Here is a 57,671-nt window from a genome sequence, read left to right on the forward strand (position 1 = left end):
TCTCCAACTGTTTCGTTGTTTCGGACAAATTGTCCAGCGTATGAACAGCATCCTCTACAGCCTCCCGAATCTGTGCAAAGGATTGTCCAGACGTATTCACGGCCTGAATTCCGTCTCCAACCCGAGTCTGGGCTGCATTCATAGCGTTCAGAGCAGCATCCATATCCTGACGAATATTATGAACGAGTTCACCGATCTGCGCAGCCGAGCTTCCCGATTCCTCTGCAAGCTTCCGCACCTCACCCGCTACGACTGCGAAGCCACGGCCAGCATCACCCGCTCTTGCCGCTTCAATGGAAGCGTTCAGTGCCAGCAGATTGGTCTGTTTCGAGATTGTGGCAATCACATCTACCATGCTGCCGATCTCAACGGACCGTGCATTCAGTGACTGAACCACCGTCGCGAGCTGTTCCACCGTTTCCTGAATGCTATTCATCTGCTCAACTGCCTGACCTGCTGCCTCGTTGCCTGAATAGGCCGCTCCAGATGTATGTCGCATATTCGTTGTAATGGATTGCACACGCTCAGACATCATGCGAACATCTTCCGCGATTTGCCTCATTTGTCCTGATCCATCGGTTACACTCTTCACTTGCTGCTCCGCACCCTCGGCAAGTTCCTGAATCGCCATCGTTGAATGCTCAATGGCCTTGGTTGTTTGATCCGCACTGGCGGACAATTCCTGCGAGGAGGCAGACACCTGCTCTGCCGTTTCCTGCACACCCAGAATCATCATGCGCAGATTGTCGACCATCCGTTCAAAGTATTTCGCCAGATCGCCTACCTCATCTTTGCGCCCTGTGTCCAATTTTACCGTAAGGTCGCCTTTGCTCACTGCTCTAGCGGATTCCTGCAGACGTTTAATCGGACGTAGCATCGAACGTGTAAACCAGATAATAAATATCAGCGTTAAGAAGGTTGCCGTCAGAATGACCAACAGGGTAGCCATCCGAATGTCTTTACTTGCATTTAATACTTCACTTCTGAACATTGTGCCGCCAATCTTCCACCCGGTTTCTTCATTAGTAGAGAAAATCATGGTCTTTGGATCATCATTATAGATATAACTGAATTCGCCTTCCTTGCTCTCAAACATTGGATCCAGCGCTGTTGTTTGTTCTTTTGTACCAGCATCCGCGACTGGAGATACAATATAATTTTTGTCCGCATCCATGATAATGACATATCCTTCTTTGCCAACCTTAATGGATGCCTGTTCTCGCAGCTTAGTTAGATCCATGGACAAACCAACGACACCCGATTGATCATCAAGCGTTTTGGAGACAAAGACAACAGCAATGCCGTCCGTGTTCTTGGATACAGGTGAAACTACTGGAGCACCTGGCTTCTCCATCGCAAGCTTATACCATTCTCGTTCCCGGGGATCATAAGCGGACCCTTGTGAGCTGCCCGCAGACTCCTTACCTCGGACCATGACTCCCTCTTTGGTTCCCACAAAGATATTTAAAGCATCCGGATGCAACCCAAGATACTGTTTCAATTTCAGCTCAAGCTCAGGGCTTTCATTTTGCCCTTTTATCATGTCAGTCACAATCAGACTGGCAAAATAATTGATATCATGAATCTTCGCATCCACATGTGTGCCAATGATTGAATTCGTTGTGTCTACACTTTGTTTGGCACTGTCCATCAGCTGGTCTTCCACTGTATCATCAGCGATAATCAGCGTAACGATCCCTATGGTTAGACTCGGCAAGAGCAGAATCGCCAGGAAGGATACCAATAATTTGTTTCTTATGCTCCAAACGAAGCCTTTTTTCTTTTTGTTTTTCTTTTTCGTTTTATTGTCTTTTGCTTTGACCGGCTTGGTTGCTGCCTTTTCTTGCTCGTTCCCCCGAATGTTACCCATCTTGCTTCTCCCCCTCCAAATATAAATCTGCCCTTTTTCTTTTTTTATGTAGGACCTCTTTACCTGATTAAATAAGGTGTCATATAGACGCCGATCTAATCTAAAGGCCTATCCTATATATCGGCTGAATGAGCGTATTTATTTGATTGAAAAAATTCCATGGCATGTCAAACAAGCCACTCCGATCATGCGAAGTGACTTGTGGGTACATCCATATTTTATTACATTCACGCAGAGGTTTTTCCGTAAGGACCTTGTGGCGGATATGCGGTTGGCTTACCAAAATAATATCCTTGTGCCAAATCAATACCCACGGATCGACAGAATTCAAATTCCTCAATTCGTTCAATGCCTTCAGCAAGTACTCGCCCGCCAAATCGACGCGACATCTCAACAATATCGATAATTTGCTGTTGTTTGTTTAGATCATGATCACAATGATCAATGAGACTCCGATCTATTTTGACAAAATCCGGCTCCAGCCGATTCATTACTTCGATCGTCGAGAATCCGGCTCCCACGTCATCCAAGGCAACCGACATCCCATGAGAACGATACACCTCAAAAATACGCTGCAAAATGGACATATGCTGAATCTGTTCCGTTTCCACCACTTCAAACACAAAATCCTTAGGGTCTAGCGAAAGGCGTTCAATCGCTTCAAAGGTGTGCGTCAGGCAAAATTCGGGGTTATAGATGGAAGAAGGAAGGAAATTCACGAAACGTTTGACACCATGCGGTAAAAGAACGGCACTCGTCTCAATGGCAGCAATACGTGCTGTCCGATCCAGAAAAGAATGCAATCCGGTATCCCGTGCAACTTCAAATAATTCATAAGCACTGAACGATCTGCCCTGTTCAGCAGGACGAAGTAAAAACTCAAATCCGATGATCTGCTCCGATGCATCTACGATCGGCTGCATATGACTGCTAAATTGATGCTCCAGGATAACGGAAACCAGATCGGCATGTTTGAGGCGAGCTTCCTGCATGGAGAGACTGATCCAGCTATCCGCATCAGCCTGACCATATAGTTGAGTGACCTGAACCGTTAACTTATCCGGCAGGGTCGCTTCAATCTTCCGAATATCCTCAATACATTGCTGTGCAGATTCAAGATTCAAAAAATGCATCCAGACGAGTTCATCCGAATGTTCGACATATCTTCCCTGCACTTGCAGTGCTTCGAGCAAAGCGGGGGAGATGGGACGCAAATACAGGGTACCTTGATCCTCTATAGGATGAATTGGGCTGCAGCCACTGCAATTCATGTAGAACCCCCTTGCCAGTTTGTGATTCTATCTCATTAATGTTTACTGGTATATACCCAAAGTTTGTAAATATTATAGCATGGGTATTGAAATTTATCTCTACTGTTTTGATGACTTCAACTATGACGGTTACTGATGCATTAACGGATCAGCATAGCATGAAAAAGACCGACAGTCTGCTGACTGTCGGTCTTCATTTACCGCTAATTCATCTTAAGAAGCGGGAATTACGATTTTCTGTCCAACTTTAAGATTGTGCACATTTGTAATTTTGTTTGCGGAAACCAACTTACGCCAGTCCACCCCGTATTTCAAACCGATGCGGTAGAGGTTATCTCCTTTTTTCACTACATATACCACTTTGCTGCCTGTTGGTTTCTCAGGTTGTGGCTTGGTTGTAGGTTTAGTTGGAGTTGGGTCTGGCTTCGTAGGCGTTGGAGCAGGCTCCGTACCTGTTTCAGGAGTCGTTGTTGCTTCTCCTGTCAATTTCAAGCCATACTCAGCAAAACCATCATCGTTTGTCCCAATGAAGGACATCGCCGGGTTCGCTTCAACCAATGCTTTGGCATCTGGGGAAGACGCGAACACCACTTCAAGATCGTTAAGTGCAGCTGCCGTTACACCTGCAGAAGGCTTAATTGGCGCAAGCGACCAGTTGCCATCTGCTGCCGGGTTAATCGTTTTGTTCTCACGGATATAATCAATGATTACTTGACGATTCTCATCCGGTGCAGCCAAGACGATGCGTTTACCGTCCGGGTTAGCCAGTTTGGACGAAGAAGCACGATAGTTATTCGTTGCCACGATGAATTTTTGTGCCGGATCAATTGGTTTGCCATTGAAGCTCAGGTCTTTAATCCGGTTAGCCGAAGCATTCACAATCGTTGCTTTGCTATCGTATTTCGCTGGTTGAGTTACATCAATCTGGTACGTAACACCATCGATAACGTCAAAGTTATACGTTGGGAAGTCCATATTAACCAACTGCTGTTGTCCGCCTTTTGCCGGGTCGATCTGGTTAAATTGGCCAGCAGACCATTCCAACCATTCTTTCAGCTCAGCGCCATTAACCAACACGGCATGTACCGTATTTGGATACACGTACAAGTCAGCTACGTTTTTGATCGCAATGGTGCCTTTAGGAATATTCGTGTAATACGAAGCACCTGAACGTCCGCCTGCTTTGAACGGAGCTCCTGCAGACAAGACTGGAATATCTTCGTATTCTGTTCCTTGCATATGTTTTTCAACATACCATTTCTGTGCATTCGTTACGATCTGAATGGATGGATCATCCTGAACCAGTGCAAAGAAGCTGTTGATTGGAGCTGTCGTTTCGCCGACTGGGCCACGCACATACTCAAGCGTACCTTCATGTTCGTCATGAACAGCATCAACGATCTCTTGATCAGCATCTACCAGAGCTTTTTTGTTGGCTGTGTCATAGATAGGGCGTGCTTCCACTTTAGAGTCTGCCACTTTCCACTTACCGTCTACCAGTTCCAGATCCAAATCGATAATACCAAGGTGGTCACCCCAGAAACCAGGCTCTACAGCAGGAACGCCATTGATTGTACCTTTTTCAAGGTCTACACCTTTTTTACCGGCAAAATCAGCGCTCGGGAATACTTTATGGGCATGTCCAAACAGGATGGCATTAATGCCTTCAACCTGGCTCAGATACAATACCGAGTTTTCCATCAGATCCGTTTGCGGAATATCTTCAAAACCGGAGTGAGGAATAGCCACAATAATGTCGGCACCTTCAGCCTTCATTTTAGGAATGAATTTTTTCGCAGTAGCGATAATGTCTTTGGCAATGACTTTGCCTTCCAGATTAGCGCTGTCCCACTGCATCACTTGTGGTGGTACAAATCCGATGACACCCACCTTGATGGTGTGCTCTTTGCCACTCTCATCGGTAACTTTTTTGTCTAGAATTTTATACGGGGTAAAATAGTTCTTGTCATTTGTCTCATCGTCGTCACCGTCATCTACATATACGTTGGCATTGATGTAAGGGAAGTTTGCACCTTCCAGCGTCATGTCAAGGAAATCCAAACCATAGTTAAACTCATGGTTACCGATGTTTCCTGCATCATAATCGAGCAGGTTCATCGCTTTATATACGGGGTGAGTCTCACCCTTTTTGAGTGGATCAATCTTCGCTACATAATCCCCGAGCGGGTTACCCTGGATCAGGTCACCGTTGTCGAACAGCAGGCTGTTCTTCGCTTCGTCACGGGCTTTTTTGATCAGTGTAGCTGTCTTCGCTAGACCATACTGGTCTGTCTCTTTGTCGGAATAGTAATCATAGTTAATCAGGTTGTCGTGAATGTCCGTTGTTTCCATGATCCGCAATTTAACCTTGGTTGCGTCCGCAGCCGATACAGGTACCGGAAATACCGCAAGCACGTTTAATGCAACCAAAGCGGCAGTCAGGCTCGATAATACTTTTTTACTCTTTCTCAAAATAACCCCTCCCGGTTATGTACATTGAATCATGCATTAGTGGGCAAACGAATAAGCGCAGAAATGCGAAAGATCTCATGGGTTGTGCGTACTGATTTTCCGATCGTATGGTTCAGAATCTCAGGTTAGTTTATCTCACATGAACATCTATTCATATCTGTGCGTATCGTTTACATTCCAAATCATAACGCAATGTTTAGCCATTGAAAAGCATTATTTTTTACGTTATCCGCACATACCTGCCCCAGTTTACAATAACATGCGTGATTTCGACATCTTTTGCATGTTTTTGGATGAAAATAGTTTACTCGCGTTGTTAAAAACGTATATTACATGTGTCTTACATCTATATCCATATTAGCTGAATCTTTTCATATCAAAAAACCGTGAAGCCTTCTGGCATTCACGGTTGGCTATATCTTTTCCGAATTGTTGGCACGGCCTCCACTCAGAAAAGGTGATTTTCAATATGCGAAATTACTGCTCCCACACCTGATGCTCATGATCTTTGCCGGTGTATTCAATCCGATTTGGGGTGATGTCCAGAATGACATAATTGGGATCGTTCGGGCCGTCAAACCAAGCTTTTAGTTCATCATTCCATACCTGTTCGCGCAAACCTTCATTTTTCGTCACTTCGCACGTTCCTTCAATCTCGACCACTTCCTTGGAGCCGCCCGCTTCATAACCTAACAAAAGGCTGACGTTCGGATTATTCTCCAGCTCCTCTACCTTGTGTGTACGGCGGTTTGTCGCCAGATGAATGTTCATTCCATCGTTGAAAAGCGCCATATAGCGGGATTTCGGTTTACCGTTCTCCACCGTGGAGAAACTGCAAAAAGGGTTGTTTTCCAATGCTTTTACAATGTTTTGTTCCAGTTCAGTCTGGTTCATGGGAAATGCTCCTTTCGATTTGGGGGTATATAAGCTGAACTAACTATCATTACACTGAAGCACTCCACTGACAGACGACCTGCGTGGGTAGCCGTTACGGGTACGGATCGTTCTTTCGATCGCTGTTATCCCCAGATTTTTTTTGAAATCCTATTTCATAGGATAAAATCTCGGGGATAAAGGCGAACGCTACCGCTTCTCCAGAATCGATTCCGTCCCCTCCACTACTTCTACAGTTCTTCCAATTAAGATGCTAAGCCAAAGTTTAGATAGAAATGCTTCGCTTAATTAGACTTCTGTCCACTTCGTTGCCGTGTAACTCTTGGTTCCGCTTATATTAAGATTTTATATATAAGCCTGTACTTATAGTGTACCCACCTCATCTATGGTGAATCCATGAACCTGTTCGTAAACGTGACCGTTTTAATTCAAATCTCCAAGATAAATGCGTGATGAATTCTTATTCTGCAGCAACTCACCAATGGTTTTCGGATATAAGCGAACCTTGGACAGCTCTTCGATAGGAATCCATTCTACAGCGACCTGATGGTCGTCTGGACTGGAGCCTTCAAAGATCGTAGCTTTTGGGTCAACTAACTTGCATTCAAAATAGAATTCAACCTGGTGGACATCAGCATCCCACTCTGCAAATTCATGGTTTTTTCCGATATACTCCCGGATATGCAGCAGTTCTCCCACCGTCACCGCCTGTCCAATCTCCTCCAGACATTCACGCGCAACGGCATCCTTGAGTTCTTCGCCTTTCTCCTGTCCTCCGCCGGGGAAAACATAAGCGTCCCCATATTGATCCTCCAACCGGATCACCAGCAAACGTCCATCCTGTACAATAACAGCCTTCGCCGAATTACGTATCGGTTTCATGCTCTACTTTCACTCCTTACAAACTCGTATATTTCAACCTCTGGCCCTCGGATACTATAGCAATCATCTAGCATCTCCAGGTGCAGACAGCCTAACTCCCTCAGATTCAAGCAACGTACGTATCTCTTGAGCAAATGCAAGGGCATGCGCTCCGTCACCGTGGATGCAAATGGTTTCTGCCTTTATGGATACAGGTGTACCTCCCGTCGACACAACAATGCCCTCTTTCACCATACGCAGCACTTGAGCAAGAGCTTGTTCCGTCTGCTGAATGACAGCTCCTGGCTGACTGCGTGGGGTTAGCTTCCCATACGGGCCGTAGGTTCGATCTGCAAAAACTTCACTGACGCTGCGCAGTCCAATGCGATCCGCTGCCTGTATCATTGCACTGTCGGCCAGGCCATAGAGATACAATTCCGGTTGTACTTTATAGATCGCCTCAGCGATTCCCTCAGCGAGACGATCATCTTCAGCAGCCATGTTATACAAGGCTCCATGAGGTTTCACATGATGCATGCGCCCTCCGTATGAACGGACAAAAGCATTCAGCGCACCCATTTGATACACTACCATGTCATAGGCTTCCCGGGGTGTAATGTCCATACGTCTTCTGCCAAAACCCTGTAAATCCGGCAGACCGGGATGGGCGCCTATAGCGACCTGATGCTCCAATGCTTGCTGCACCGTTTGTCGCATCGTTGCCGGATCACCCGCATGAAACCCACAAGCGATGTTGGCTGAAGTGATTAGCGGCAGAATCGACTCCTCCGACTCCATCCGGTACACCCCGTAACTTTCACCAAGGTCACAGTTGATATCCACCGTGTTCATTAATGGTCCCCCATTTCTGCCAATCTCCTGCGAATCAGCTGATCGGTTAGCCGCCACTCCAACTCCTGCTCCAGGAATAGCTGCTGTGCTTCTTCATATGTAATCCGTTCAAAAGCAACCCGTGCACCCGGCCTAGCCTGTGCAAGTATCGGCAAATCTACCCGGGCCACCTGTGCAATCACTGGATAACCCCCAATGGTCTGATGATCCGCCATCAATATGATGGGCTGACCGTCTGATGGCACCTGAACTGTGCCATAGGTGACGGCTTCAGACAGCCGATCCATTGATTGACCGAGTTCCAGCTTCGCACCTTCCAAGCGATACCCCATTCGATCCGATTGGGGAGAGATCACATATCGTTCTTTATGGAATCGTTCCAGGCTATCTTCATCAAACGCTGCAATATCTTTGCCCGGCATGACACGAATAACAGGTTCAGCATGGTAGGCGGGCCATTCCCTGCTGGACAAGTACCAGGCAGGTGCATGCATCCGCCGGTTGCTCTTCTCGGCTTCTACACTCAATCCATGCAACGCCGATTGCGCTTCATAAGAAGCTTCCCCCGCAAACAACCTGTCACCCACCTTCAGGGCACGTCCTTCAACCCCACCAAAACCTGTCTTAAGATCCGTACTGCGACTACCCATCATCTCAGGTACTGCGATTCCACCGGCAATCGCCATATAAGACCTCAAGCCAGAACGACATCGCCCAAATCTCAGCACACTTCCAGCAAGCAGCACGACCGGACGCCATAGCGGAACAGGCAGGCCATCCACAGTTGCCGTCAGATCCGCACCACATAGAGAGATCAGCCGAGTCTTATGGAAACGAAGCTCCGGTCCCGTCATCGTCATCTCCAGCACAGCCGCATCACGGGAATTCCCAACCAGTGCATTGGCTGCTCTGGCTGCAAAGGTATCCATAACTCCGCCCGGATGAATCCCATACCGGCGAAATCCTGTTCTTCCTTCGTCCTGAACGGTGGATAACAAACCTGGGCGAATGACTTCAATACTCATCGTTCGCCCTCCTTTAATTCCAGATACTCCTGATGAGATATCGATGCAAAACGAACCCGATCACCAGCTGCCAGCAGACTTGGCGGATTTTCCATCGGACGAAACAACGCTAGTGGCGTACGCCCGATGCACTGCCATCCCCCTGGGGTCGTTACCGGGTAAACTCCCGTTTGTTTTCCACCAATGCCTACCGTTCCCGCTTCAACCCGAAGCCGAGGTGTAGAGCGTCTGGGCGTAGCGATCTTCTCCGCTAATCCGCCCAGATACGGAAAACCCGGCGCAAATCCGATCATGTGAACCAGGTAATCTCCGGATGTGTGAATAGCTATGACCTCATCTGGCGTAAGCCCATGTTCAGTAGCGACGTATTCCAGGTCAGGACCCAATTCACCACCATAACATACAGGAATAATGATCGTTCTGGGTTGAATTAGCGTCACCTCTTGCATCTTATTCAACTCATGAAGCAGCATCCCGCATACCTCGTGGTATGGGGAGAGCAATGGATCATAGAACAGTGTGACCGATGCAAATGAAGGTAGCCACTCCAAGATGCCCGGCAGCCGGCTCTTTTCCAGCAAAGCACATACCGACATCACCCTCTGGTGCACCGCTTCAGATATGGTGTCCCCACAACGGATCATAACCCCTGTTTCGCCCAGAGGAGACAGCGCATCCTCAGTCCATGAATATGGCAGTTTAGTCATGCTATCACCCTCCTTGTCCACAAGTTTATAATCCCTTGATCATTTTTTTCTCCAAAGCCTGCAAAATAAGTGAATGAACAGCGGGAAAGGGCTCTGCGTCTTCTATCTATCACAACTCCTTGTAGGAATCAAGATGTGCGCTGCAATTGTATAGCTCGCATTGCCAGGACTCCGCTTCCCAAGAAATCCGGGTGATCGACGTGTTGGACAGCTTTGCGCTCACATCAATTTCAGGCACCAGACCTCGCAATGTATTCCGGAGAATAGCGCCATGGCTGACAACAATCACTTTTCCATTGGGATGCTGCCGTACAATATCTTCTAACGCGGCAATGCCTCGAATTGTACCTGCATCCGCAAGCTCTCGGCCTAAATCCAGAGTGTTCCAATCTGCTCCCCATTTGGCTACACGTTCAGCCTCGGTCGTACCTTCCACCTGCCCACCGCCCATTTCACGCAACCTCGGGTCCAAATGAATCTCCTGTATTCCCAAACGATCTCCAATGATGCGAGCCGTCTCACTTGCACGCTCCAGGTCGCTTGCATAGATGGCATCCCACGTTTCCTCACTCAGTCTTGCAGCAAGCAATAGTGCCTGTTCTCTTCCTTCCTGATCCAGCGGATTATCCGTTTGTCCCTGTGAACGTTTTTCCTTATTCCACGCCGTGCTTCCATGGCGAATCAATGCGATCTGTGTCATTGCTGTTCCTCACCTTTACCTTTTTCTATGTGTAATTCATCATCTGTAAAATGTTTTCGTGCCTTCGGCTTGGCAAATTTGCCACCATTATATTGATCCGAACCATTTCTCGGAATGGAAAGACTGTTCCATGAGGTTTCTTTGAGCATTTTGGCCGCATAGATAATCTGCCCCACATGATAGGGGTAATGCGCCAATTGCCGGATAATTGCTTCCATGACGGTATGTCCTTCATTGCGAATATATATAATATGAGACAGTTGCTCCGGTGTAAAAGAACGAATGGCTCCAAGCAGACAGTTCCAGCCTTCCTCCCATTTGGCGAGCAGCTCTTCCCGGGTAGAAATATCATTCACAAATTCCGCATCACGTTCACGCCATGGCTTTTCTCCATCGGTCGTCAGCACATCCGTCCAACGGGACAGCATATTGCCCCATAGATGCTTCACAATAACCGCAATGCTGTTGGCATCTTCATTCCAGGATTGAAACAGCTGCTCGGATTCCAGTTGCTCCATGGCCTTTTCCCCAAGCTGCTTGTAATACAAAAATTGCTTCTCGGCTGTATCCAGAAATACCTGATTCATATCCACACGTCCACAACCCTTCACAAAATGTATTTATTCAGGAAAAGAAAACGTCCCGTCCTCATTCGGTTCAAAGGAAATGACTTTCCGTACAGCATCCAAATTAAGTTCACCATAGATATGCGGAAATAGTTCATTCAACTCATACAGGTCCTCATACACCAGTTCCGGTTTCAAGGCCCTCTCATCAATGCCAAGCAATAACAAATCCGTACGCCCTTGATAATATTGAGCCGCTACCCATGGAATCTGTTCTTTAGTGGAACAATGAATGAAACCGTCCGTCTCCAGGCTATCCGGTGCATACACGCTCTGTTTGGACACCTGCTCCCATACCGCTTGGGAAATAATACTGTAGATCATTGTTCCGCCTCCTTCAATTTCTTCTATGTATCCTGCATGTCATTGGAAGTATTATAGATCATCCCGGATACGGGAGTACAATTTTTGATCTGTAAACACACCTTTAATCTTCAATTGTTTACGCAGCAAACCTTCATATGACATGCCCAGCTTCTCCATCACTCGTGCAGAGCCGATGTTGCCTGCATTGCATTTCCCCTCCAGCCGATTGCAGTCCAATTCCTGAAAACAGTACGCAACAATCGGCTGCATCGCTTCTGCCGCAAGGCCTTTGCCCCAGCAACTGCTGGCAATCGCGTACCCCAGTTCAGCACTTTGCATGGATTCATTGAGATGAAAAATGCCACCTCGCCCGATCAGCCTCCCCGTTTCCTTCAGAATAAAGGCCCATATATAGACCGTCTTTTTCTCATAATTGTCCAACACCCTTTGAATATATTGAACGGAGTCGTCCAACGTTTCATGACAGTTCCACAGACTTTGCTGACTCACGTTGGGATCGGAGGCAAACATAAAATAATCATCGAGGTCGTTAAGCGTAAGACGTCTCAGTACCAAGCGATCTGTCTCAAACTCAGGTGATTCCGTAAAAAGCTTCTCTACCTTCACTTAAGTCCCTCCCCATCATCTAGCCTTCTTATTTCTTAGGAAATAACGATCAATCCCATACACACACAGAATGCCGACACCATACCTCAACAGATCCATTACCAGAAATCCACGTCCCAAAATAAGCGCACCCAGCACCGTTGAACGCACTTCGTTCAGCCAAGAAGTCTGAATCATTTGCGAACATTCGACGGCCCAGCTAAAAAGCAGGCTCACCATCAGCGCCAACTCTTTGCTGCGATTAATCCAAACCATCCGTACCCCAAAATAAATCATCGCTGCCCACAAGGCATCACCAAAATGCTCACGTACAAAATCCGGTAAAAGTTCACCAAAGTGTCTGGACGCCAGTCCTGCCGCCATGGTTATGATCACTGCGAAGAAATAAATCAGCCTCTCTTTGAAAAACGCCTTCATCATGGATCAAATGCCTTCATCAAGCACTTGTAAAATAAAATCCGTTTTGGCAGCGGTATATGCTTCTCTGTCATCCTTATTCTTATTAGCAAGTTTAGCTTTCAAAGCCGCATAAACCTCTACCAGATCCGGCCGCTGTCTTAGCACATCCCGAAACTGGATTTGGCGATCCCAACGTTCTTCGCCTGGGCGCATCAGATGAAGATGTACAGCCCTCTTGCCATCTTTCACTCTGACCCAGAAACGTCTATATTCCCGACCATCCAGTTCAGGTGGAACGTAGTTCCAGTCGACCGGATTCAGCTGATCGGCAATCAAGTCCATGTCCTCCCATGACTGCACCTCTCCCATCAAATCAATAATGGGCTTTGCGGGCAATCCCGGAATGGACGTGCTTCCGATATGTTCAAACTTATGAATATTGAGCTGCTTTAATAATTCTCTGAGCTGGCGAATCTCTTCCTGAGCCTGTAGGTTCCACATGGGGTTAGCCTCAACAATCTCTACCGATTCTGTCGCCCACGCAGGCCAATTTTCCGGTTGCAGATGATCTGTCATTCGGATGCATCCTCCTTTGCAGGATTGAATTTCAATCGGTATTGTTCCAGGTACTTCAGATGGGCTCGTTTCTTCGTGTCCTCCACTGTGGTAATCATCCCGAGTGTCAGTATCGAAAGTAGGATGAGAAGAAGATACTTTATGTAAGTCAAACCATAGAAATTGTTATCTGAGCTTATAATTGAAGAATTCAGTTTCATCACATCCAATTTTTTTATACTTAAAAGGGGCGTATGTCTACGCCCCATCTGTTTCTGTTCACGATGATGAAATGACCTTAATGGATATACTTCATTCGTTGAAAATTTTATTTTACCGTTACCGGTATAGTAACTTTTTTATTGCCCCACTTGGCAGTGATGGATGTTTTGCCTTTACCCACGGCCACAATCTTGCCGCCCGTTACTGTGGCTACACTTGGTTTGGTGCTGCTCCATACCGCACTGCTCGTTACAACCGTGGTTTTGCCTGTATCATACTGCGCCATCACACTCAGTGTTGTACTTGCCTGTGGCGATAAGACGAGTGTTTTCTGGCCTGTGATCAGCTTCTTGAGCAAAGGAACAACGGTAACCTCTGCCTTTATTGTCTGATTTTGATAAGTTCCTGTCAAGGTGGCTTGTCCTTCCGTCAGTGTTTTGACTGTACCATTCTTGACGATGGCTACATTATTGTTGGAAGAGGTCCACGTTACCTGTTTCGAAAGATTAATCGTTTTCCCATTGGCATATGTACCGATGACCTTCAACGCTTTCGATTTCTTAATATTCAGCTGCATGACAGCAGGAGTCACTTCAACTTTGGTAATCTGGTCCGTAATCGCTACGGGAACTTTAACCGTCTCTGAGCCATATTTGCCTTGTAACATCACTCTGCCAGGCGTAATTCCTTTGATTTTGCCACTCTCCAGCACCGCGGAAGCACTCGATACCGTCCATACAATCTCGGATGTCACGTCTTCTTCCTTGCCGTTTGCACGCACAATGCTTACTTTGGGCAGCGTACTTTCACTACCTTTGACAAAATTATAGGAACTTGGCGAAGCTTTGATGCTTTTAATTTTATCCTGAACCTTAACCACCAATTGCGCTTTGGCGCCATCTACCTGTGCGTATATTGTCGCTTCTCCCGCTGCCACAGCCTTCAATTTGCCTTTAATAATGGTGGCAACAGCTTCGTTACTCGTGGACCATGTGACGCCACCCGTAACATCCTGCTTGTTATCAAATCCTTCAATAACCGCCATCACCTGAAGCGTAGCTGTCTGGGACACACTCATCTGTTGCGGACTACTGTTGGTAATCTCGATAGATGTCACGTCACCCGTGGCTGCTAGGGCAAGCGAAGGAGCCAATGCTGCCAATACTAAAATAAAGGCCAAGGCGCCTCGTATTGCTAATTTCATTCCATTCATTGCAATCCTCATCTCCTGTAATCCAATATTTTACTTCTATTATATTATATCGGAAACTCATTACATAAAAGTGAATATCCCAAATAAGTAGAGGCATTCTTCAAGTCACTAGGAAGTGACTGAAAAATGCCTCTTTATTCAGAATAAGAACGGAATTGTAACAGGCTGCAATCCTATATAAATTAAACTATTCATTTACACAGAAACGGAGAGGACAGAAAAAACCTGGAAAAGCGAAGCGTTCGCCTTTATCACCGGATTTTCCCCTTGAGAAAAGGAAATTTTAAAAATCTGGGGATAACAGCGATTGGAAGGTTATTCTGTCATCGGAGTGTTCAGTGTAAAATCTTTAGTTCTACTTATATAGTTTAATTCAATAAATGTTTTGAGATAATCAGGATAGATACGATGAGAAAAAAGAACATGACCAGCAGCAGCTCGGGAAATCTTTTACTCATGTTCAGCTCTTTCTACCGAAGAAACCGTTGTACGAATAAGCTGCAGAACCTTGTCAACGGCGTTGTCCGTTCCACTCGCCTTCATATGGCCTACCATATGATCCCTCTCCATATATACAAGGTCAATATCTCGCAGGAATGTCTGAGGACTCAGCTGCTCTTCCTGGAGAACTCTTGCATAACCTCGCTCCTGAAAATACTTCGCGTTCAGCGTCTGTCCAACAAGAGATCCGCCGTTGGCATGGGGAATCAGGAGCATCGGCTTCCGCAGCAACAACCACTCATGGATCGCATTGGAGCCAGCACGTGACACGACCATATCCGCCATAACCATTAAATCCGCAAGTTCTTCATGCACATATTCAAATGCCTTGTAGCCTGCAAAACTTGGGAAGGATGAGTTCAATTTACCTGTACCACATATATGAATGATTTGATAACGCTTGAGCAGTTCCGGCAGTGTTTCAAGTACCATATGATTAAGCTTTTCCGAGCCCTGACTGCCACCCATAATGAACAGAATAGGTCTGTCGGAGACAAATCGGCAAAAATGAATCCCCCGCGCTCGGCTGCCAAGCTTCAACTCCTCCCTGATTACAGGTCCCACGTACATCGTCTTTCCTGAACCTTTCGTGGAGGCGAACGTCGCAGTATCCATAAACGTAGTACACATCATTTGGGCGTATCGCCGTGACAGCCTGTTGGCCAGACCCGGATGTAGATCCGGCTCCAGAATCAGCACCGGAACCCGGTTCCACCTAGCACCCACTACAGCAGGAACAGCTACGAATCCCCCTAACGAAAAGCATACATGAGGTTTAATTCTTAAAATGAGCAGATAAGCCTGCAGCACTCCTAGCATAATTTTGAACACATCGGAAATATTCGCCCACGACCAATACCTTCTCAACTTGCCTGTTGCAACCGCATGATAGTGAACTGCCGGGATTTTGCCGATTAATTGACGCTCGATGCCATGCTTGGAACCGATATAATGGATTTCCCATTTCTCCTGAAGCAATCTGGAGATCAGAATGAGATTGGCTGTCACATGACCGGCGGAGCCGCCTCCTGTAAATATGATCCTCCGTTTGAACACAGAAATCCCCCTCTCCACAGCATATCGCGTACTTCCGCCTTGGTCATGATGACATCCTCCGAATGATATCCTCTGCCAGGAAGAACATATGTCCCACAACCCTCTTTATCCGCTAATTTGGCTGAAGGGGAGGTCGTAACAACAAAGTAGGACTTCTCCTCCTCCGCTTCCTTAACGTTTTCCCAATCTGAAATCAGCGTTTCATAAAGCCGTTCACCCGGACGGGCACCGATGAACTGTATCGGAACATCCTTTTGCCCAGCATCCTCTGCCAAAACCTGTGCGATATCCGTTATTTTGCAGGATGGCATTCGGGGTACAATAATCTCGCCGCCCTTGCATTGCTCCATGGCCGACAGGATAATTTCCACGGCGTCTCCAAGGGGAAGAAAAAAACGTGTCATTCTGGAATCGGTAACGCTAAGTGGCTGCTTCAACTCAAGCTGGCGTTTGAATAACGGTACTACGCTGCCCGTGGAACCAAGAACATTCCCGCTTCGTACACAAACAAAGCTTGTAGCGGAACGGGTGTCAGCTAATAAAATCAATTTTTCCCCGATGGCTTTGGTCATCCCGTACATGCTGGAAGGATTCGCTGCCTTGTCCGTAGAGACATATACCACCTTCCGCACGCCATTCTCGATTGCAGCATCAATGACGTTCTGCGTTCCGATAATATTGGTCTTGACTGCACAATCCGGTTGGTCCTCGCAGACCGGAACATGTTTAAGCGCCGCAAGATGAAAGACATCATCTACATCCTTGCAGGCACCTGCCAGCTCCCAGCGGTCTCTGATATCCCCCAGTACAAACTTCACTCTCGGGTCAGGGATGGCTTGTCTCATTTGAGCCTGAAGCGATTCATTTCGTGAGAAAATACGTATCTCTTTTGGCTCCTGAACGAGCAATTGTTTGACCAACTCTTCTCCCCATGAGCCAGTGCCTCCCGTTATTAAAAAGGTTTTATTGAACATCGGATATCCCTCCATAAAAGTTCAGATTTGGTGATAGGCCTTATCCTAAGGCAATTGTGTTACATCAGTATGACAGGGGAACAATTGGCTTTTCCCAACGTTAACAAGCTCTAATTCAGGTTGCTTCTCACACACAAAAAAACCACCATTTGCATGGCGGCTCCTTCATTAACGTTGTATTAAAGGTAAAGAAAAATAAAACATAACTTTTCCATCGGCTACGCTAAGGCCATAGTCGGCATGGTGATTCTCCAGAATCGTCTGGGCAATAGACAAGCCCAGTCCCGTCCCGCTAAACTTTTTGCTGCGCGAACTATCCATTACATAGAAGGGCTCCCAAACCTGATCCCACTGTTCATGCTCTTCCTTATCCGTTTCATTGGCGATACCGAAATATGCCGCTTCCTCTTTCAGTTCAAGTGTAATGGTTATTCGGTCACCGCTTGTATATTTCACCGCGTTGGTCATCCAATTGTGCAGAACAGACTCCAGCTTTCGTCGATCAGCCAGCACCCAGGTCTCGGCAGTCCATCCATCCTCCACTTCCACATGCAAGCCATGCTGCTGAAATACGGTTTCATAGGTATGAAGGGTCTCCGTGAGCAGTTGGCGAAGATCAACGGGTTCAACATCATATACTTCAGCCTGTAATCGGGATAGCTCCAAGAGACGGTCAATTAAACCAGCCAGCTCATCGCTCTGTTGCTCGATTACCCCAGCATAGGTTCCGTCATCCAGGCCATCCTGAATACCAGAGGCATAGACTCGAATCAGGGAGAGCGGTGTTTTCAATTCATGCGAGATATCCGAGATGAACGTTCGCAGATTGGCGTTTTTCATTTCCAAAGAATGTTGCGCTTGCTGCAATTTGTCGCTCATCACATTGATGCTGCGTCCTAAAGACTCAATCTCATCACCTGTCTTTATATCAACCTTCGCGAACGATAAATTGGAAATGGCTTCAGCCGTTTCGCTTAGTTTTGCGAGCGGTTTAACAATCCGGGCAGTATACAACACGGAAAGCAGGATAAGCAACAGCAGCATGCCGAGCCATATGTACGCGTTGAACTGATTAATAATTCGAATCGTCTCCGCTGAATGGGAGATGGATTCGCCGACAGCAAACACAGAATCCCCCACCTTCACAAAGTTCACGAGAAAGCTTGATTTCAACTTGGTCTGATCATAGAATTTATTAACCCGGGCACCCTCACGCAGCGCAGAAATACTCTCCTCTGTCAGCCAAAATTTACTGAGGGCAATCCCCTTGCGGTTATATTGAAATAACAATTGATCGTTAATATCATTCACGCTATCCTTCAACGAAGCATAAGCGATAGCGACCTCGTATTGCCTTTCAAGGCCCTCAATCCGTGGCAGCTGAACGCCATGTTCTGAAGCAGAGATTTCAGTCGTTAACTCGGCCAATTTCTGCTTTTTTTGATACAAAAAATAGCTAGGCAGGAAAAACGTATTGACGATAAAGGATAGGAAAAAGACAACACACAATGCACCGATAATACGCACGAGCAGTTTTCGGGTCAGTTTACTCATTTTGATCCTCTAGGCAGTAGCCCATTCCCCGGTACGTTTTGATCGAATCTTCTCCAATTTTCTCACGCAGTCTGCGAATATGAGTGTCTACGGTGCGTTCCTCGCCAAAATAATCGAAACCCCACACCTGATCCAGCAAAATTTTACGGGTTACGATCTGCCCCTTATTCATTCCCAGAACCTTCATTAATTCAAATTCCTTATGGGTAGCCCCTACATCTACTCCACGACGATAGATCTTCTGGCCTTCCAGATCGACGGTCAGTTCTCCCACCATGATCTTGGAGGATAGTTGCAGCAGCTTCTTTACACGCAACAGAAGGATACGCGAATCAAACGGCTTGCGCAGATAATCATCCGCCCCGGCCTTCAAGGCAACAAACTCATCATCCGATTCCCCTTTGGCTGTCAGCAGCAGTACCTTCGCCCGACTCGTACGCTTGATTTCCCGGCACACCTCGACACCGCTGCGACCTGGCATCATCCAATCCAAAACCGCCAAATCGATTTGATTATTATAAAAAAGATTCAGGGCTGCTTCCCCATCCTCGGCCAAAAGCACTTGAAAGCCCTCTTTAACGAAATAGGCTTTTAATATTTGCAGCATCAGCGGCTCATCATCCGCGAGCAGCAGGTTCATAACTGCGCCTCCTTTCCAAACTGGATTCTACTATACAATCTGTACGTTACAGCTGTGTGACATACCCTTCTGGTTTGGCCACTTTCCACATCCTATACTGCGGCCTCCGTAACACAAAAGCGCTGAACACTCTTCACTGGTCCCAACATCACAGGCAAAACAAAAAGAAACCCCGAAACAGGGTTCCCTTTTGTTTCTCAGTACAGCTTGTAATCCTTTTAAATCTCTTCATCTTCGTGCGGCAAAACCAAATATTCGGCACCGCCCATATAAGGCTGAAGTGCGGCTGGAATACGAATGCTTCCATCCGCCTGCTGATGATTCTCCAGCAATGGAATCAGAATGCGTGGCGAAGCCACAGCCGTATTGTTCAACGTATGGCAGTATGCAAGCTTGCCTTGGGCATCGCGACAACGAATATTCGAACGACGAGCCTGGAAATCATGCAGATTCGACGACGAATGTGTCTCCCCGTACGCATTGCGGCTTGGCATCCAGGTCTCAATATCGTACTGTTTGTACGTTTTCTGCGACATATCCCCTGTACACACAGCCACCACGCGATAAGGCAGTTCCAGCAATTGCAATAATTCCTCGGCGTGTCCCGTAATTTCCTGCAGCATTCGCTCCGATTCTTTCGCATCCGGTGCACAGAGAATGACTTGTTCCACTTTGGCAAATTGATGCACCCGGTACAATCCGCGTACGTCCCGCCCGCCTGAGCCAACCTCACTGCGGAAACATGTCGATGTGGCAGCCAGCTTGATTGGCTCCTGCACATCCACAATCTCATCCGCATAATACGAAACCAGCGGCACTTCCGATGTTCCCACCAGCCACTTGTTCTCGCCTTGTAATTCATAGACCTGATCCCTCCCTGTGGGGAAGAACCCCGTGTTCAAAAGGGTATTCTCCCTCACCATCAGAGGAACTTCCATTGGCGTAAATCCATGCTTCAGCAGCAGATCAAGCGCAAGTTGCTGTACAGCCCGGTGCAGGAGCAGCCCTGCTCCTTTGAGCACATAGCTTCGTGTTCCGCCGATTTTCACCCCACGTGGGATGTCGATTAGATCATGCCGTTCACCGAGTTCCACGTGATCCTTGGCCTCATAATCGAATACCGGCAGCTCACCCACACGTCTCAGCTCCACATTATCCTCATCCGATACGCCCAATGGCGTATCCGGCGATACAACATTGGGTACCAACCATTGCAGCCTTGTCACTTCCTCCTGCACAACGGCAAGCTTGGCTTCAACATGCGCCAACTGATCATTCAGCTGTTTCACCTGTCCCCTTAAACCCTCGGCTTGCTCACGCTCACCAGCTTGCATCAGTCTGCCGATATCCGCAGATAACGAATTACGTACTCTACGCCCTTCTTCCGTTTCCAGTAAAAGAGCTCTGCGCTCTTCGTCCCGTTCCAACAATTCGCGAATACTGATATCCATTCTCTTGCCGACTGCCGCAGCTTGCACCTCTTCTGCATGCTCCCGAATCCACTTCATTTCCAACATGGTCACCGTCTCCTTTGGCTGTAAAAATACAAAGAGCGCCCTCATCCCTTGGGACGAGGAGCGCTCTGCTCGCGGTGCCACCCAACTTGCTGAACCAGAATATTCTGATTCGGCCTCTTGGTCCGCGATAACGGGCGGTTCCGGTTAACTTGGGGAATGGTTCGCTCCCCTGGCGAAAACGCCTCCGAGTTGGATGCTCTTCAACGGCATGGTCCGATCTGTAATTGTTGTTTTTCAGTATATACGATCTTTAGCCTCCATTGCAAGTTATCCGTGCATACCCTTACATGTCCTGTTATGATAGAGATTGTTTGTTTTTAGGAAATGCTCCTGAATGGCAGACTTACTACATAACATAATATCTAGAAGGAGTTTTTCTTCATGAGAAAATTGCTTTGGATTGGATGCTTGTCCTATTTCCTCATCGGACTTGCCCACGTCGTTCTCGGCTCCATCCTGCCCGTTGCTCTTGAACATTATGGCAAGGATTATAGTCAGGGAGGCACGCTGATATTTGCCCAATTTGCCGGGTTCCTGGGTGGTGTACTGTTATCTCCATGGTTGAATAAACGCTTCGGGAAACGAGGCGGTCTATTAATTGCTGCAGCTCTGCTCTGCATTGCAGAGTTATCCTATATGCTGCTGCCTCCTTGGGGCTGGATGTTCGTCATTGCACCTGCAGCCGGATTTGGATTTGGCATGATCGAGGCTGTCATCGGTACAATTATCATTGCAGCAATTAAAGATAATACGGCGGTTGCCATGAGCCGACTTGAAGTGTTATTTGGTATCGGCGCCATGGTCATGCCGCTCATTGCCAGCGGTCTGATTTCTGCAGAGTACTGGCGCATGTCGTTCCTCGTGGTTGCCGTCTGTGCAGCGATGACTTTTATCTTCTGGGCCAAAAGTTCATTCGGTGAGCTGGACAACGAGCTGAGTCGACGCAGCTCAGACCAGACTCCTGTACACACTCAAGCTGCTGAATTGCCAAATGGAACGAATCCTGAAGACATTAAACCAACTCGTTCAACCTATCACGGCCGTAATTTGGCTCTTCTGTCTTTATTTGTTTTATTTTTCTTTCTCTATGTCGGCACTGAAATGAGCCTTGCCAACTTCATGCCAGCCATTCTGATTGAGAAAATGAACATGAAGGAAGCAGGTGCTGCACTTAGTGTTACCTGCTTCTGGATCGCCATGTCCGTTGGACGACTGTTTGCCGGATATATTGCGGAGAAATTCCAATATCGCGTCTACGTTCTGTACAGTTGCCTTGCAGCAGTTGTGCTGCTGATGATCTTTCCTTTTACCAACCAGATCTGGTCGGCATTTCTGATCATTCTGTTGCTCGGGCTCGCATTATCTGGTGTATTCTCCATTGCCCTCGTCTTCGCCAGCAAAATGCTGCCTGGAACAGAAGAATCAACGCCCAGCATCCTGATTGCGTCAGGTGGGGTTGGTGGTGCCATTCTGCCTTTGGTTACAGGCTGGAGTCTGGACCATCTGGAGGTTAACCAGTCCGCATGGATGCTTGCCATTTTTGCAGTTGGTCTGCTGATGATCAGCGTGATTGCGTATCAATGGCAGAACAAACATGTGGTCGATACAGTGACTTAACAGTTATGTGTCGAGGCAGACCTGAGAATTAGAATCAGAAATAGAATACCTATTATAGAGATTGAGATGTCCACCGCCATGAATTGGCGGTGGACATTTTGTTGTAGCGTTATTCTGTTCTAACGAACCTGGTACACGCTATTCATCTCCATTTCTGCATGTTTGAAATCTAACGAATCCTAGAGACGTTATTCTAGATAATTAGCTCCAAATCAAGGTCTCGTTGCAGTTTCTTAGCATAATAACGCCGCTGAGATTCGTTAGATTTTTCATTCCTTAAAAACCGGCCTAATAAGATGTTCTCGATTCGTTAGCGCTGTAATCATGGTAGAAAGTGTCCTACCTTTGCCTCAGATCACCTTTCATTGAAGGTGATCATACGATCTATTTATTTGCACAAGATTGCCCAGGAAATACTTTCAGGTGCTCTAAATCGGAACTAACGTTATTTAGGTTGAAGGGACTACACTCCCCTTATCCTTAATGAATTTACCGAACACATATCGAACGAGTGGTCCCAGAATAATGATTTGGTAAGGAAGCGCCAGGCTGAAATTACGAGCAATCGTATGAAGATACGTATTTAGTACGGATGCTCTACTTAACTGATTCGCAAGATAAGCAGAAATCATTCCGTATAAGGACATGATCAGAACCATCCCAATGACCATGAAAAATGACATAGCGAGCACACCCAAAATTTTATTGGATTTGTCAAAAGGTAAGGAAAATGCAATTTTTCTCGCTACAGGTCCAACAATGAAGGACTCCACCAGAAACGCAATGATAAAACACAATATGAATTGAAGCAGTATATCTAGCGCGGACATCTTGCTCAATAACCCATTGTGCCATAAATTGAAAGTCATCATGACGATGACCATTCCTGTGCACATCATCATTCCAAAAACAATCTGTTCTTTCTTTGTCGTTGGCAAATCTCTCATCCTCTCTGTTTACCTTCGTAATTATAGAGATGATGAAGCCTTCCTCATAAGTGAACATTCTGTGAACAATTATAATTTTCCCAAATTAAAAATCGGATTTGACAACCCCGTAGTACAGCCCTATGATATCCCTTAAAATGGTAGAAAAGATCCACTGCATATTTAAAGGAGGATTTTTGATTATGAGTTTTCAAAAGCGCATTGACCACGTCGGCATTGCCGTTCGCGATCTGGAGACCACGCTGCGTTTCTACACGGAGATTGTTGGTCTTGAATTGAAAGACCGGGTAACCCATACCAACGGTGTCATTCAGCTCGCCTTTCTCGGCTTCAACGGAAGCGATGAGACCGAGATTGAGTTGATTCAGGGATACAGCGACAAGCTGCCTTCCGAAGGTACGGTGCACCACTTTGCCATCCATGTCGATGACCTTGAGGCCGAGTATAACCGCATTAAAGAAACCGAGGCCGAGTTTATTGATGGAGAGATGATTACACTGCCTAACGGTTACCGTTATTTCTTCATCTATGGACCTGAAAAGGAATGGATTGAGTTCTTCCAGCGCTAAAAATTGGAGCTGATTTTTATGAACATTTTAATTACCGGTGCAGCCGGAAAAATTGGACGTGACGTGTCCCAACACTTGTCAGAAGCATTTCACCTGCGACTAACAGATTTGAATATCGACAGACTGCATACGTATCAAGGGACAGACCATGAGATCATGACACTGGATGTGACAGATCCCGAAGCCTGTCAGCACGCTTGCGAAGGCATGGATGTGGTTGTACATCTGGCGGGAGATCCTTCCCCGCATGCCGGATTCTATGAATCGTTGTTGGACATCAATATCAAAGGTACATTTAATGTATTCCGTGCAGCCAAGGACCAAGGTGTGCAAAGAGTCATTCTGGCAAGCAGTGCACAGACGATCGAGGGGTATCCCATTGATGCTCAGGTCTATCCAGACATGCCGACACGCCCACGGAATTTGTACGGGGTTAGCAAATGTTTTGGAGAATCGCTTGCTTCCTATTTTGCGTATACCGAAGGTTTACAAAGTGTTGCAATACGTATCGGTGCATATGATGATTTTCAACCGGATGGACCCGTGCTGGAGGCAAGGGATATGAGCGCGTATATTAGTCCGGCTGACTTGTGTAATTTGATGTTCAAAGCAATTACAGCTACAGAGCTGGAGCCCTTCACCATACTGCATGGGATCTCGAATAATAAGTTTAAACGGTTGAATCTGGAAGCCACTCAGAAACAGGTAGGCTATGACCCGAAATCCGATGCTTTTGCACTCAGTCAGATTTCCTTATATGATTCGCCACGATAATTGTTGAAAATCACACATCTTAACAGGCTGTTATACATATGTATAACGGCCTGTTTGATAACTTCATACGTGTCCCCATCCAGTTCCTGACTGGACATGCATAGGCCTCTGGCCTATAATTACACATAGTAATGCCCGTAACTTCATAGTTTCCCAGGGGAGTCGGAATAGGCCGGCTGAGAGTGTATCCCACCAAGATACTGACCCTTAGACCTGATCTGGATCATGCCAGCGTAGGAATCGGAGTATATCGAATTGGCCCAGCCTCTTTGCTGAGTGCCACATCTCTAACGCCTGCACGCGTCCCGGATTAACGGGGCGCTTTTTTAATGTTCTTTTATATAGCCAGAGAGCTAAAAAAAATGACGTCATCCGGATCATAGCTGGTATAAATCTGTCGATTTATGCAAGATGCTTGGATATGAAGCCAAGGAGTACCCCGTGCCACTGGCCGGACAACATGAAGGAGAGAAATGAAGATGAGATGGCGTAAAATGATGGGCCTAATGCTCTTGTGCGTACTACTAGTGGCTGTGGCCGCATGTGGCGGCAAAGAAGCTGCACCTTCAGGAGAAACTGGCAGCAGCAATACCGAAAACAGCAATGAAGGTGACAACGCAGCCCTCAAGGACATTAAAGTAGTGCTGGACTGGACACCAAATACGAATCATACCGGCCTGTATGCGGCCGTAGATCAAGGTTTTTACAAGGCCGAAGGCTTGAACGTAGAGATTGTACAACCAGGTGCCGGTGGCGCAGATACGATGGTTGCATCCAATGAAGTGCCTTTTGGCGTAAGTTATCAGGAGAGCGTGACTCAGGCCCGCACACAAGGCGTACCGCTTGTGTCCATCGCTGCGGTTATTCAGCATAACACGTCCGGATTTGCCGCTCCGGTGGATCGAAACATCAAGTCTCCCAAAGATTTTGAAGGCAAAACCTATGGCGGCTGGGGTTCCCCAGTCGAAGAAGCCGTGATGCAATCCATTATGGAAGGTGAAGGCGCCGATGTATCCAAAGTGAAAAACATTAACATGGGTGACGCCGACTTTTTCACCGCTGTGAAACGTGATATCGACTTTGCCTGGATTTTCTACGCGTGGACGGGTATTGAAGCCGAACTGCGCGGCGAACCGATCGACATGTTATATGTGAAGGATTATTCCGAGGCACTGGACTACTACACTCCTGTACTCGTTACCAATGAAAAGACGATTCAGAACGATCCCGAGCTGGTTAAAGCATTCCTGAAAGCCACTTCCGAAGGATATCAATATGCGATTGATCATCCCGAAGACGCTGCGAACATTCTGATCAAGGCCGTACCGGATCTGGATAAGGACCTTGTACTCGCAAGCCAAAAGTGGCTGAGTCCGAAATATCAGGATGACGCACCGCGCTGGGGTGAGCAAAAGCAGGAAGTATGGCAGAACTATACAGATTGGATGTTTAGCAAAAAACTGCTCGATGAGCAGGTAGATGTATCCAAAGCGTATACGAACGAGTTTCTACCCCAATAAAAATGGTTTAAGTTTAACTTTTTTTTACACCAGAACGAAGAGTGCAGAACCCATCTGAAGAAACGAAGTGGTCGCCTTTATCCCCGGATTTTCCCCTTGTGGAAAATGAAATCAAAAAAATTCGGGGATAACAGCGATCGGAAGAGGGTACTGCAATCGGAGTGGTCAAGTGTAAAGCTGGTTTAACTCATGCAATTTAACTCGAAAGGAAAAGTGATCTTTCATGGCAAGCACACTACTTAGCATTCAAGTCATTCCTAAAACGCCAAATGGCGAAAATTCCTATCCTTATGTTGATCGTGCCATTGAAGTGATTCAGCAGTCCGGCTTGAAATATCAGGTTAATGCACTGGATACCACGATGGAGGGTGAACTGGAGGAACTGCTGGAGGTTGTCCGCAAAATGCACGAAGTTCTCGTGGAAGCCGGCAGTCCAAGCATCATCTCACAGATCAAGATCGCCCATAGCCCAAGCGGCTTCAGCATGGACACCCTGACGGAGAAATATCGCTAATGCATGCCTATTGGAAAAGCGTATGGCCGCCCTTTGTGGCGGTTATTCTCTTTATAGCGATATGGCAGGGAGCTGTCTCCCTGTTCCATATTGAGAAATGGATGCTGCCTGCGCCTTCGGACATCGCCCATGAAGCAGCGTCCCAAGCAGATCGACTTGGCATGCATGCATGGGCAACAATCCAGCTGACATTGATTGGGTTCGCAGCAGGTACGCTCGTGGGATTACTGATTGCGATGGTGCTGCATTTAATTCCATTTTTGAAATCTGCACTCTATCCATTACTTATCCTTAGTCAAAATATTCCGACCATCGCGCTCGCGCCGCTCCTGTTAATCTGGTTCGGATTTGGGCTGCTGCCCAAATTGATTACTATCATCCTGGTCTGCTTCTTCCCGGTGGCTGTAGCTGCTATGGACGGGTTGACCCGCACCGATGCAGCGATGATGAACTATATGCGCATGGCTGGTGCAAAACGCGGCCAAATCTTCTGGAAGCTCGAACTTCCACATGCATTGCCCTCGGTATTCTCGGGGATTAAAATCGCCGCTACGTACAGCGTCATGGGTGCGATTATCGCCGAATGGATCGGTGCAGATAAGGGGATCGGTTATTATATGATGCTGCAAAAATCAGCCTATCGGACGGATCGTCTTTTCGTGGCAATCATGATTATTGTAGCACTGAGCCTGCTGCTCTTCCTGCTCATTGCGCTACTGGAGAAGCTGCTCGTACGCTGGCGACCACAAAAGCGATAACTTTGAAATATATGCACCCTATAAAGGTTAGGAAGTGATGACAAGATGACACCCGAACACAACGAGCGGGTAGCTGCTGAGCCGGATGAAGGTGCAACCCTTCCAACGAGCAGCGGAGGTCCCGAGCAAGAAAACGTGGCCTTACCTGCACATCAATCATCACCAGCGCTCGAAGTTCTGAACGTGCATGCTTCGTTCCGCGAGCGACGCAGCACATTGCCTGTTCTGGATGGCCTGTCCCTGACCGTGGAACAAGGAGAATTCGTAGCCATCGTCGGCCCTTCCGGCTGCGGCAAAAGCACCCTGTTTCACATCATCGGCGGCCTGCTGAAACCACAGGAGGGACAAATCCTGATGAATGGTCAGAATGTTACCGGGCAACGCGGCAAGATTAGCTATATGCCGCAGCAGCCTGCCCTCTTCCCATGGCGTACCATTGAGGACAATGTGCTGCTTGCAGGTGAAGTGTCTGCGGATGCACCACCCCGAGCAGAAGCGCTGGCAGATGCCCGGAAGTGGCTGAGCAGTGTCGGACTGGCCGGGTTCGAACAAGCCTATCCGCATATGTTATCGGGCGGTATGCAGCAGCGGGTTGCCTTTCTGCGCGCCCTACTCAGTCCGCAGGAGCTGATGCTGCTGGACGAGCCTTTCAGTGCGCTAGATGCACTGACCCGCAGCGATATGCAGCGCTGGCTGCTCGATATCTGGGAACAAAACCGCCGCTCGGTGCTGTTCATTACGCATAATATCGAGGAAGCACTGCTGCTCGCTGACCGTATCTACGTCCTGTCGAATCGGCCTGCGACTGTACTTCACGAGGTCGATGTTCCCTTTGATCGTCCACGTCGGGAAGCGATTACGGAGGAGTCTGCTTTTCTTGAACGGAAACGGCAGATTTCCCAGTGGATGAGAGAAGAACAGCAGAAAACCCGCCTATCTAAATAGTGCGGGTTTTTAAGTTATTATTTTCCTGAAATGGGTGATCCAACACAAACCACCCTGCGTATCATTGGTAAAAGATAAAAAGGAGGGGTCCAGCCATGCAATCAACCGCTTTTGCACCCTTGATCGATGCCCATCTTCACCTGGACAAATATACACCTGAAGAACAACGTGAGATGCTGCATTCCTTCCCGTCCCAACAGGTTGAGGCCGTCATCGCCGTTTCCATGAATCTGGCATCTACCCAGACCAACCTGGAGCTCGCTTCACAATACCCCCGTACCGTATATCCGGCCTTTGGCTTCCATCCGGAGCAACCTCTGCCGTCCCTGGCAGAGCAGGATCTGTTCTTCGACTGGATCGAAAAGCATATAGGACAAGCCACAGCGATTGGGGAAGTTGGATTGCCTTATTACAACCGACAGGAAGCCGAACAATTAGGACAACGCTTTGATCAGCGCGGCTATATCGATCTGTTGGAGCGATTTATCCAGCTAGCCAAGCGGCACGGTAAACCGATTATACTGCACGCTGTATACGAGGATGCCGATATCGCCTGTGATCTGCTGGAGCAATATCATCATCGCCGGGCTCATTTTCACTGGTTCAAGGGTTCCAAGCGGACCGTCCAGCGAATGGCTGACAACGGATATTTCGTCTCATTCACACCTGATATCATATACGAAGAGGAAATTCGCGAATTAGCTCGCCAGTATCCTTCCGAGCAGGTTATGGCAGAGACCGATGGGCCTTGGCCCTTCGAGGGACCTTTCCAGGGAAGAATGACGCACCCTGCCATGACGAGACAGGTCATTCAAGCTTGGAGTGAAGTGACCGGTATGGGAACGGAGCGGGCTGCGCGTCTCTTTTATCAGAATACGAAACGCTTCTACGGTCTCCCTTAGAGACGAGTTGGCGTCCAGTCTTGTGCTGATTCCTCAACTAAATGGGTACAGTATAGTATGCAAAAAAAGAAGTCAGTCGGCTTCCGCCGAACTGACTTCTGTTGTATTTACGCTTAACGTTTTAAGAATCCTTTGCCTTCGAGGAATGGCTTCATCTGTAGACGTACCGGCTCTGTGAGACGTTTCGCCATCATTTCGGACCATGGCGTAGAGCGTTCCCCTTGAGTGCGCTCCTTCATGTATGCAGCGGTCGTTTCGTCATAGCTCTCGACGCCTTTGAGGGTCTGCTCGGCGTTATAGCGGCCATGGTGTAAGACCGCATCCAGCGGTAGACGCGGACGAATACCCGTCTCCTGATCAGCAACACCAATACACATTCCATATACTGGATATACTCCCTCAGGCAAGCCCAATACTTCGCTAACTTCCTCAATGCGATTGCGCAGCCCACCAATATATACAATTCCGAAACCCAGTGACTCTGCTGCAAGTGCAGCATTTTGCGATGCGAGCGCAACATCGATTGTCGCCACCATAAAGTTTTCAGTGGAGTCCTCGTAGGATTCCTTTTCGGGCAAATGACGCTTGGCAGCATCACTCAGCCGATAAAGGTCAGCACACCATACGAGAAACACAGGGCATTCGTTCACGTAAGACTGATTGCCTGCCAATTCAGCCAATTTGGCCTTCTGCTCCTGTTCGGTAACAGCAATTACAGTATAGGCCTGCACACTACTTGAAGAGGAAGCCATCTGCCCGGCCGCCACGATGGCTGCCAGCTGTTCCTCACTTACCGGGTCTGACTTGAATTTCCGCACAGAGCGGTGCTTCATCATCAATTCAATGGTTTCGTTCATTGCTATTCACTCCCAATCCTCGTAGTACGAATTCAATGGTCTGCTCGGCCAGCTCATCTGTGTTCATGTCCTGATAGTCAAAGCTAAATCGTGAATTCTTGGCCCGTTTGTGCGCCAAAGCCACACCCATGACCTGAAGCATCGCATAGGATACGGACTCGATCTGAAACACGCCCTGCTCCTTGCCTTCTTGCAGCAGTTCTCTCACTCTGGTCCAGACGGGGTCCAGAAAACGAAACACGGTAGCTGTGCGATGGGTACGCAGCGTAATTTCAAGCTGCACAATATCGCTCATCTCCCGGTCCGTCATCGTGAACTTTACGACTTCACCTATGATTCGTCGGATACCCTCCACGGGGGAGGACATGGACTCTTCAGCCAACTCGTTCATCATATGATCAGGAAAAAAGTGTTCAAATAAGGCTTCAAACACCTTTTCTTTTCCGCCAAAATGATACGAGACCAGCGATACATTTGCACCCGCCTCATCACAGATTTGACGAACACTTGTCCCGTCATACCCCTGCTGTGCAAAAAGCTTCTTGGCTGCAAGCAAAATCCTCGTTTTTATATCCAATTCAGGTTCCGTCATTCCGTCCGCTCCTCTTGTCCGTTCTATTCATCTGCTCCAGCTTACAGGGCTGCAGCGAGACTACTCTATCGTTTCATTATGAAAGTTTGTGCATCAAAGCGCAAGGTGTGCCACCTTAAGCTACTATTAAACCAAGCACCCCGGTGAATATCACCGGGGTGCTTGATCATATCCTATGAAGACCAACCATTACGTCTGGAATATTAGCTGTTCATTTGAGCCGGGCTTGGTGCCCCAACTGGCATGCGTTGTTTTTTCAACAACGTCACCACCAGGGAAAGGGCTACAGCAACCAGCAATACAATAACAATCGAGCCCGCAGCGGATTGAACCCCAGGACCGCCCAGTTGAGCGCTCAGAATACCTTGAACGGCATATGTGGCTGGCAGATACTGGCCAATACCACTGTAGAAACTGTTCAGCAATTCACGTGGCACCATTGCACCGGAGGATACCAGTTGCAGGGACAGGGAAATGATGTTGAACAAGCTTCCCGCTGGTCCAAAGCAGATCAGGAAGAACTGGGAGAAGAACATGAACGTGCAGAGGAACAACGCCTGGAACAACCAGAATGCGATAAATCCTTGCTCGATCTGTCCGCCCAGGGACACTATCAGTGATGATCCCAGCAGGGAAACGACAAGAGCAGACCCCAGATTAATGACTACTCTAGCTCCGAACAATGTCCAGCGGGAGTGAGTAGCGGACAGCATACCCATCGCTGTCTGCAGGTTCATCCCCATAATCATGGCTCCCACATAAGAAGCGAGTACCATCATCATCGGAACCATTTGGTTGTTCATGCCGTTAACCGGATTAATGGAAGTGGTTGTACCTTCCACTCGTGTAGTCAGGTTGGCAGCAGCTTCAGCTGCCTGAGCTGCAGGCGCTCCGGAAGCGGTCAACACAGCTTGCACACCTTGTGCGGTTGCTTGCTTGTTAATCGTGTTCGTCACACTTTGCGATACACCTTGCATCATGCTTTTGATCGTCACCGGGTTCGCCTCGTTAATGGTGTACTTGATCTCGGCAGTGGAACCGGCTGTCTGAATCAGCTCGTTAAACCCTGCAGGAATATTGAGCACCATATGAATCTTGCGATGATTTAACTGGTCGAGGGCCTCGGCAGCACTCAGATTCGTTACGGTATGAAAAGGAAGCGTCTCAGCCATACGATCTGCGATCCCCTTGGACTGCTCTCCATCCTCATTGACAACGGCAACCGTCAATTCATTCATCCGGTCATTCACTCCGGAATATGCTGTCATCCAGATCACGCTGAAGATCACTTGGAACATAAGTGCCGTCACGATCCCCACAATTACTGGCGGTTTTTTCAACAATATACGTAAAGCCTGCAACATAAATGATGTCCTCCATTACTCATTAGTTCAAATTTGATATAAACGATTGTTTAAATCAAACGATCGTTTTAAATTTTAAGTCTATATGTCTATATTGTCAAACTATTTCTGAAAGGTTCAGAAAGATAAAGATGTGTTTCGCAAACAATGAATTCCATTTCATAAGAGGACATCACTTCACATCCTCACCTCTTTTAACAAGGAAAGGACAGCTCCTTTAACATATCTCAAACATCGTTCCCCAACAAAAAAAGGCACGGATCGCCGTAGCGGACCGCACCTTGCTTACTTTTGAGCATAATGATAAGTTGAATCACGTCTCTCAATGGACGTCAGTCATTGCTTTTCAGTTTCATTCGTTGCAGACGCAGCGAATTCAGTACAACCGACACGGAGCTGAACGCCATCGCCGCACCTGCCAACCAAGGAGCGAGGAAGCCCACTGCTGCAATTGGAATACCAATCACGTTATAACCAAGTGCCCAGAACAGGTTCTGCTTGATATTGCCCATCGTGCGCCGGCTCATCTCGATCGCATCTGCAATACTGTTCAGGTCCCCGCGCATTAGCGTAATATCCGCTGCTTCCATCGCTACATCGGTTCCGGTTCCAATCGCCATACCAATATCGGCTGTAGCAAGGGCCGGAGCATCGTTGATTCCATCTCCAACCATCGCTACCTTGAGGCCACTTTCCTGAAGTTTTTTCACTTCTGCCGCTTTACCCTCTGGCAGTACCTCAGCCAGAACTTTATTAATTCCGGCTTGCTCCGCTACAGCGCGTGCTGTCCGCTCATTGTCTCCCGTAATCATGATGACATCGATTCCCATAGCATGAAGCCGCTGAATGGCTTCCCGTGAAGTATCCTTGATAGTGTCAGCCACGGCAACAACCCCAGCCCATTGACCGTCTACCGCGACCAGCATCGCTGTACGCCCTTGTTCTTCAAGGTTGTTCATCTGCTGCATGGTTTCCTCGGAGACATTCACCTTCGCATCCGTAAGCAGTCTACGTGTCCCGACCAGGACCTCTTGTCCCTGAACCCGAGCTCGCACACCATATCCCGGTATGTTCTCGAATTGCTCGGATTGGGTTAACTCCAGACCTTTAGCTCGGATTCCTTCTACAATCGCCTCAGCCAAAGGATGCTCCGAACTCTGCTCAGCTGCCCCCACTCGCTGCAACAGCTCTGCTTCCGACCACTCTGGAGCGGTCACCACATCTGTAAGCACGGGCTTGCCTTGGGTAACTGTACCTGTTTTGTCCAATACAACGGTCTGGATCTGCTGTGCCGATTCCAGATGTTCGCCGCCTTTGAACAATACACCGTATTCCGCCGCACGTCCCGATCCAGCCATAATAGACGTTGGCGTTGCAAGGCCCAGCGCGCAAGGACAGGCAATGACCAGAACAGCAATCGCCTTCTCCAGCGAACCGGCAAAGTCACCGGGACTTGCGAACAAATACCAGATCAGGAACGTCACTGCCGCGATGCCTACAACAATCGGAACAAAGATGCCTGAAATCACATCGGCAATCCGCTGAATAGGGGCTTTGGAACCCTGCGCTTGCTCAACTACTTTAATAATCTGAGATAATGCCGTGTCCGAGCCAACGCGGGTGGCACGCAGTCGTAATACTCCATTTTTGTTCAGCGTAGCGCCTGTAACGGTGTCCCCCGGTTTTTTATCCACGGGCAGGCTCTCTCCGCTTAACATGGATTCGTCAACAGAAGACTGCCCCTCCTCCACGATGCCATCCACAGGAATGCTGTCTCCGGGTTTGACCAGAACGAGATCACCTACCACAACATATGCCGACGGTACAATAACCTCCTGTCCATCACGAATCACTCTGGCTTCACGTGGAGCCAGTTCGATGAGGCTCTTGATCGCCTGAGAAGAGCGCCCTTTGGCTACGGCTTCGAACCATTTTCCCAATAGGATCAACGTAATCAGGATTGCACTCGTCTCATAATATAGTTCCACAGTTGGCATGGCTGCTGCAGCCATGCCCGCCCCGCCATGATCCATCATGGTCGAAGCTGCATTGCCGCTGATCAGGGTCAGATACAGACTGTAGAAGAACGCTGCACTTGTACCCAAAGCAACCAGTACATCCATATTGGCACTGCCATTGCGCAGCGCTTTATAGGCTCCTACATAGAATTGCCATCCGATCACAAACTGTACTGGCGCTGCCAACACCAGTTGGAACCATGGGTTCATGAACAGGTCCGGTACCCAGATCCACGAAGTGAATGAGAAGTGACCCACCATGGCCCAAAGCAGCGGCAAAGATAACAGGGCGGAGATCATCCATTTCCACTTTTTGCGCTGTAATTCACGCTCTCGCACTGATTGGGTATCTTCCTGTGTCTGCTGCAATTCCGCGCCATAACCAAGCTGCTTGATCTTCGCCGTAATATCGGATGCTTTCAACGCTCCCGCTGCGAACTCCACATGTCCCGTCTCAAGCGCCAGATTCACGTTAGCTCGGGATACACCCGGTAACCGGGAAAGACCCTTTTCGATTCGAGCAGAACAAGCAGCACAGGTCATGCCTGTAATGTCCAGATCCACGGATTCCGTTACTGTACCGTAGCCAAGCGCCTCCACCTTATCCCGCAAAGCATTGATGTTCGTTGTCTTCGGATCATAGGATACCGTTGCTTGTTCAATGGCGAGGTTCACATTCGCCTGATTGACCCCTTCCATTCGGGACAATCCCTTCTCAATCCGGGTAGAGCAGGCAGCACAGGTCATGCCTGTAATTTGCAGAGTTGTCTGTAATCCAGCTGCTTCTGGCGATGGTGCGGATTCTGATGCTGTTGCGTTTGCCGTTGTTGATGACTTATCCATGTTGTTAGCTCCTTTCTCTATGAAATATTCTATTCATTCAATACCCCCAAGGGGTATATAAAAGACGAAAAATCAGGCTTAAACAATGAACTTATTTATCGGAAAAGAGCTGTTGAATTCCTTTCCATGCAAAGGCAAGTTCAGTTTAAGCCTGCGATGATTAGACTACGTCATACCCTTGATCTTCAATGGCTGCCTTGATCTGATCCACATTGACTTTTTGCTCGTCATATTCAACTGCGACAGTTCCTGCTGCCAGATCAACCTGACCACTCGCTCCCGCATTCTTCACGGCTTCTTCAACCGATTTCACACAGTGATTGCAAGACATTCCTGTAACGTTCAACGTAATATTAGACATGGATAGTTCCTCCTTAGATATATAAATGATGAGTTCATTCAAAAATAATTACTTCATTAACTTCCTTACCGTTACCAATAATTCATCCACAACTTCATGCTCTCCGGCCTGAATACGCTCAACGATACAGCTCTTCATATGACCTTCCAGCAACAGCTTGCCTACTGAATTAAGAGCAGACTGAGCCGCCGCGATCTGCGTCAGCACATCATCACAATAGGTGTCCTTTTCGATCAAGCCCTTGATCCCGCGGATCTGTCCTTCAACACGGTTCAATCGCGAAATCAGGTTGCCCTTCATCTCTTGGGAGTGATGGCTCTTGCGCACATGCTTTCCATCACTGCCTGCCGTATGACATGAATCAGCTTGCTGATCATCGGACTGTGACACTTCGTTCACCTCTGTTACGGATGACTCCAAAGGTTCCTTGGGATGGCTCTGATGTTCCATCGCGAACACCCCTTTTCTTTCGTTCTGTTATAAGAGTAACATACCCCATGGGGGTATGCAAGACCATTTCTTTATTTTTATTTTGCTGCAAATCAAATGGATGTATTCCATGCTTCCTACGTCTACACTAACTTCCAGACATCTGAATCGTCTTCGAACAGGTGCATTATAGTATGTATTCCATTCTGCTGCTGCGTACAGACAGACCCAACTGCTCATAGAAAGCCTGTGCACCGGTATTAAATGTAGACACGGTCAGTTCAACACTGTCAACCTGAATTTCTTTACCAAGTTCAATTAACACCTGCATTAACAGTTTACCTGTCCCATGTCCACGATGTTTGCTGCCAACGATGATTTCATTGATGTATAACATCCTTCGATCGTTTAACAAAGTCACATTCTGAATAACATTTAACTGTGCGCTCGCATATCCAACAATCTCACCCTGTTCCAGCAATTCCGCAACATAGAGATGACGATGATCCGTTTCTAGTAGTTGTTCATATTCCTTATGACTCATTCTCGGCTGCAGCTCTCTGTATACGTCTGGCCTGGCCTCTACATGCAGGCGATGAAGCTCGTCCATTAATGCAGATACTCCCTTATAATCTCCGATGACAGCCCGTCTAATGTTAATCTCACTCATCTTCACATTCTCCCCTCACAAAACGTTTCCATGATTATACAACAAAAAAAACATCTGTCGATGTGCTTCATGAACCCCGACTGCGTGTTGCGGACAATTACCTTAAATATCAGAACGATGACCCTCATCCAGAGCTAATCCTTTTCTTATTTTATAAAAAAAGCAGATACCTTAACGGTACCCGCTTCTTCTCAACCTATATCTGGTACCTCTTATTCTTTGGATGATTTACCTTCATCAAATGCTACAGGTGAAGGTTTCGCAGACCACTCGTCTGCTTGCGGCTCAATATCCACACCGCTCAAAATTTTCTTTTTCTCCATCAAGGAATCCCCGTCTTCATCCAGTTTGTTGCGAATTGCCGCCTCATCCTGAGGTTGATTGTTCTGTGTCATGCTGGAGTCCTCCTTTTCGATATCATGGTGATGTTCCTATATATAACTTACCCATTTATTGCATTGTCATTCTGACGAGGAATTATATCCTCTGATTTATGTATTCCACTTTGATGAAAAATGAAATTTAGCATGTAATGCTACAATATTAATATCATTTTTAGAGGAGTTTTATATTTCATGGCTACAGATAAAAGAGTCTTTACACTTAGGCTGCGAGAAAAGAATTTCGAGAAAATTAAAGTGATTGCTGACAAAAACAAACGATCCATCGCGATGCAAATTGAGTATCTGATTGAACAGCATATTGAAGCCTATGAGAAGGAGAAAGGCATTATTTCCCGTGATAAACATAATGACGTATAGATCGTGCGCCCTTAGTACATGCGCAACATCCATACGTCATTTTTCATGATAAATCCTGATTCCTGTTAATCGAAGTCCACCTGTTTATCCAAAAAGACTTCCTCCACTTTGTATTCCAACTCTGGTATTGAAGGAATTAAGGAGAATCGCACGTTTTCCAGAGAAGAAGGAAGGGCAGGAATTACTCGGAAAGTGAGTTGTGTCTCGCCACCGCCTCCACGACTGTCGTGTCTCATGGTTGTATGTATCTGTGCACCGATTATCTCCAGAGCTAAATGTGGTACCATTTGTATACGCTCAGCATTATTCCCCTTATATTGAATCTCCACATAGACGAGACTTTCTCCTTCATATTGCATCGAATGCGTGATCATATACTCACACGAATCTTTGATTGTTTTCTTCATGATCGGCACCACACTCTTCAATTGGAGGGGTTCACGTGGAAAGTAGTGCCTTTGCGGCATCGGCTGCACGCTACGGAGTACATAACGGATATCTTCCTCCTTCATATCCAGTAAGTTCACCCATTTATCGATGACATCTTTAGGGGGCTGGTATTGGGTAGTTCCGGTTATGTTCTTTCTGGCTGTAACCATCTTCAAGAGTTGCTCATCAATCTGCTGTACCTCATCGCTGTATTCATTCGGGATTTCACGTAATTCACTCCAGCCCATATTCAATCACCCTCCTAATTTAATGACATACCACGCACATACAATTCGCTGTTGCACCTGCATCCCCTCTTCTTTTCTCGGTTTAACCAAAAAAAAAACGGCGAACCTTCCCTTTCAGCTACAACAGCCAATTTGAGAAAGTTCACCGCATACTTTATATTTTCGCTACCTTACTGCCTTTCACTTTAACATTCACAAGCAGAATGCTTGCAATAATCATGACCAGACCTGCGATCAAATTGACCGTCACCGACTCTCCGAGGAACAGCACACTGCATAGAAGGGCAATCAACGGAATCAGGAACGTAAACGATCCTACTTTGCTGGCTTCACCGGAGCTGACCAGTTTGAAGAACGCGAGCCAGCCCAACGCAATGACAAACACCGAAATAAACAGCGTATCCAGTATAAAAGGAAGCACCCACTGCACATCAGCCCAGCTCTCTGTGACCGTTCCTGTCAACGTCAGAACAACTCCGCCGATCAGAATCGGAATGGCTGTCATCCAGATTCCATCGACCTTCATTGAATTTCTCTTCATATATACGGTCCCGATCGCCCAGCTAATTGCGCTGAACAGCCCAAGCATAACCCCTTCAGGGGATACTTTGCCTGTCATGCCGCCAATACTGATTGTAGCCACTCCTGCAAAACCGAGCACCAATCCGGCAATCTTCAGTCCATACATGGACTCACCCAGCCACAGCCATGCTCCGATTCCGAGCAGCACAGGCTGCAGGAACACGATGGATGAAAATAAGCCTGCCGGCACTTCCGTCAGCCCCACGGTCTGAAAACCGTAGAAAAAGATGATGTTAAGCACCGCAGATATGGCATAAATATGCCAGGTTTGCTTCAGCCGCAGCGTTTTGTAGCGTGGAAAAGCATACAACCCCAGCACCAGACCCCCAATTAACAGGCGCATGCCTGCGAATATAAGCGGCGGTGTAAAATTTAATGCGTATTTGGTCAGGGGCCAGTTTACTCCCCACATGAGTACCAGAAAAGCCAGGACCCAGCCTGCTTTTGCACGTGATAAAGCCATATGTTTATTCTCCTATCCGGCACACATCTACAGGCGCAGTTTAATCAATCGTGTACATTATCCTGCGCTCTTTCTATGCCTGCAAACCATTTGGAATCCGATCCAGACCCGTTTTACATCCGTTCTTTGATCGTTCCGTGTCTTCATGATACAATAATGATCGAAATAATTGAAATGCATGTTAATCATAAGGAGCATACCATATTTGTTATGAACAACTCACAGTTGCAGTTATTTGTGAAAATTGCAGAGACGGGAAGTTTCACCCGTGCAGGCCAGGAACTGAATATGACACAGCCCGCAGTCAGTCGGGCCATCTCTTCGCTGGAGAATGAACTGGATGTCACTCTAATCATACGAGATCGCAGGAACGGCATCGTGCTTACGGATGTGGGACAGCGAATTTTGGTCATTTTCCGCCGGATTTTACAGCAATTTGATAAGGTACAGCAGGTCGTTGCCGCCGAAAAAGGGTTGGAGATTGGTACGATTCGTATTGGCTCTTTCCCCATGTCATCTGCCCATCTGCTTCCGAAAATTATCCGCTCGATTCGGGATCGCTATCCTCAGATTCAGTTTGAACTGCACGAGGGGAACATCCTTGAAATTCAGGAGTGGCTAAGCTCACGCGCCATTGATGTGGCTCTCATTATTGCAACCGACAAAGAGCCAGCAGAAGTGGCTTATGAGACGCTTCCACTCTATAGCGAAGAGATGCTCGCGGTGTTTCGGGACGATGAACCTTTTGCTGATCAGGAGATACTTCCCGTACAAATGCTGGACAAACACCCCATGATTATTTGCAAAGGCGGCTACGAGGTACCGATTGTTGATCTGTTCAATCGAGCAGATGCAGAATTACATTTCGGATTTGTGGTGTATAACGTAAACACTTGCCTCAGCATGATTGAACAGGGACTCGGAACCGCCATGCTGCCTGCAATCTCACTATCCTGGCTGCCACCGGGTGTTAAAGCACTCCCCACAGAGCCGAAAGCCTACCGCAATATCGAGATTGCCGTTCCTTCACTTGTTGATGCTTCTCCCGCCTCCCGGTTATTTATTGAGACGGCGCAGCAGTTGTTTGGACAACGCTAACGAATCGATTGCACCTTCCAATCTAGCGCCAGTCACTTTCTATTTCAAATTCAAAAGGGCGCCCCCTAGGTCATGTTCATGACCTTATGGGACGCCCTTTTATATTGTCCACCTCAGATGGACATCATTTGCGTATTTTGCAATTTTACCAGTAGTAGTACTACAAAATACCCTGATGATCTCAGCTTTACGCCTGATCCTGGCGAGCGAGTGCAGCCAGTGCACGCAGAGCGGCTTCGATCTCACGCTCTACTGCATCAGCTACCGCATTGGTATGCGGATCATACTCTGCCGCCAAGTCGCTATCTGCGAATCCATCGATAGCCACAATAGCTCCGGCACGAGCACCGCGCAGTGTGCTTACGATGTAGAGCGCAGCAATTTCCATCTCAGCGGCAAGAGCACCCGCCTGCTTGTACTTGCGGTGAGGAATCTCTTCAACCCCGGTGAAGAAAGCATCCAGCGTAACGGTAATGCCTACGCCAACTTTACCCGCACCTGAAGCTTTCACTCCACTTGCATGCTCACGAGTTGCCTCGATTAACGCTTGCGTAACGCCAAGGTCCGCGACCGCAGGGAAACCATCCGGTACGAGCTGACGCGTAAGCCCGTCCGTACGTACAGCAGCTGTACTGACGATTACACTTCCCGCAGGATAATCCGCGCTATACGAGCCCGCTGTACCTACACGAATCAGGGTCGTTACCCCTGCCCGGATCAGTTCTTCGAAGCAGACGGCTGCTCCGGGTGATCCTACGCCATGGCTGACCACGGCCATTTGTACACCTTCGTACAATCCTACAAACGTGCGATACTCCCGGCTGAACGCCAGTTCTCTTGCCTGCTCCAGCTTACGGGAGATCTTTTCTGCACGTGCCGGATCACCACAGACAATGGCATATGCAGGCATATCCTCGGAATGAATTTGCAAAATAGGCATCAACATCTTAATCAAACTCCTTCTTCGTCCATTCGTCTTCCGGAATCGGAATATCTTCACCCGAGAAGCGCTGCTCCTTGAACGGATCGGCAAAATGATGGAAACCATTGACTTCCCAGAAGCCATTGCGATCTTCTTTCATGAATTCCAGACCGCGTATCCACTTCGCACTCTTCCAGAAGTAGAGTTGTGGAACAACCAAACGCAGCGGATAACCGTGCTTCGGTGTGAGCGGCTCACCGTTATATTTAAAAGCAAGCAATACGTCGTCATGCATCAGTTCTTCGAGCGGAACATTGGTCTCATAATCATGGTCTGCGTGGATCATGACGTATTTTGCCTCCGGTTTGACGCCAAGAAGCTTGATAAAATCCGAGAAACGGATGCCTTCCCACGGCGTGTCGAACTTGGACCAGCGGGTAACACAGTGAATATCGCTCACTGTGTTCACTTGAGGCATCGCCTGAAGCTCGGCGAAGGAGAATACCTTATCCTCTTCAACCTCGCCGAATACTTTCAAATCCCAAGTGGAAAGGTCGTATTCCGGCACTTCACCTTCGTGCAGAATCGGGAATTTCTCGGTCAGTACCTGCCCCGGCGGCAGCCGGTCTCCGTGCTCGGCACCCGCTTTGGGTGCAGGGCTTTTCGTTTTTTTCAGACGTTCAGCCTTATTATGCAAGTGTGATTCCTCCTTCTTTATATGCTTCCAGCATAACACTCAGGAATTAACGCGAGCTTCCGCCCGCTTTCAGTGCGTCTTGTGCATAGGTACGGTCCTTGAAGAAGAACATCGCCACCAGTGTCACAATATACGGCAGCATCATGGTAAAGTGGGTTGGCAGCGCAAAGCCCTGCAATCGGATACTAAGAGCTTCCATGAACCCGAACAGCACACTGGACCCCATAACGCCAAGCGGATTCGCTTGACCCAGCATCGTTGCTACCAATGCGATGAAGCCGCGACCTGCGGTCATGCCCTCGGTAAACATCGTAACCTGACCGAGCGATAACTGTGCGCCCGCCAAGGCGCACAATACGCCGCACATCAGAACTGCACCATATTGAATGCCGCGCACCTTGATGCCGATACTTTGTGCCGCTACCGGATTCTCACCCACGGAACGAAGACGGAAACCAGAGACACTTTTGAACAGATAAAACTGCAAGGCAATTACGATAATAATCCCGAGATATACGAGCGGGCTATGCCCTGAGATCACATCGCCTACCCACGGAATGTCCTTAATAAGAGGAATGTCCCATTTGGGGAGTCCCACCATATCCTTGTCGTAGTAAGCACCTTTTACATCAAAAATCGCCCGCAGCGCAAAAGTCGTCAGTCCTGTCGCCAGAAAGTTAAGCGAGATCCCGACCACAATGGCGTTGGCCTTCAGATTAATACTGATGAAGGCAAATAGCGCAGAGAACAACATGACGATCACAATCGAGAATAGTACGGCCAGCAGTACATTGCCGAACAGATAGTTACCGACAATAGCGGAGAAAGCACCGATCAGTACGAGTCCTTCCAGACCCACGTTGAACAGACCGACACGAGAGCATAAAGCCCCACCGAGCGCTGCGAGCAGGATCGGCGTCATAATCCGCAAGGTAGAGCCAAACATGGCTGCATCAAACAGTTGTTGCATTGGACTTTTTCTCCTTTCTCCGCTTCAGGAATGAATATCCGATCTGAGCCGATACAAATAACGTCAATACCGCTTGGATGACACTGCCCACTTCCAGCGGCACATCCGTATTTCGTTCCATCCCCATGGCACCTGTCTGCAACGCTGCAAGCAGGATTGCCGCCACAGCTGTTCCTAGCGGATGCGAGCGGGCAAGCAATGTCGCCATAATACCGCTCCATGCATAACTTGCAGATGACAACGACCCATCAAGGAAACGGTACTGTGTACCCAGCACTTCCCCTGCACCCGCAAGACCTGCAAGTCCACCACTGATGATCATGGACAGCATCATCATGCGGATACGGCGCACGCCGCCATACGTTGCAAACGAAGGGTTGCTTCCCAACATGCGGATCTCATAACCGGTTACCGTCTTGTGTGTGAACCAGTAGATGAGAATTGCCGCCACGACGGCAATAATGAATCCGGCATGCAGTCCCATGCCCTGGAACAGCTTCGGCAGCCAGACACTCTGATCAATCATGGGCGTCTGAGCCATTGCCGCCGATCCCGTGCGGTCTTTAAACGGGTAGGATACCATGTATCCTCCAAAATATATTGCAATGTAGTTGAGCAGCAGCGTTGTAATCAACAGATTCATGCCAAAGCGGGCATCCAGCCAGCCTGCAAACAGCGACCAGACTCCACCGGCAATAATCCCCGCCACAATGGCTGCAATACAGACAAACCAGCCTGGGCCCGGCAGGTAGAGCGCCGTCAGCGCTGCACTAAGTCCACCCAGAACCATCTGCCCCTCAGCACCCATGTTGAAAAATCCGGCGCGGAACGCCAGGGCTACGCCCAGCCCTGCAAGAATAATGGGCGTCGAACGTGCCAGTGTGTTAGTGAAGAAGTAGAAGTTGCCGAAGGCCCCTTTCCACATCTCCGCATACGTATCCACCACAGACCCGCCAACGACCAGAATGGCTACAGCACCTGCCAGCAAACCGATGAATACGGCAAGCAGCGGCTGTACGAGTCCACGAAGTGTTTCTTTTACCCGATTCATATCCGCTCTTTCCCTCCTGCCATCAACAAGCTGATCTGTTCTTCTGTTGCTTCATCTGCCTTCAGTTCCCCGGCAATTCCGCCTTCATACATAACAATGATCCGATCCGATAATTGCAAAATCTCAGACAATTCAGAGGAAACGAGCAGAATACCCGCACCCTCATTCCGTTTGCGCAGCAATTCAGCGTGGATGGTCTCCATCGCTCCGATGTCTACACCCCGTGTAGGTTCAGCCGCAATCAGAAACGGCGTATCCTGGGCAAACTCACGCGCAGCAATCAGCTTCTGCAGGTTACCGCCCGAAAGGAACTGTGCCTTTGTTTCCGCAGAACCCGTTTTGATGCTGAACTGCTTGATCCAGTTCTCCACCATGGTCCGTGCTGCCTTCGCTTTAATGATACCGCGTGATTGGAGCCGGTGATGATGGCCCATCAGTCCATTTTCACGGACGCTCGCATCCTTCGCCGCTCCCCACATATAACGGTCTTCCGGGATATGGGCAAGTCCATGCTCCCGAATGCGCCGCACTGGCCAATTGGTTGTATCCTGCCCTGACAGCAGGACGCGTCCGCTATCTGCCTTGCGTAGACCCGCAATGATCTGGATCAGTTCAGACTGGCCATTGCCGGAAATACCCGCGATTCCAACGATCTCGCCTTTCCGCACTTGCAGATGGATATCCTTGAGTGCAGAACGATCCTCTGCCCCTGACAGATTGACCGCTTCCACCTGAAGCACCGCTTCTCCCGGAACGGATGGCTGCTTGTCCATGCGAACCAGCTCACGACCTACCATCAAGCGGGACAATTCCTCTACATTCGTGTCTTTTGCTTCCAATGTACCTGTCACCTGACCATCCCGAAGAACCGTGATCCGGTCTGCCACATCCATAACTTCCTGCAGCTTGTGCGTGATCAATACGAAGGTTTTGCCCAGCTTGGCAAGGGACTTCATATTCGCGAGCAGTTCTTTCACTTCCAGCGGTGTCAGTACCGCTGAAGGTTCATCCAATATAATGATATCTGCGCCCTGATGCAGCACCTTGAGAATTTCAACACGCTGCTGCATGCCCAGAGGGCATTCAAATACTTTTTTCCACGGATCCACCGGCATGCCATACGTTCTGCCCAACTCATTCACCTGGGCCGCTGCCTGTTTGCGGTCAAATACACCTGCCGCAGACGGTTCACGCCCGATCACGATGTTCTCGGCAACCGTAAAGGAAGGAAACAGCATGAAATGCTGGTGCACCATGCCGATACCGCTTGCCATGGCCTGAGACGGGGTAGCGAAGCTGACCTCGCGTCCACGAACTTTGATTGTGCCTGATGTCGGCTGCTCCATTCCGTACAACATACGCATCAGGGTTGTTTTACCAGCGCCGTTCTCACCCACGAGGGCATGAATCTCTCCTTCTCGCAAATTAAAACGGATGTCCCGGTTAGCGGTGAAGCCGCCGTATTTCTTCGTAATCTGCTCCATCTCCAACAGCATATCTCGCGTTCTCTCCTCTCGGTCTTAAATAGCAGCAAAACCGGCTGCCTGATCGGGCAGCCGGCTGATCAACTCCATCACTTCATCCTATGGGACAAAGAATACTATTGTTGCAAAGGATCTTTCACAACGATTTTGCCGGATACGATATCATCCTTGATCGCTTTAACCTTGTCGATAACCTCTTGTCCAACAAAAGCATTCAATGGAGATTCGCTGTCACGTGTTACATACGTCAAGCCAACGCCATCTTCTTTCAAGCCGTAGTTCACAGCACCTGCTTTGAAGTTTCCTTCTACAAAATCCTTCACTGTCTGATAAGCAACCGTGTCGGTTGACTTCAATTGAGACAATACAATATGCTCCGGATCTTCAACGGTACGGTCTGTATCCTGACCGGAAGTATAGAAGCCTTTTTCCTTCGCAGCTTCGAACACGCCCAGATCGCCTACAGCAGATGCTCCAGCGATGAAGTCAGCCCCTTTGCCGAATTGCACCAGCGCAAGCTCTTTTGCTTTGGCCGGGTCATTAAATCCACCAACGTAGTTCACGAGGAATTCCGCTTTTGGGTTAACCGATTCCAGACCAGCTTTGAAACCTTCTGTATATTTCTTGATCAATGGAACGTCCATCGCGGCAATCATGCCGACTTTGTCTGTTTTTGTAGACAGTCCGGCAGCTGCACCAAGCAGGTACGCTCCTTCATATTCATGGAAACCAACGCTACGAACGTTAGGCAGATCAACCGTTGTGTCCACAATAGCAAAGGACTTGTCCGGGTTTTCAGCAGCCACTTTTTTCAATGCATCTTCTGCCTGGAACGTTGCTGTAATAATCAGATCATAGTTTTCAGCAACTGCAGCACGCAGGTTTTGCTCAAATGCAGCCGGGTCAGTCGATTCAATCGTCTTGGTATCTACCTTGAATTCCTCGCCTGCTTTTTTGAAACCTTCATCCATCTGTACGAAGAACGGGTTAACCCCGATTTTTTCAGGAAGTACAAGGGCCATGCGCAGTGATTTCTCACTATCGCCACCTTGGGCCGATTGTTCGTCTTTGGAAGCAGAATTTCCACAAGCCGCCAGTAAAATAGCCAACATGATGATCGATAAGACGAACGATAAACCTCTTTTCATTTTGAAAATTCCCCTTTTCACTATTCTTTTTTTATAATCCTAGCGGATACTGTCGATCCTTGTCAATAAATCTTTGAGCGTATACACTAAATGGAATATAATAGTTGATTTGCCTTCCATAAAGCCTCCGAAGCCTCTCTATACCAAGGTTTTTTCCGTTGACATCCAGAGCTGCTCCATGCTAAAGTCAATCCAATTATTATATTCAGATAGGATTTGTCAGAATTATAACCCGATCTTCTTTATTTTCCAACCCTATTTTGAGGAGGCTATTCATATGAAAAAAATCACCCAGATCACATTGGCCGCTCTGCTTGCCGCTCCGGTTACACTCGGCAGCCTCAGCTTGCCTGCTTCGGCATCCGCAGCATCCGCCATTCCAACCGGACAAACTCCCTCGCAAGCAGTTAAAGGACCAGTAGCACAAGCTCCTTCAGTCTATACTGAGAGTGCGGCCGATTACGCCCAATTCCTGCAAGCCAAATACAATATCCAATTGCCGAAGCAGTTAACAAAGGGGGACTTCATCAAGGCGGTTGCTTCCATTTTTGAAGCCGATCAAGCTGCTCCGGCTACAGATGAAGCAAGTGACAGTGAAGTCAAGGCTCCGGCCTTCACTGATCTGAACTCGAGTGATTCTGCGTATAAAGCTGCCGTTTCTTTATATAACAACGGCATCCTATCCGGTACGGAAGTGCGTGCCAATGACAAACTTAGCACTTATGCCGCTGTTTTCATCGCAATCAAAGCAGCCGGATTCAAAGAGCTGGCCTATACATACCCTGAAGACAAAACAGCGAAGGCACTCGCGAAACTTGGCATTAGCTCAGGACGCGTTCAGGGACAAGCTGCGCAAGAACTGGCCGCTGCCATTGATACCGGTCTGATCCCGGAAAGTCTGTACCCCGCTCTCCGTAAGGGCGGCGAAGCAAGTTCCGATTTTGCCAACATTTTGCTTGGACGGGTATTAACCAGTCAGGGAAAATATAAAAATGAAATTGGCCGCTCCGGCGACGCTGACATTTACTCCAAATTGTACGCTGCCTATCGCACCGCTGATTTAATAGAAGCACCGGAACTGCGGACCATTGTGGATCAAGCACTGCGGAATGATCTCGTCACTGGTTACAATCTTAAGGATAGTCGCTTTGATTCCAACTTCATCGATGAACTGACTTTAACTTACGGACATGATGATATTAAACACGCGGTGCAGTTAATTGGACTGTTGCGCAGCGAAGGCATTGATGCTGACGTACAGTTCCAGCCGAAGACATCTGCCTTCATTTATTTGAAGGAATGGGGAGAGCCCAAGGAAACACCGGATTACAAAGTAACCCAGATCGAGAATGGCAACTACATCGCTTACGCCAAAGAGTATGACATTCAGTTCGAGTTCAATAACACAGCGGACAAAGCCCGCTTCAACGACATTATATTGAAGTACGCCAAAAAGAATAGCGATGACACCTCCGCCTTGATTCATGCTTCCTGGTGGCAGCCGCTGTATTATTCGCCAACTGCTCTGGCGGAATATCCGGTCATTGCCAACAATAAAATTTCACTTGGCAACTATTACGCACAATCCTTCTCCCTTAAAGAGAATTCCAAGGTGATTCAGGAAGGATTCCGTAAGCTCGCCCCTGATGCGGACATATCCAGTTACACCTTCTGGGTTGACCATCCGTTCTTCAATTATCTGAACGGAGAATCAGAATAAACTGAACAAATATCAAGTGCATTAAAGCTCGCATTTTGACACAATATAAAGCCGACTTTACCGAACTTTACAATGGATTCGACCCATTTGTTCGTAAAGGCGGTTTTTTGCTTATTTTTTTGCAAATTTCTTCTAAAAAAATATTTTTCATTGCAGGATTTACCAGTAAAAGGTCGAATAACATAGGTACATAAACACGCAATCACATTTACACATATCTGTAAGACAGGAGTTAATCATGGTATACGACGGCATTCTGCTCGGCTTGATCGTTGGACTGTTCCGGGGAGGATTTCGGTATGGTCTCCACCAGTTTGCAGCACTCAAGCTGCGAGGCGGATGGATTTTCCCGCTGTTGCTGCTGGCCCAGTTCTTCATCTTTTTCTTGCAGGAAAGGCTTGATTGGGTTGCATCCATCAATGGATACCTGTTTGCTGCCGTTTATGTCACAGGTCTGGCATTTTTGTGGCTTAATCGACATTACAAGGGTTTTACGCTGATCTGGATCGGTGTCTTTCTCAATTTCATCGTCATGGCGGTGAACGGTGGGCGTATGCCTGTTTCCGTGGACGCCTCGGCTGTTCTTGGGCCCTATTATGTGGACATGCTGCGCGAAGGCGGAGCCGTATCAAAGCATTATATGATGGATGCTTCCACACATCTTTCGTTTCTAGGTGATATCATCCCGCTGTCCAGCCCTTATCCGCGGACCCAGGTAATCAGCATCGGCGATGTGGTCATGAACATTGGCATATTCCTGTTTATCCAGTACATGATGGTGAATCGAACCAGAGATGCTCTGCAGCCAGTTAATTCAATCAGGCCTGAAGAGATTCGGACAGACTCCAAGGAAGGGAGGTCTTTTCCATGAAAAAATTCGAAGGCATTAAATATTCCCGTCTCGTCATCAACGCAATCATCGTAGCTTCTGTCGTTGTTGCATTGACTTCGGGATACAAGTTGGGCGGCTAGTACATATACTTCGCCAACCAAGACAAACAGGCTGCCAGCGGCCTGTTTTTTCTTTCTGGATTTTTGGGAGGTAACTTGTTATGTTATACATCAATATAGTACAAGCCGATATATTCACATCAAGAGCAGACTAAACCAAGCAGGAGAATTTTTATGAACTTTATTCGTAACCTTATCCATAAAGCAGATCGAAGCAGCATGTATGTCGTGTTGCTTAGCTGCACGGGCATCGGTATTTTTCTGTATATGAACAAGTGGTCTTATCTCCATCTATCCGCTGAAGAATGGGTAATGGTATACACGATGCTCGGTGCGGCGCTGATTTTGGATTACTTCACGTTTCAAATTCCGCCCAAAGGCAATCAGCAATCCATGGACTCTTCCGTGTACCTCGCCTCTATCTTCATGTTTGGTGGTGCATTCAGTCTGTCTGTACTGCTGCCCGTTTCCCTCATTCTGTTAATCAAGGACCGCAAACTCACCTGGTGGAAACATATCGTCAATTTCAGCATTTACAGCCTTATGATTGCTGGAGCTGCTTATGTATTTACTTGGACTGGAGGAATTCCAGGAGCACTGGATGGATATAACCTGCTGCCCTATTTTGCGGCACTTGCAGCCTACTTCATCATTAATACAATCACGCTCGGCCTGTTCTTTCATTTCTCAACAAAGGATGCTTTACAGCAGATGAAGCGTGTGTTCGTTACCGAATCACTGCTCGTCTATTTATGTACATTGATTTTGGCACTTGTGCTGACCATTCTCGTTGTGCATAACGGCGTTCTCGGCCTGCTGCTCTATCTCAGTCTTAGCATTCTACTATCGCATGCGTTCAAACAGCTGTTTGTGATGTATCAGAGTATTGAGGAAAAGGCGAATACGGATCAACGCACAGGTTTGTTTAACCACAGCCATTTTGAAAGTATGCTGGAAAGCGAGCTTGCTAACGCCCGTTCCCAGGGAACCCCGCTTTCACTGGGACTCATCGATATTGATGATTTCAAAAAATACAACGACCGCTTCGGTCATCTCCAGGGTGACAGCCTGCTGGCTCTTCTGGGAGATTTCCTCAATCGGAAGACGGAAGGTACTCCGGTCACCGCCTTTCGTTACGGCGGAGAAGAGTTCACCTTACTCATGCCAGGCATGGACCTGGACGAGGCTTATGCGTTCATGAACAAGCTGCGCAAGCAGCTGAACGATACACCTTTTGAAGGAGTTGAAGTGTTTCCGCACGGCTGTCTCTCGTTCTCCGCGGGTGTTGCACGTTATGAGGTCGATATGTACAACAAGTCACAACTTGTAGATCAGGCGGATAAAGCGCTGTATTATGCCAAAAAGCAGGGCAAAAACAATGTGCATCGCCACGGCAGTAACGACGGCATGGAGCAAGAGATTGATCTGGTGCAGGATGTGCGAGACATTGAGCAGCAGCTCAACTTGTTCAGATATAAGGATATGGATACATTCAAACATTCCAAACGCGTATATAAGTATGCTCTCGATATAAGTGAGCTGCTGGAACTCGATAATGTGGAGAAGCGCAATTTTGTACTGGGCGCATTGATTCATGACATCGGAAAGCTTGAAATTCCGTGGTCCATCCTGAATAAGAAAGAAAAGCTCACCGCTGAAGAATGGGAAACGATCAAGGGCCATGTCACCTGGGGCAAAAAAATGGCCATGACCAACGAGCGTTTTGCCGATCTCATTCCCTATATTGAATTGCATCATGAACGGTATGACGGGGCAGGCTACCCTTATGGTCTGAAAGGCTGTGAGATTCCCAGGCTGTGCCGGATGCTCACGGTCATTGATTCCTTTGATGCAATGACGACGGAGCGGCCGTATCAGGAAACGAAAAATGTGGATGAAGCGATCAAGGAACTGAAGATGTGCTCCGGTTCTCAGTTCGATCCCGAGCTAGCCGAACTGTTCATCCGATATATTCAGACACGAACGGTGCAGCAACAACTTGTGTAACACCTCAGAAATCCCCCTTAAAAAGCCAAAAGCGCTACCCCCGGCCGAATCGGGGATAGCGCCATTTTCATGTTCATCATAGAGTAAATCATGCACCAGATTATTTCATTCTTGTGCAGATTCTGCGTTATCGAGTGGTATTCATCTCATGTGAAGTCTGATGCAGCTCTTTAATCATCTGCTGCAAAAACATGTTATCCTGACGACTGATTCCGTGCTGATTGTCTTGAAGAAGCATTTGATGAATGTTCTTCTTAAGCAACTCGCTGCGACGTTCCAATACCTCTTGATTCATGTTGTTGCGTTCACTCCTTAACATCTTTTGTAATAAATTTGCGTTCTATATAAGTATAGAGGACCTCCTCCAATAGGGAAAATGGATGCAGCCCCGCTCATCTGTACTCATCAAGGCTCACCCTGCGTGACATAATTTCACCCCGTATTGTTCTTAGATATCCTTCTAAATGCTCCCTTATCCACCCGAGGTTCCTCCGAAGAAAGCCAGACTAGGGTCTGAAGCAAGCATGCGTTATAATGGTGCCAACCCTTGAAACGGATACATATAAGTGGACCTTATATCAAAGGAGCTCTGTATTCATGTCATACAAACAGATTAAATGGATGATTCTGCTGGTCCCCACATTTACGGTTGGTCTCTGGGAATACATCCGTCACCAATTTTTGATGCCGTACCTCTCCATGGATGTGGGTAACTGGCTTACCCCTCTAATCCTTTACCTCATAAGCGTCACCTTGCTAAGTCGCTTATTCAACATGCTGGAGAGTGCCAGGGCCGCTCTGGAGCAGGAGCGTGCTTCCAAAGTGGCACTCGAAGCTCGGGACCAACTGGCCCGCGAGCTTCACGACGGCATCTCGCAGTCTCTTTTTCTCTTGTCGGTAAAAACAGACAAAGCCGAGCGCAGTTTGGCTGGAAGTGGTCACGAGAATGAAATTCAGGAAATACGCAAAACCGTACACGAGGTCAACGCTTACGTACGGCAGGCCATCGCCCAGCTCCGCTACGTCCCTGGACAAGCGGCAGTACCGGAGGGAACTTCCCTGCTGTCACAGGTGGAATTGCTCATAGAGGAGACGGTTCCTTCGGCGCATCTGGCATGGGATCTGGACAGCACCTTTTTCTCCCCCAAGGAGCAGGTAGAACTGCTCGCCTGCATTCGGGAAGCACTGCTTAATGTACGCAAACATGCCCGGGCTACAGATATTCGGGTGATTGCAGAAGGGACTCCTTTTGCCTGGTCGATCTTCATTCAGGATAACGGTATTGGTGTGAGCGGTGATCCACTGCACCTGAAGGATCGGTACGGCCTGCGAATTACGAAGGAACGTGCAGCTCAGATGGGCTGGTCTTTCGCCCTTGATTCAAGGCCTGGTTACACACGAATAACCATTGGAAAGGGGCATGCTTAATATGGAACTTGTACGGGTATTGGTCGTCGATGATCACGCACATGCGCGTGAGGCGATCTGCAGTATTTTATCCGAGGACAGCCTGTTTGAGGTTATTGGTACCGCTTCGACTGGACTGGAGGCGCTGGAGCTTACCGGGCAATGGATGCCCGATCTTATTCTGATGGACGTGCAGATGCCGGATATGGATGGGCTGGAAGCCACCCGCCAGATCAAACTGCGCTTTCCGTATGTCATTATCGTCATGGTTACTATATCGGATGATGTCACGTACCTGTTCGAAGCGCTGAAGCAGGGGGCCCAGGGATATTTGCTCAAAAATCTGGCTCCCTCCACCTGGCTTGAATACCTTCGCGCCATCGTCAGTGATGATGCACCCCTGAGCAAGGAGCTTGCCTATCGAATCCTCCAGGAGTTCCCTGCGCCTCGCACGGAGGATGTACCCGATAATCCGCTGACTACGCGGGAGCTTGAGATCCTGCAATGGGTATCTGCGGGATATACCAACCGTGAGATTGCCGACCAACTTGGCATTTCGGACCAAACGGTTAAAAATCATCTGAAGAATATTTTACAGAAACTGCATCTCGAAAATCGTGTGCAATTAACCCGCTATGCATTGGAAAGCGGACTCGCAGGCCGTAAGCTGCGTAAATAGCAGGGCATTCATGTTTTTGTCACAATTCCATGGATCATTTCGTTTTTTTATAGCCCAATGTAGTCATACGGTGTTATTTTGGACAAAGTTATAATGGTATAGATTGTGCTCAGATAACAAAGAATGACTTACAATTCTAGACCTAAGGGTGATGATTTTTTGATTTTGAGTAGATTCACCATGAAATTGGGCAAACGGCACTGGGCACTGATAGTCGCTCTGATGTTGTTGTGTTGCCTTGTTATGCCACAATGGGCATCTGCCCATGCTTATATTGTGCAGGCCTCACCAGGTGAAGATGAACTGGTTGCGACTGCGCCTGAACAACTGACTCTGGAGTTCAATGAGTCTTTGCAAACGGCCTTTTATGATATTAAAATCACCGCACCTGACGGAACACAGGCAGATGACGGCAATGTGCACGTCGATGAGGCTCGTCCTCATATTCTGGAGACCGGACTGCGGACCGGACTTGGAAACGGAACCTACGCCGTGAATTGGAAGGCCGTGTCTGCGGATGGTCACCCCATTCAGGGAGCCTATGTGTTTCATATCGGGGAACCATCTGGCGCTCCTGCTGGTCTCGCAGATTTAACTTCTGGTTCAGGCCAGGTTGGCGGACCGTTAAAATGGATTTTGTCGCTGACCGACTGGATCCAATATCTGGGGTTGTCTGTGATTCTAGGCACACTTGCTTTCCTGCTGTTCCGGATTGCGCCTGCTTCCATGGCGAGAGAACCACTGGAAGTGCCAAGGAGCTACAGGCTGTTATGGATCAATTATGGTGCCGCTTCTGTTGCCGCTCTGATCAGCCTGCCCCTGAACACATTGTATGAATCTGGCGTTTCCATCGGGGAGTTCAGCTGGGCACTGATGGGCAGTGCACTCAAATTGACGTCATTTGGCCAGATCTGGATGGTACAGATGCTCATTGTGATGCTGCTGGCGGTTACTATCCTCTCCGGATATGACCGGGATCGCTCGCTGCGTATCCGGATCTGGTCATCATACGGATCACTGGTCCTCGTTCTTGGCTGGTTGTTCACCCATGCCATGACAGGACATCCGGCTGCGGCGGAGCAACGTGCGCTCGCCATCGCAATGGACTTCGTTCATCTGATCGGAGCCGCTTTCTGGATCGGCGCTCTAACCGCCATGGCTGCGTGTCTGCCTCCGCTCGCGGATAAACTGCCTTCCACGGTGCGAGGAGAGGTCTACTGGACGGCGATCCGACGATTCACAGCATGGGGCATTGGTGCTGTTGCTGCTCTCGTCGCTACGGGGATATACAGCAGCCTGATCATTTTGCCTGCACCTCTCCTTACGTCTTTGTTCACAACGGCGTATGGTCTCGTGCTTATCGCTAAAGTTGTCTTGCTTGTGGTGATGCTTCTATTGGCCTGGCGTCATGCCAGAATGGCACGTACAAGCAGCGGTAACCGACTCGCCGGCAGCCTGAAGGCGGAACTGATTGCTGGTGCCGTCGTGCTTGCGCTGGCCGCCGTACTGACACACCTGTCTCCTGGACAACCGGCAGCCGCAGGACCTTATAAAGAAGCGCAGACCATGGACGACGGAACCACAATTACACTTCAGGTAAGCCCAAATCGTACCGGAGAGAATCAGTTTAAGGTCGATGTGAAGAAACCGGACGGCACTACAGTTAACGATCTGGAACAGATCACACTGTCACTGACCCACCTGGATATGGATATGGGCATTTACGAGATCACGATTCCGAAAAATGATACTGGCGTATATGAGGCAGAAGAATACATCTCCATGCCAGGACGCTGGAATATCAAGGTGCATCTGCTAACCCGATCTCTGGATTCACTGGATACCGAATTTGAGATCGACACCGCTAATCCATAGGTTAAAACCGATTCAGATTTGAAAGGCGACTCAGCCTAAAATCAGTGTCTCAACAAGCTGCAATTGTAGTGAAGGGGACGAAATCGATTCTGGAGAAGTGTAATGTCCACCTAAAAGCTTTCTGCAAGAAAGCTGCTTCGGAAGCATACGCTATTCCCGGATTTTCACTTATAAAGTGAATCAAAAAATCTGGGAATAACAGCGATTGAAAGAACGATTCGTAACCGGAACGTTGACTTTGCAGCACATCAGGCACTAATTTTAGAAAATGGGCCGAAACATAAATGATAAGATTTGAGAGGGGTAATTTATTTTGAAGAAAACATCATGGACTTCCAAACTGACATCCAGCCTCGCTGCTGGAGCTGCTGCGCTGATGCTGTTCGCCGGATTCGCCAGCGCTCACGTTACCGTTAACCCAACTGTGGCACAGACAGGCGCATGGCAGACGTATAGCATCAAGATTCCATCCGAAAAAGAGCTGCCTACCACCAAAGTCACGCTGAAAGTACCGCAAGGCGTTGCATTCAAGCAATACCAACCACTGGCAGGCTGGAAAATCACTACCGAAAAAAATGATTCCAATGAAGTAACATCTATCACTTGGGAAGTGGACGGAGATAACGAAGGCATTCTGGCTGGTCAATTCCAGCAGTTCAACTTCGTAGCACAGAATCCGGATGCGGAAACGGAAGTCGCCTGGGATGCGTTCCAGTATTATAGCGATGGCAGCATCGTGGAATGGACAGGCGGACCAAGTGACAGCAACCCGCACAGTATCACGGCAATCAGCCAAGATCCTGCTGCTGCAGGTAATGCCGCTGCAGGCGGAGGTCATGACAGCGCAGGTACAGCCGACAATGCGGGTCATGATGATGAAGCTGCAACGGGTGGCGATACGAAGGCAAACGACGATACCACATTGGGTGACGCGTTGAACGACACCGTTACTGGTGAGCCAAACAACACGGATTCAGATCCAGGCACATTGAAGCTGCAACAGGCTACCCTGATCGTATCCATTCTGGCGTTGATCCTATCCTTCCTGGGTATCGCTCTGGCAACACGCCGCAAAAAACGTTAAAAGCTAACATGCAAAACATGCAGTCTTGTATGTAAACAAAAAAGAAAGGAGCCTTTGGCGAACGGGATTTATCCCGATGTGCCAAGGCTCCTTTTTGTTAGCTGTACGCTTACGCTAACTTCGAATTCAAACTTCGGTTTCAAAACTCAAACTCATGTTTAAGTTCACCGGTTCAAGAGCAGCGTTCCCATACAACTTTTCCTCTATCGTCCCTGATCCGTCTGGATCATGATTTCAATATATTGCAGCAAGCTCTTCTTCTGTTGTTCAATCGACTGTATTCGTCCAGACAGACCCGCGAAGAACGCTTCAATCTGCTGCCTTGTATAATCGGCCGATTGTCCCTTCCAGTCGTCGAGACGATTGTATAGGCTCCTCGCCTCCTGCTCATCTGCCTGGAGACGGGCAAGCAGCTGGGTCAATTCTTTTTCCGCAATCCGAAGATCATTCAGCTCTACCAGCAATTGTCCGCTCACTCGTATTCCCTCCCTTATGTAATTGCCAATCGCCAGGCCCTTCACGCAAAATTCTATTTAAAACTGACCTGACTCTCATCCGCTTGACGGAAGGCTTCCGCCTTCTCTTCGATAAAGTTCAAGAACTGACTCGTATGTTTCATATGCCATGTGCTCAATTCGTTAATAGACGCATCCAGATGAGTGACGATAGGTTCAAGTCTGCGACTGCGGCTGGAATGCAGGTATTGAGCCATCCGGCTCCGTACCGTATTCAATTCTGCATTGCACTGTTGTGCATTTTGCTTCCAACGGGCAGCGACACTTTTGAGTTCCTCGGGCGTTACCTGAATCAGGCCAGACGCTCCTGCTGCCGAGGCCATACCTCTTGTAAAACCGCCTGCCTGCCCACCCAGGTTCCGCATAAATGCTGCGAGATCAGACAGGACATTGAACGGCTGACGTGGTGAATAATGGATTTGCTCGCCTGTAACCGGATCATATAGATCGTTGGAAATATAGCCGTTCTCAAACTTGTACTGTTTCAAACTGTGATACTCTTTACCACCAAAGGTGTTGCTGATTTTATCCCACATGCCCATGTCATCATTCATATCCTCATAGTTGGAATTGATGTAATACATGGAACCTACGTGACGATCGTATCCACCAAAAAAGCCGCTCGTTACAAAGTCTCCCGGATGCCCATAATTGATAATTTGGCTATCAAACCCACCCTCTTCGGCCTTTCGTTTTGCCTCTGGCGTGAGACTGGAGATTACGGATGGCGCGCTGAACGTCACCGCGGAGAGTCCCGTGTATGCAGCCGCATACTGGGCATTCCCCCCTCCAAGCGAATGCCCTGTCAGCGAGAAATCCAGATCCTTGTATTTTTTCTGCATATCATTGGCGTAGTCTTCCGCCTCATACATCTGGTTCGGTCCCAGACTGAACGTTTTATCCAGCTTTTTATCCAGTTCTCCCACAGCATTCTCGACTGTAGTGATCCCCGTAACATCTCTTACCTTCTGAATGCCATTTGCCAACCAATCCGGTGTAAAATCCGTACTTTGTTCGATCTTTCTGCCAAGCTCAGGCAAACCGATTTGAGCATCCGC

At 48.0% G+C, this 57,671-nt stretch carries 57 protein-coding genes and 1 riboswitch (2 of these 58 only partly in view); of the genes, 17 read left to right on the forward strand and 40 right to left on the reverse strand.

Annotated elements, in window-relative coordinates:
* The 20 genes from HW560_RS02965 to serS all read right to left on the reverse strand — a co-directional run.
* A protein-coding gene (locus HW560_RS02965; RefSeq protein WP_179261974.1) for a methyl-accepting chemotaxis protein crosses the window boundary here: on the reverse strand, positions 1-1,870 show its 5' portion. Its footprint begins 233 nt before the window's first position; only the first 1,870 of its 2,103 coding nucleotides appear in the window; its start codon is at positions 1,868-1,870; the stop codon falls past the left edge of the window.
* Between the two features lie 227 nt (positions 1,871-2,097).
* Complete coding sequence (locus HW560_RS02970; protein WP_179261976.1) at positions 2,098-3,141, reverse strand: EAL domain-containing protein; 1,044 nt, start codon at positions 3,139-3,141, stop codon at positions 2,098-2,100.
* 213 nt (positions 3,142-3,354) lie between these two features.
* Entirely contained in the window at positions 3,355-5,613 is a 2,259-nt protein-coding gene (locus tag HW560_RS02975) for a bifunctional 2',3'-cyclic-nucleotide 2'-phosphodiesterase/3'-nucleotidase (RefSeq protein WP_090904138.1), read from the reverse strand.
* Between the two features lie 477 nt (positions 5,614-6,090).
* Positions 6,091-6,507: a pyridoxamine 5'-phosphate oxidase family protein gene (locus HW560_RS02980; RefSeq protein ID WP_076290637.1), complete on the reverse strand. Its 417-nt coding sequence runs from the start codon at positions 6,505-6,507 to the stop codon at positions 6,091-6,093.
* 423 nt (positions 6,508-6,930) lie between these two features.
* Positions 6,931-7,389, reverse strand: a complete 459-nt coding sequence (locus tag HW560_RS02985; RefSeq protein WP_090904137.1) for an NUDIX domain-containing protein — start codon at positions 7,387-7,389, stop codon at positions 6,931-6,933.
* A 63-nt stretch (positions 7,390-7,452) separates the two neighbouring features.
* Positions 7,453-8,220: a LamB/YcsF family protein gene (locus HW560_RS02990; RefSeq protein WP_090904136.1), complete on the reverse strand. Its 768-nt coding sequence runs from the start codon at positions 8,218-8,220 to the stop codon at positions 7,453-7,455.
* Entirely contained in the window at positions 8,220-9,245 is a 1,026-nt protein-coding gene (locus HW560_RS02995) for a 5-oxoprolinase subunit C family protein (RefSeq protein ID WP_090904135.1), read from the reverse strand. Before HW560_RS02995 ends, HW560_RS02990 begins: the two co-directional genes overlap by 1 nt.
* On the reverse strand, positions 9,242-9,952 hold the full coding sequence (pxpB, locus tag HW560_RS03000) for a 5-oxoprolinase subunit PxpB (RefSeq protein ID WP_090904134.1): 711 nt from the start codon (positions 9,950-9,952) through the stop codon (positions 9,242-9,244). Before pxpB ends, HW560_RS02995 begins: the two co-directional genes overlap by 4 nt.
* A gap of 109 nt (positions 9,953-10,061) precedes the next feature.
* Entirely contained in the window at positions 10,062-10,652 is a 591-nt protein-coding gene (locus HW560_RS03005; protein ID WP_090904133.1) for a histidine phosphatase family protein, read from the reverse strand.
* Positions 10,649-11,239, reverse strand: coding sequence for a DUF1572 family protein (locus HW560_RS03010; protein ID WP_306459226.1), 591 nt, complete (start codon positions 11,237-11,239; stop codon positions 10,649-10,651). The genes HW560_RS03005 and HW560_RS03010 overlap by 4 nt, the downstream gene beginning before the upstream one ends.
* 33 nt (positions 11,240-11,272) lie before the next feature.
* The gene (locus HW560_RS03015; protein WP_090904131.1) at positions 11,273-11,602 is read right to left on the reverse strand and encodes a DUF952 domain-containing protein; all 330 of its coding nucleotides are present in this window, start codon (positions 11,600-11,602) and stop codon (positions 11,273-11,275) included.
* A 51-nt stretch (positions 11,603-11,653) separates the two neighbouring features.
* The gene (locus HW560_RS03020; RefSeq protein WP_090904130.1) at positions 11,654-12,211 is read right to left on the reverse strand and encodes a GNAT family N-acetyltransferase; all 558 of its coding nucleotides are present in this window, start codon (positions 12,209-12,211) and stop codon (positions 11,654-11,656) included.
* A gap of 15 nt (positions 12,212-12,226) precedes the next feature.
* Positions 12,227-12,631, reverse strand: a complete 405-nt coding sequence (locus tag HW560_RS03025) for a ribosomal maturation YjgA family protein (RefSeq protein ID WP_090904129.1) — start codon at positions 12,629-12,631, stop codon at positions 12,227-12,229.
* 3 nt (positions 12,632-12,634) lie between these two features.
* Positions 12,635-13,186, reverse strand: a complete 552-nt coding sequence (locus HW560_RS03030; protein ID WP_179261978.1) for a GrpB family protein — start codon at positions 13,184-13,186, stop codon at positions 12,635-12,637.
* Between the two features lie 307 nt (positions 13,187-13,493).
* Complete coding sequence (locus HW560_RS03035) at positions 13,494-14,600, reverse strand: Ig-like domain-containing protein (protein ID WP_090904126.1); 1,107 nt, start codon at positions 14,598-14,600, stop codon at positions 13,494-13,496.
* 450 nt (positions 14,601-15,050) lie between these two features.
* On the reverse strand, positions 15,051-16,157 hold the full coding sequence (locus HW560_RS03040) for an undecaprenyldiphospho-muramoylpentapeptide beta-N-acetylglucosaminyltransferase (protein WP_179261980.1): 1,107 nt from the start codon (positions 16,155-16,157) through the stop codon (positions 15,051-15,053).
* The gene (locus HW560_RS03045; RefSeq protein WP_179261982.1) at positions 16,106-17,131 is read right to left on the reverse strand and encodes a polysaccharide biosynthesis protein; all 1,026 of its coding nucleotides are present in this window, start codon (positions 17,129-17,131) and stop codon (positions 16,106-16,108) included. Before HW560_RS03045 ends, HW560_RS03040 begins: the two co-directional genes overlap by 52 nt.
* A gap of 168 nt (positions 17,132-17,299) precedes the next feature.
* Positions 17,300-18,685 (reverse strand): sensor histidine kinase, encoded by a 1,386-nt coding sequence (locus HW560_RS03050; RefSeq protein ID WP_179261984.1) that lies wholly within the window; start codon positions 18,683-18,685, stop codon positions 17,300-17,302.
* Positions 18,678-19,325 carry a response regulator transcription factor gene (locus tag HW560_RS03055; protein ID WP_179261986.1) on the reverse strand — a complete coding sequence of 216 codons (648 nt, stop codon included), beginning with the start codon at positions 19,323-19,325 and terminating at the stop codon, positions 18,678-18,680. Before HW560_RS03055 ends, HW560_RS03050 begins: the two co-directional genes overlap by 8 nt.
* Positions 19,326-19,543: 218 nt before the next feature.
* Positions 19,544-20,842: a serine--tRNA ligase gene (gene serS / locus HW560_RS03060; protein ID WP_179261988.1), complete on the reverse strand. Its 1,299-nt coding sequence runs from the start codon at positions 20,840-20,842 to the stop codon at positions 19,544-19,546.
* A gap of 381 nt (positions 20,843-21,223) precedes the next feature.
* Here serS and HW560_RS03065 point away from each other — a divergent pair, with 381 nt between their 5' ends.
* Positions 21,224-22,459: an MFS transporter gene (locus HW560_RS03065; RefSeq protein WP_179261991.1), complete on the forward strand. Its 1,236-nt coding sequence runs from the start codon at positions 21,224-21,226 to the stop codon at positions 22,457-22,459.
* 449 nt (positions 22,460-22,908) lie between these two features.
* Here the strand turns inward: HW560_RS03065 and HW560_RS03070 are convergent, their stop codons facing one another.
* Positions 22,909-23,397 carry a DUF2798 domain-containing protein gene (locus HW560_RS03070; RefSeq protein ID WP_179261993.1) on the reverse strand — a complete coding sequence of 163 codons (489 nt, stop codon included), beginning with the start codon at positions 23,395-23,397 and terminating at the stop codon, positions 22,909-22,911.
* Positions 23,398-23,588: 191 nt separating this feature from the next.
* Here HW560_RS03070 and HW560_RS03075 point away from each other — a divergent pair, with 191 nt between their 5' ends.
* From HW560_RS03075 to HW560_RS03105, 7 genes are all read left to right on the forward strand, one after another.
* Positions 23,589-23,975: a VOC family protein gene (locus HW560_RS03075; RefSeq protein ID WP_090904118.1), complete on the forward strand. Its 387-nt coding sequence runs from the start codon at positions 23,589-23,591 to the stop codon at positions 23,973-23,975.
* Positions 23,976-23,993: 18 nt separating this feature from the next.
* Positions 23,994-24,749 (forward strand): NAD-dependent epimerase/dehydratase family protein, encoded by a 756-nt coding sequence (locus tag HW560_RS03080; RefSeq protein ID WP_179261994.1) that lies wholly within the window; start codon positions 23,994-23,996, stop codon positions 24,747-24,749.
* 145 nt (positions 24,750-24,894) lie between these two features.
* Positions 24,895-25,007: riboswitch (TPP riboswitch) on the forward strand.
* Positions 25,008-25,228: 221 nt separating this feature from the next.
* Positions 25,229-26,269 (forward strand): ABC transporter substrate-binding protein, encoded by a 1,041-nt coding sequence (locus tag HW560_RS03085; protein ID WP_090904116.1) that lies wholly within the window; start codon positions 25,229-25,231, stop codon positions 26,267-26,269.
* Between the two features lie 223 nt (positions 26,270-26,492).
* Positions 26,493-26,783 (forward strand): thiamine-binding protein, encoded by a 291-nt coding sequence (locus tag HW560_RS03090; RefSeq protein WP_090904115.1) that lies wholly within the window; start codon positions 26,493-26,495, stop codon positions 26,781-26,783.
* Positions 26,783-27,541, forward strand: coding sequence for an ABC transporter permease (locus HW560_RS03095; RefSeq protein WP_090904114.1), 759 nt, complete (start codon positions 26,783-26,785; stop codon positions 27,539-27,541). Before HW560_RS03090 ends, HW560_RS03095 begins: the two co-directional genes overlap by 1 nt.
* Before the next feature lie 45 nt (positions 27,542-27,586).
* Positions 27,587-28,486: an ABC transporter ATP-binding protein gene (locus tag HW560_RS03100; protein WP_179261997.1), complete on the forward strand. Its 900-nt coding sequence runs from the start codon at positions 27,587-27,589 to the stop codon at positions 28,484-28,486.
* A gap of 95 nt (positions 28,487-28,581) precedes the next feature.
* Positions 28,582-29,388, forward strand: a complete 807-nt coding sequence (locus HW560_RS03105) for a TatD family hydrolase (RefSeq protein ID WP_179261999.1) — start codon at positions 28,582-28,584, stop codon at positions 29,386-29,388.
* Between the two features lie 113 nt (positions 29,389-29,501).
* Here the strand turns inward: HW560_RS03105 and nfsA are convergent, their stop codons facing one another.
* The 8 genes from nfsA to HW560_RS03145 all read right to left on the reverse strand — a co-directional run bounded on the left by nfsA (position 29,502) and on the right by HW560_RS03145 (position 36,917).
* Positions 29,502-30,245, reverse strand: a complete 744-nt coding sequence (gene nfsA / locus HW560_RS03110) for an oxygen-insensitive NADPH nitroreductase (protein WP_090904111.1) — start codon at positions 30,243-30,245, stop codon at positions 29,502-29,504.
* Positions 30,229-30,837: a TetR family transcriptional regulator gene (locus HW560_RS03115; protein ID WP_063566247.1), complete on the reverse strand. Its 609-nt coding sequence runs from the start codon at positions 30,835-30,837 to the stop codon at positions 30,229-30,231. Before HW560_RS03115 ends, nfsA begins: the two co-directional genes overlap by 17 nt.
* Positions 30,838-31,040: 203 nt before the next feature.
* The gene (locus tag HW560_RS03120; RefSeq protein WP_179262001.1) at positions 31,041-32,201 is read right to left on the reverse strand and encodes a YhgE/Pip domain-containing protein; all 1,161 of its coding nucleotides are present in this window, start codon (positions 32,199-32,201) and stop codon (positions 31,041-31,043) included.
* 332 nt (positions 32,202-32,533) lie between these two features.
* Positions 32,534-35,062, reverse strand: coding sequence for a heavy metal translocating P-type ATPase (locus HW560_RS03125; protein ID WP_256222413.1), 2,529 nt, complete (start codon positions 35,060-35,062; stop codon positions 32,534-32,536).
* 160 nt (positions 35,063-35,222) lie between these two features.
* Positions 35,223-35,423, reverse strand: coding sequence for a copper ion binding protein (locus HW560_RS03130; protein WP_090904108.1), 201 nt, complete (start codon positions 35,421-35,423; stop codon positions 35,223-35,225).
* A gap of 48 nt (positions 35,424-35,471) precedes the next feature.
* Entirely contained in the window at positions 35,472-35,873 is a 402-nt protein-coding gene (locus HW560_RS03135) for a metal-sensitive transcriptional regulator (protein WP_090904107.1), read from the reverse strand.
* A 166-nt stretch (positions 35,874-36,039) separates the two neighbouring features.
* Entirely contained in the window at positions 36,040-36,522 is a 483-nt protein-coding gene (locus HW560_RS03140; RefSeq protein WP_090904106.1) for a GNAT family N-acetyltransferase, read from the reverse strand.
* A gap of 212 nt (positions 36,523-36,734) precedes the next feature.
* Entirely contained in the window at positions 36,735-36,917 is a 183-nt protein-coding gene (locus tag HW560_RS03145; RefSeq protein ID WP_063566250.1) for a hypothetical protein, read from the reverse strand.
* Between the two features lie 180 nt (positions 36,918-37,097).
* On the opposite strand from HW560_RS03145, the gene HW560_RS03150 reads away from it, so the two are divergent.
* Positions 37,098-37,283 (forward strand): hypothetical protein, encoded by a 186-nt coding sequence (locus HW560_RS03150; RefSeq protein ID WP_090904105.1) that lies wholly within the window; start codon positions 37,098-37,100, stop codon positions 37,281-37,283.
* A 65-nt stretch (positions 37,284-37,348) separates the two neighbouring features.
* Here the strand turns inward: HW560_RS03150 and HW560_RS03155 are convergent, their stop codons facing one another.
* Both HW560_RS03155 and HW560_RS03160 read right to left on the reverse strand, forming a co-directional pair.
* The gene (locus HW560_RS03155) at positions 37,349-37,960 is read right to left on the reverse strand and encodes a hypothetical protein (protein ID WP_179262003.1); all 612 of its coding nucleotides are present in this window, start codon (positions 37,958-37,960) and stop codon (positions 37,349-37,351) included.
* 154 nt (positions 37,961-38,114) lie between these two features.
* Positions 38,115-39,005 carry a DMT family transporter gene (locus HW560_RS03160; RefSeq protein WP_109999283.1) on the reverse strand — a complete coding sequence of 297 codons (891 nt, stop codon included), beginning with the start codon at positions 39,003-39,005 and terminating at the stop codon, positions 38,115-38,117.
* A gap of 210 nt (positions 39,006-39,215) precedes the next feature.
* Between HW560_RS03160 and HW560_RS03165 the strand changes: the two genes are divergently transcribed.
* Positions 39,216-40,103, forward strand: coding sequence for a LysR family transcriptional regulator (locus HW560_RS03165; protein ID WP_090904102.1), 888 nt, complete (start codon positions 39,216-39,218; stop codon positions 40,101-40,103).
* 187 nt (positions 40,104-40,290) lie between these two features.
* Here the strand turns inward: HW560_RS03165 and HW560_RS03170 are convergent, their stop codons facing one another.
* From HW560_RS03170 to HW560_RS03195, 6 genes are all read right to left on the reverse strand, one after another.
* Positions 40,291-41,049, reverse strand: coding sequence for a nucleoside phosphorylase (locus HW560_RS03170; RefSeq protein WP_179262005.1), 759 nt, complete (start codon positions 41,047-41,049; stop codon positions 40,291-40,293).
* Position 41,050: 1 nt separating this feature from the next.
* On the reverse strand, positions 41,051-41,722 hold the full coding sequence (locus tag HW560_RS03175) for a sulfite oxidase-like oxidoreductase (protein ID WP_179262007.1): 672 nt from the start codon (positions 41,720-41,722) through the stop codon (positions 41,051-41,053).
* 46 nt (positions 41,723-41,768) lie between these two features.
* Entirely contained in the window at positions 41,769-42,692 is a 924-nt protein-coding gene (locus HW560_RS03180) for an ABC transporter permease (protein ID WP_076290669.1), read from the reverse strand.
* Positions 42,676-43,743 carry an ABC transporter permease gene (locus tag HW560_RS03185; protein WP_179262009.1) on the reverse strand — a complete coding sequence of 356 codons (1,068 nt, stop codon included), beginning with the start codon at positions 43,741-43,743 and terminating at the stop codon, positions 42,676-42,678. The genes HW560_RS03180 and HW560_RS03185 overlap by 17 nt, the downstream gene beginning before the upstream one ends.
* On the reverse strand, positions 43,740-45,239 hold the full coding sequence (locus tag HW560_RS03190; RefSeq protein ID WP_179262011.1) for an ABC transporter ATP-binding protein: 1,500 nt from the start codon (positions 45,237-45,239) through the stop codon (positions 43,740-43,742). The genes HW560_RS03185 and HW560_RS03190 overlap by 4 nt, the downstream gene beginning before the upstream one ends.
* 104 nt (positions 45,240-45,343) lie before the next feature.
* On the reverse strand, positions 45,344-46,375 hold the full coding sequence (locus HW560_RS03195) for a BMP family lipoprotein (RefSeq protein WP_090810147.1): 1,032 nt from the start codon (positions 46,373-46,375) through the stop codon (positions 45,344-45,346).
* Between the two features lie 277 nt (positions 46,376-46,652).
* On the opposite strand from HW560_RS03195, the gene HW560_RS03200 reads away from it, so the two are divergent.
* The 3 genes from HW560_RS03200 (at position 46,653) to HW560_RS03210 (ending at position 51,053) form a co-directional block, all read left to right on the forward strand.
* On the forward strand, positions 46,653-48,095 hold the full coding sequence (locus HW560_RS03200) for a hypothetical protein (RefSeq protein WP_179262013.1): 1,443 nt from the start codon (positions 46,653-46,655) through the stop codon (positions 48,093-48,095).
* Between the two features lie 238 nt (positions 48,096-48,333).
* Positions 48,334-48,966 (forward strand): DUF5317 domain-containing protein, encoded by a 633-nt coding sequence (locus HW560_RS03205; protein ID WP_177185871.1) that lies wholly within the window; start codon positions 48,334-48,336, stop codon positions 48,964-48,966.
* 254 nt (positions 48,967-49,220) lie between these two features.
* Positions 49,221-51,053 (forward strand): bifunctional diguanylate cyclase/phosphohydrolase, encoded by a 1,833-nt coding sequence (locus HW560_RS03210; protein WP_179262015.1) that lies wholly within the window; start codon positions 49,221-49,223, stop codon positions 51,051-51,053.
* 127 nt (positions 51,054-51,180) lie between these two features.
* Here HW560_RS03210 and HW560_RS03215 read toward each other — a convergent pair whose 3' ends face one another.
* Complete coding sequence (locus tag HW560_RS03215) at positions 51,181-51,348, reverse strand: hypothetical protein (protein WP_162842449.1); 168 nt, start codon at positions 51,346-51,348, stop codon at positions 51,181-51,183.
* A gap of 302 nt (positions 51,349-51,650) precedes the next feature.
* Between HW560_RS03215 and HW560_RS03220 the strand changes: the two genes are divergently transcribed.
* The 4 genes from HW560_RS03220 to HW560_RS03235 all read left to right on the forward strand — a co-directional run bounded on the left by HW560_RS03220 (position 51,651) and on the right by HW560_RS03235 (position 56,098).
* Entirely contained in the window at positions 51,651-52,481 is an 831-nt protein-coding gene (locus HW560_RS03220; RefSeq protein ID WP_090904096.1) for a sensor histidine kinase, read from the forward strand.
* A gap of 1 nt (position 52,482) precedes the next feature.
* Entirely contained in the window at positions 52,483-53,139 is a 657-nt protein-coding gene (locus tag HW560_RS03225; protein WP_179262017.1) for a response regulator, read from the forward strand.
* Between the two features lie 159 nt (positions 53,140-53,298).
* The gene (locus tag HW560_RS03230; RefSeq protein WP_179262019.1) at positions 53,299-55,014 is read left to right on the forward strand and encodes a copper resistance CopC/CopD family protein; all 1,716 of its coding nucleotides are present in this window, start codon (positions 53,299-53,301) and stop codon (positions 55,012-55,014) included.
* Between the two features lie 313 nt (positions 55,015-55,327).
* Positions 55,328-56,098, forward strand: coding sequence for a YcnI family copper-binding membrane protein (locus tag HW560_RS03235; RefSeq protein WP_306459227.1), 771 nt, complete (start codon positions 55,328-55,330; stop codon positions 56,096-56,098).
* A gap of 203 nt (positions 56,099-56,301) precedes the next feature.
* Here HW560_RS03235 and HW560_RS03240 read toward each other — a convergent pair whose 3' ends face one another.
* Positions 56,302-56,574, reverse strand: a complete 273-nt coding sequence (locus HW560_RS03240; protein WP_053780102.1) for a hypothetical protein — start codon at positions 56,572-56,574, stop codon at positions 56,302-56,304.
* Positions 56,575-56,627: 53 nt separating this feature from the next.
* Positions 56,628-57,671: the 3' portion of a Tle-like phospholipase domain-containing protein gene (locus HW560_RS03245; protein ID WP_179265728.1), read on the reverse strand. Its footprint extends 207 nt past the window's final position; the window shows 1,044 of its 1,251 coding nt (coding positions 208-1,251); its start codon lies beyond the right edge, outside the window; its stop codon occupies positions 56,628-56,630.

It is taken from the genome of Paenibacillus sp. E222, assembly GCF_013401555.1.
Lineage (GTDB): Bacteria > Bacillota > Bacilli > Paenibacillales > Paenibacillaceae > Paenibacillus.

Coding starts and splice junctions, on each gene's coding strand:
- HW560_RS03215 (WP_162842449.1), bottom strand. CDS start 51,348: ATGAATCAAGAGGTATTGGAACGTCGCAGCGAGTTGCTTAAGAAGAAC.
- HW560_RS03225 (WP_179262017.1), top strand. CDS start 52,483: ATGGAACTTGTACGGGTATTGGTCGTCGATGATCACGCACATGCGCGT.
- HW560_RS03075 (WP_090904118.1), top strand. CDS start 23,589: ATGAGTTTTCAAAAGCGCATTGACCACGTCGGCATTGCCGTTCGCGAT.
- HW560_RS02990 (WP_090904136.1), bottom strand. CDS start 8,220: ATGAACACGGTGGATATCAACTGTGACCTTGGTGAAAGTTACGGGGTG.
- HW560_RS03200 (WP_179262013.1), top strand. CDS start 46,653: ATGAAAAAAATCACCCAGATCACATTGGCCGCTCTGCTTGCCGCTCCG.
- HW560_RS03120 (WP_179262001.1), bottom strand. CDS start 32,201: ATGTTGCAGGCTTTACGTATATTGTTGAAAAAACCGCCAGTAATTGTG.
- nfsA (WP_090904111.1), bottom strand. CDS start 30,245: ATGAACGAAACCATTGAATTGATGATGAAGCACCGCTCTGTGCGGAAA.
- HW560_RS03140 (WP_090904106.1), bottom strand. CDS start 36,522: ATGAGTGAGATTAACATTAGACGGGCTGTCATCGGAGATTATAAGGGA.
- HW560_RS03115 (WP_063566247.1), bottom strand. CDS start 30,837: ATGACGGAACCTGAATTGGATATAAAAACGAGGATTTTGCTTGCAGCC.
- HW560_RS03145 (WP_063566250.1), bottom strand. CDS start 36,917: ATGACACAGAACAATCAACCTCAGGATGAGGCGGCAATTCGCAACAAA.
- HW560_RS03205 (WP_177185871.1), top strand. CDS start 48,334: ATGGTATACGACGGCATTCTGCTCGGCTTGATCGTTGGACTGTTCCGG.
- HW560_RS03105 (WP_179261999.1), top strand. CDS start 28,582: ATGCAATCAACCGCTTTTGCACCCTTGATCGATGCCCATCTTCACCTG.
- HW560_RS03190 (WP_179262011.1), bottom strand. CDS start 45,239: ATGCTGTTGGAGATGGAGCAGATTACGAAGAAATACGGCGGCTTCACC.
- HW560_RS02980 (WP_076290637.1), bottom strand. CDS start 6,507: ATGAACCAGACTGAACTGGAACAAAACATTGTAAAAGCATTGGAAAAC.
- HW560_RS03135 (WP_090904107.1), bottom strand. CDS start 35,873: ATGGAACATCAGAGCCATCCCAAGGAACCTTTGGAGTCATCCGTAACA.
- HW560_RS03030 (WP_179261978.1), bottom strand. CDS start 13,186: ATGACAGATCATCTGCAACCGGAAAATTGGCCTGCGTGGGCGACAGAA.
- HW560_RS03210 (WP_179262015.1), top strand. CDS start 49,221: ATGAACTTTATTCGTAACCTTATCCATAAAGCAGATCGAAGCAGCATG.
- serS (WP_179261988.1), bottom strand. CDS start 20,842: ATGTTGGAAATGAAGTGGATTCGGGAGCATGCAGAAGAGGTGCAAGCT.
- HW560_RS03150 (WP_090904105.1), top strand. CDS start 37,098: ATGGCTACAGATAAAAGAGTCTTTACACTTAGGCTGCGAGAAAAGAAT.
- HW560_RS02985 (WP_090904137.1), bottom strand. CDS start 7,389: ATGAAACCGATACGTAATTCGGCGAAGGCTGTTATTGTACAGGATGGA.
- HW560_RS03195 (WP_090810147.1), bottom strand. CDS start 46,375: ATGAAAAGAGGTTTATCGTTCGTCTTATCGATCATCATGTTGGCTATT.
- HW560_RS03180 (WP_076290669.1), bottom strand. CDS start 42,692: ATGCAACAACTGTTTGATGCAGCCATGTTTGGCTCTACCTTGCGGATT.
- HW560_RS03055 (WP_179261986.1), bottom strand. CDS start 19,325: ATGAACCTGCTGCTCGCGGATGATGAGCCGCTGATGCTGCAAATATTA.
- HW560_RS03080 (WP_179261994.1), top strand. CDS start 23,994: ATGAACATTTTAATTACCGGTGCAGCCGGAAAAATTGGACGTGACGTG.
- HW560_RS03085 (WP_090904116.1), top strand. CDS start 25,229: ATGAGATGGCGTAAAATGATGGGCCTAATGCTCTTGTGCGTACTACTA.
- HW560_RS03165 (WP_090904102.1), top strand. CDS start 39,216: ATGAACAACTCACAGTTGCAGTTATTTGTGAAAATTGCAGAGACGGGA.
- HW560_RS03170 (WP_179262005.1), bottom strand. CDS start 41,049: ATGTTGATGCCTATTTTGCAAATTCATTCCGAGGATATGCCTGCATAT.
- HW560_RS03015 (WP_090904131.1), bottom strand. CDS start 11,602: ATGATCTACAGTATTATTTCCCAAGCGGTATGGGAGCAGGTGTCCAAA.
- HW560_RS03160 (WP_109999283.1), bottom strand. CDS start 39,005: ATGGCTTTATCACGTGCAAAAGCAGGCTGGGTCCTGGCTTTTCTGGTA.
- HW560_RS03125 (WP_256222413.1), bottom strand. CDS start 35,062: ATGGATAAGTCATCAACAACGGCAAACGCAACAGCATCAGAATCCGCA.
- HW560_RS03045 (WP_179261982.1), bottom strand. CDS start 17,131: ATGTTCAATAAAACCTTTTTAATAACGGGAGGCACTGGCTCATGGGGA.
- HW560_RS03025 (WP_090904129.1), bottom strand. CDS start 12,631: ATGATGAAGGCGTTTTTCAAAGAGAGGCTGATTTATTTCTTCGCAGTG.
- HW560_RS03100 (WP_179261997.1), top strand. CDS start 27,587: ATGACACCCGAACACAACGAGCGGGTAGCTGCTGAGCCGGATGAAGGT.
- HW560_RS02995 (WP_090904135.1), bottom strand. CDS start 9,245: ATGAGTATTGAAGTCATTCGCCCAGGTTTGTTATCCACCGTTCAGGAC.
- HW560_RS03095 (WP_090904114.1), top strand. CDS start 26,783: ATGCATGCCTATTGGAAAAGCGTATGGCCGCCCTTTGTGGCGGTTATT.
- HW560_RS03005 (WP_090904133.1), bottom strand. CDS start 10,652: ATGACACAGATCGCATTGATTCGCCATGGAAGCACGGCGTGGAATAAG.
- HW560_RS03050 (WP_179261984.1), bottom strand. CDS start 18,685: ATGAGTAAACTGACCCGAAAACTGCTCGTGCGTATTATCGGTGCATTG.
- HW560_RS03010 (WP_306459226.1), bottom strand. CDS start 11,239: ATGAATCAGGTATTTCTGGATACAGCCGAGAAGCAATTTTTGTATTAC.
- HW560_RS02970 (WP_179261976.1), bottom strand. CDS start 3,141: ATGAATTGCAGTGGCTGCAGCCCAATTCATCCTATAGAGGATCAAGGT.
- HW560_RS03130 (WP_090904108.1), bottom strand. CDS start 35,423: ATGTCTAATATTACGTTGAACGTTACAGGAATGTCTTGCAATCACTGT.
- HW560_RS03155 (WP_179262003.1), bottom strand. CDS start 37,960: ATGGGCTGGAGTGAATTACGTGAAATCCCGAATGAATACAGCGATGAG.
- HW560_RS03065 (WP_179261991.1), top strand. CDS start 21,224: ATGAGAAAATTGCTTTGGATTGGATGCTTGTCCTATTTCCTCATCGGA.
- HW560_RS03220 (WP_090904096.1), top strand. CDS start 51,651: ATGTCATACAAACAGATTAAATGGATGATTCTGCTGGTCCCCACATTT.
- HW560_RS03090 (WP_090904115.1), top strand. CDS start 26,493: ATGGCAAGCACACTACTTAGCATTCAAGTCATTCCTAAAACGCCAAAT.
- pxpB (WP_090904134.1), bottom strand. CDS start 9,952: ATGACTAAACTGCCATATTCATGGACTGAGGATGCGCTGTCTCCTCTG.
- HW560_RS03035 (WP_090904126.1), bottom strand. CDS start 14,600: ATGAATGGAATGAAATTAGCAATACGAGGCGCCTTGGCCTTTATTTTA.
- HW560_RS03185 (WP_179262009.1), bottom strand. CDS start 43,743: ATGAATCGGGTAAAAGAAACACTTCGTGGACTCGTACAGCCGCTGCTT.